This is a genomic window from Paraliobacillus quinghaiensis (genome assembly GCF_003426025.1).
Lineage (GTDB): Bacteria > Bacillota > Bacilli > Bacillales > Amphibacillaceae > Paraliobacillus_A > Paraliobacillus_A quinghaiensis.
The window spans coordinates 57,672-115,342 of record NZ_QJSH01000006.1; the positions used below are offsets into that span (position 1 = coordinate 57,672).

The following is a 57,671-nucleotide window of genomic DNA, read 5'->3' on the forward strand; positions in this document are numbered from 1 at the left end:
GATTGGTGCTGTACTTATTCTATTATTTGAACAGAATAATTTTTTTGCTGATAAAACTTGGCATGAACAGCTTTTTTATAGCCTATTTCAGTCTGTCACCACTCGAAATGGTGGTTTAGCAACAATGGATATGAATGAATTTTCAACTCCGACACTGCTAATGATTAGTGGGTTAATGTTCATTGGTGCCTCACCAAGTAGTGTTGGTGGTGGTATTCGTACGACGACTTTTGCGATTATGTTATTATCTATTTATAATTATGCAAAAGGTAATCAAAGTATCAAAGTGTTTGGTAGACAAATTAATCAAGACGATATTGTCCGTTCATATATAGTGATAACAACTGCTAGTATGCTGTGTGTTGCATCAACTATTATTCTCACTGTGACTGAAAATTTCCCTGCCATAGCTATTATGTTTGAGGTTTTCTCAGCGTTTGGTACAACAGGTTTATCTATGGGAATCACACCAGAGTTGTCCGACTTTGGTAAAGGTGTGATTATGTTTCTAATGTTTGTTGGGCGAATCGGTATCTTCTCCTTCCTATTTATTATTCGAGGAAAAGAAAAGCAAGATGTATTCCGCTATCCAACAGAAAAAATTATAATAGGTTAAACAGATTAGATAGGCCTTTATTATTAAAAGGTCTATTTTTTTGTTTAAATCAACTTCGGACTTGATATAAAAAGCGCATTAGCAAGTAACGTAAGTTACCGCTCATCAAATGAAATTGACTCCCTTTCCGCAGGGGCGGCCTCAGCTAACTAGGAAGCAAATGTTTTCGGTGGGCCGAGTAACCGCAGACCCAAAGTACGCTTTCCGAGTGGATCTTCAGCTCGTGCTGTTCCTGCAGGACAAGGAATGCTTTAATGAACTCACATCGCACGAAGGAAATTGAACTATATTTCCGAGGAGTGTCGTTAATTTCATTTGATCCGCTAGAAAGTCCGAAAGTATATAATATTACAACCTATTTTAGAGCAGAAAAGCTTATTGATTGTTAGTAAATAAATCATGATTAGTTATTCTTACTAGCGCAGGAAGAAAATTGATGAGACTCCAGTGGGAACAGCTCAAGTTGAAGATCCACTTGGTAAAGTGTTTTTCTTTACCAAGTTAGCTGAGACTGAGCCCACGGAAAGCGAATCCATTTTCTGACGTAGCGGGTTAAACGTTTAATGCGCAGTTTATATAAAATACGTAATATTCCTTATTTTTCTAACGTACTCACTTGCGTTCCCCCATACTACTTATAGTATAGTTATAGAGAAGGAATAGTAGTTTTAATATTTAACGATAAATTAAGAAATACAATCAATGTGGAAGGGGAACGGTTTGCATGATGCAAAATCCAGTTAGCTATCATTCTCAAATTAGTAAGGTTCTTGATAATATAAATAAAGTAATTATTGGTAAAGAAGAGGTGACGACGTTAAGTATCGTTGCACTATTAGCTGAAGGGCATGTTTTGTTGGAGGATGTTCCAGGAGTTGGTAAGACCATGTTAGTAAGGACGCTGGCAAAATCATTAGATTGTGAATTTAAACGTATTCAGTTTACACCAGACTTACTGCCATCAGATGTAACAGGTGTATCAATTTATAATCCAAAAGAGCAGGTTTTTGAATTTCGAAATGGTCCGATTATGGGTGACATTGTGCTTGCCGATGAAGTCAACCGTACATCTCCCAAAACACAATCTTCATTGCTTGAGGCGATGGAAGAAGGAAGTGTTACAGTTGATGGACAGACGGTAGACTTACAAAAACCATTTTTTGTTATGGCGACGCAAAATCCAATTGAATATGAAGGGACTTACCCCTTACCTGAAGCACAATTAGATCGTTTTTTGATCAAATTGAAGATGGGATATCCATCAGAAGAACAAGAATTACAAATGTTAGAGGCGACTGCTAAAAAGCATCCAATTGAGTCAATTGAAGCTGTAATGCATAAGGACGAGTTGCTACAGCTACAAGAACAAGTTGGAGAAGTTTTTATTGATAAAATGGTCCAGAACTATATTGTTCAATTAGTAAAAGGAACACGTAACCATAAGGCAATTTATTTAGGTGCCAGTCCAAGGGCTTCAATTGCATTGATGAAAGCAGCAAAAGCTTATGCGTTTATCCATGACCGTGATTATGTTATACCGGATGATGTGAAATATTTAGCGCCTTATGTGCTATCACATCGTATTATATTAAAACCAGAAGCGAAATTTGAGGGAATTGATACGACTAGTCTAGTAAGTGAACTTTTAGCTAAGTTAACTGTACCAATGCGAAAGGAATATTCTTAATGAAGGGGAGTTTACGCCTTTTATTGAAATTAGTTCAGTTAATTCTCTTATTTAGCTTGTTATTTTCGTATGCAATGTTTCAAGGGGGATTTGTAAGTTGGTTTCTTCTATATGCTTTTATACCAATTCTAATCTATCTTCTCACTGTTATGCTTTATCCACTTCGAACATGGAATGTTTCGCGTAATCTCTCTAAAGATATAACACGTGCAGGAAAGGATATTGAAGTTACAATTATATTAGAAAGAAAACTATGGATTCCATTGCCTTACCTTATTATAGAAGATTGTTATAATGCATCTTTACAAGAAACCTATCAATCAAAACATAACTTAGCGAGGTTAACAGAATCCAAGGAATTGAATAAAAATCGACAGTTTAAAAGAGTTGTATTTCCGATGTTTAAGCGCAAGCTACATTTCACCTACAAGTTAACTGATTTACCGCGAGGTGAGCATCAATTTCAAGCTGTACGAATAAAAACCGGCGATTTTTTTGGTTTTGTTACTAAGAGTTATATATTTGAATGTGTAAATCGTATTGTCGTATATCCGCAAGAAAAAGGCATTTCTATGAAAAAAGAACAAAACAGCTTTGAAGAGGGTGTTGCACCTGTTTATTCATTGCGATCAAAAAATGAGCATGTAGTTACTGGTGTACGTGAATATATGTCTGGTGACCGATTTTCATGGATTGATTGGAAAAGCTCTGCACGGAAACAAATGATCATGACGAAACAATTTGAACAAGAGAAAACAACAGATGTCTTCTTTATCTTAGACGCTTGTGATAAAAAAGAGTTGAATCAGGCAGCGTTTGAAACAAATGTAGAACTGGTAAATTCATTTGTTACTTTATTTGAAAATAAGGTGTCCAATATTGGATTGTTAGGGCTCGGACTTAAAAATGTCTATTTTTCCCCTCAACAAGTAGGGGCAGAAAAGAGATTGCTCCATCATTATTTGGCAACTGTTCAGCCAGATGGTGACAAAGCCTTTGCTGATCAGTTGGTAGAACAAATAAAACGAATGCCTATAAACTTAGTAGTTATACTCTTTTTAACTGATCTTAATCAAGGAATAATTACAGCACTAAAGCAAGTTCAACAACGGAATAAGCATGTTACGCTTTTTTTGACAAAGTCATCTAAAGACTTATCGGAAGAAGACCAACGTATGATACAGCAACTGAGAGTGATTGGTATGATGGTCAATGTTTGTACAGAAGAAGTAATGAAGCAGGATCAAATAGAGGTGAGTATGTAATGCTTGAGTCTAAACAAATTCCAAAAGAATCAATTGTCTTTTCGATACTGCTTTATCTCTGTGGATTTTTATTATTTTGGGAGTGGCTAAGACCACTGGAAGTTATATCAGATACGGGTAATATGACACTACTTGTGCTATATGCAGGTTTCTGCTTCTTTCTATCTATATTAAGAGTAAGTGCTTGGATTTCTGTGCCATTAAAGATAGCTGGATTATTGTTTATTTTAGATGGTTTATTTATGCAGGAAATAATTACAACTAGACAGTGGCTTATGGTTTTTCAGACTCAATTACAATATAACACCGAAATGATTATGGAACAGCAATGGACTCACTTAACACCATTCTTTCGAAGTTTATTATTCCTGATTTTACTTTGGCTCATGAGCTATTTAGTACATTACTGGTTTGTTATCGCAAGACGAGTTTTTCTATTTATTTTGTTAACATTTATTTATATTACTGTTTTAGATACGTTCACTGCTTATCAAGCAGATGAAGCTATTGTTAGAACATTTATTGTATCTATGTTTACGCTGGCACTATCTAATTTTTCAATGCAAATGGATAAAGAGTCATTAAAACCAGCTTATGGGAATTGGTTTGTCTCAACGGTTATTCCGATTATCATTATTCTCCCGTTGGTTACGATCCTGGGTTACTTTGCGCCTAAAGCTGAACCGCAATGGCCTGATCCAGTTCCTTTTATAACAAGTACTGCTGATTATGCTGGTTTTGGTGAAGGAGGAAGCTCTACTACACAAAAAGTAGGTTATGGAGAAGATGATTCTAACTTGGGTGGTTCCTTTATTCAAGATAATACGACTGTCTTTGAAGTGGAAGCTTCACAGAGTCATTATTGGAGAATTGAATCGAAAGATAGGTACACTGGAAAGGGTTGGGAGAGGTCAACGGAATTAGCATACCAGACACAACCAAACGGAAACATTGATTTAGACATGCATACTGAACAGGTTGATACAATTCAACAGTATGCTTCGGTTCATTATACGTCTGATGCCAACTTTTCAAAAGTTGTTTATCCGTATGGAATTAATAACGTTAGTAATGGAACGCATTTGAATTATTTACTGGATCAAGAGACAGGGATAATTGAAGTGGAGGGTCCTGAACAACAAGAGGGTTCAGTGTACTTTGATCTCACGTATCAATATCCTTCCTTTTCTCTAAACCAATTAGAAGCGGCTGGGGGTGACTATCCTGCTCCGATAGAGGATCTATATTTACAGCTGCCAAATAGTTTACCAGACCGTGTAGTTGATTTAGCAGAGGAGATTACTGCTGAAGATCAAACACGTTATGATAAGGTGAAAACAGTAGAAAGCTATTTTGATCACAATGGGTTTACTTATCAGTCGGAAGATATAGCAGTACCTGGTCGTAGAGAAGATTATGTTGATCAATTTTTGTTTGATACGCAAGTAGGGTATTGTGATAACTTTTCCACATCGATGGTTGTAATGTTACGTTCTCTAGATATTCCTGCACGTTGGGTTAAGGGATTTACTGGTGGTCAAATTGTTAATAACAATCCAAACGGCGTGTCTAGTTATTACAATACGTATCAAGTTACAAATAACAATGCACATTCATGGGTTGAAGTCTATTTTCCGGGAGTGGGTTGGGTACCCTTCGAACCAACGGTAGGATTCTCAAATAATGCTGATTTTTACCAAGAGGCAGATGCGGATCCGGATTCAAATGATGAGCAAGATGCCGAAGAGGAAGTTAACGCGGAAGAAGAGGAAGAATCTGAACAAGAACATCAAGAAGATGAACAGGCTCTTGGTTCTGAAGCTTCTCAAGATGGCGCTGCACTTTGGAACGGCTATCTTTTAGTGGGTTTAACACTTGGACTTGTAATAATAGCGGTTGTATTATTCTTCGCACGATACCGCTTGCTTACGCTGTTATTTATCAAACGGTATAAGCATTTTAATGATGAGAGATCATTGGATAAGGCGTATCATTTTCTTCTGCGTGTATTACAGCACAAAGGAATCAAGCGAAAACAAGGGCAAACAATCAGAGAGTATGCTAGGCAAGTTGACGCGTTCTTTGATTCAAATCAAATGACGCAATTAACCGGCTATTATGAACGGATGATATATAGAAGTGATGCAACGCTTCATGATCATGAGAAGATACTTGAATTATGGAAAAATTTATTAAGGCGTGCATGGTCTTGACCAGAAGATAAGGCACTGATAGAATGATATAAATATAATAGAAACATCCATCGTTTGGGTTTTCACTACCCATTCATGTAGTTGAATAACACCTCTGTATATTCTCGGAAATAGGGTTCGAGAGTTTCTACAAAACACCGTAAATGTTTTGACTATGGAGGCGGATTGACGTTTGTTTGCAGAATCTGCCTTCTTTAGTTTGTAGAGGGCAGATTTTTTGCACTGATAGGAAAGATTAATTTTAGCATGGGTGACTATCAACGTAGTAAAAATTTCAGGAAATTAGTATAAGTGCAACTAGGCAACCACTGGCGCCGGAAGGCTTGGTGCTAGCCAAGTTTTCTTTATATATATCAATGGAAGATAGAGTTGGATGGAGGAGATGACGAAGGTGCAAGCTACAAATGAAATGATCCTAGTTTTAGATTTTGGTAGTCAATACAATCAATTAATTACAAGACGAATTCGTGAGTTTGGTGTATACAGTGAGCTACACTCTCACCGCTTGACTGCTGAGGAAATAAAAGAAATGCAACCGAAAGGTATTATTCTTTCTGGTGGACCGCATAGTGTTTATGATGAAACAAGTTTTCGTTGTGATGAGGCTATTTTTGATCTAGGTATTCCTGTACTTGGTATTTGTTACGGAATGCAATTGATGACCCATCACTTTGGTGGAAAAGTTGAGCGAGCGAATCAGCGTGAGTATGGTAAAGCGGATATTCATGTAACAGAAAAGGCGCGCCTATTTACAGGGACTCCTAATGAACAAACAGTATGGATGAGTCATAGTGATAAAATCATTGAAGCTCCTGCTGACTTTGTAGTAGAAGCTACTAGTTCGTCTACACCAGTTGCAGCAATGAGTAATAATGATAAAGATATGTATGGCGTTCAATTTCATCCTGAAGTGCGCAACACCGTATATGGAAATGACTTACTGAGACAATTTGTGTTTGGGGCGTGTGACTGCCAAGGGGACTGGACGATGGCCAATTTTGTTGAACAAGAAGTTGAAAAAATTCAAGAAAAAGTCGGCGATAAAAAAGTCCTGTGTGCCTTAAGTGGTGGTGTTGATTCGTCTGTAGTTGCTGCTTTAATCCATAAAGCGATTGGCGATCAACTAACATGTATTTTCGTTGATCATGGTCTTTTACGTAAAGATGAAGGCGACATGGTAATGGAAACATTCCGTGATGGTTTCAAAATGAACATTATCCGTGTTGATGCACAAGAACGCTTTTTAAATAAATTAAAAGGTGTAACAGATCCAGAACAAAAGCGTAAAATCATCGGAAATGAATTTATTTATGTATTTGACGATGAAGCGGATCGCTTGAAGGATATGGATTTCTTAGCACAAGGTACACTTTATACCGATATTGTTGAAAGTGGAACAGAAACCGCACAAACAATTAAATCGCACCATAATGTTGGTGGACTTCCTGAGAACATGCAATTTGAACTATTAGAGCCACTTGACACATTATTTAAAGATGAAGTCCGTGCTTTAGGATTAGAGCTTGGTGTTCCGGAGGCGGTTGTTTGGAGACAGCCATTCCCTGGTCCTGGTCTTGGAATTCGTATACTAGGTGAAGTGACCGATGAAAAAATTAAAATCGTAAGAGAATCTGATGCGATCTTACGTGAAGAAATAAAATTAGCTGGATTAGATCGTGAAATATGGCAGTACTTTACCGTGTTACCAGACATTCGTAGTGTCGGTGTAATGGGTGATGCGCGAACATATGACCATACCGTTGGAATCCGTGCTGTCACATCAATTGATGGGATGACTTCAGATTGGGCTAGAATCCCGTGGGATGTATTGGAGAAAATATCCACTCGAATTGTTAATGAGGTCGATCATGTTAATAGAATTGTCTATGATGTGACGAGTAAGCCACCTGCGACGATTGAGTGGGAATAGAGTGCGACTTTCATTAATATATCCATTTAATCCGTCGAAACAGTCTATAAGTTGGATTTAAATGTTTTGTTGAAGTCGAATAATGAAGAAATTTGTATTAACTCAAGACATAACCGAACAATGGTTGTGTCTTTTTTTATAAACATTCGTTTTTTGGGTTGACTAAGGGATGATTCCTTAGTATTATAAAGAATGTAATTTAATTTAATAGAAAAACTCGTCGTATAATCTGGGGAATAAGGCTCTAGAGTTTCTATTAGACCGCCGTAAATGGTCTAACTACGCAGAAGAATAAATTATATCTTTTTAGTTTATTTGAATCTTCTGAATAGTTATGGAACACTCTTGCTTTTGTAAGGGTGTTTTTTTAACGACGAAAAGAGGAGGAAAAGGAAAATGAAGAAGTTTTTTGAGTTTGAGCAACTAGGTACCAATTATCGTACTGAAACCATTGCAGGTATTACAACGTTCTTATCTATGGCTTATATTTTATTTGTTAATCCTTCTATATTGACTGTGGATGGTACTACTGGTATGGATCCGGATGCGGTCTTTACAGCGACAGCTCTTGCGGCTGCAGTAGGTACATTAATTATGGCGCTACTTGCAAAATATCCGATTGCATTAGCACCTGGAATGGGATTGAATGCGTTTTTTGCTTATACAGTAGTATTGGACCAAGGAATCCCTTGGGAAACAGCACTTAGTGGTGTTCTTGTATCTGGACTTATTTTTATCGTATTAACAATTTCTGGTTTGCGTGAAAAAGTTATTAATGCAATTCCTAAAAGCTTGAAGTTGGCAGTAGGTGCTGGTATTGGTTTATTTATTGCCTTTATTGGTTTTCAAAATGCAGGGATTATTATTAGTGACCCCGCTACAATGGTAGCACTAGGAGATGTCACTTCTGGTAGTACATTATTAGCGATCTTTGGTGTATTTGTAACAGTTATTCTAATCACGTTAGGTGTTAAAGGCGGAGTATTTTATGGAATGGTTATTACGTCAATTGCGGGTATTCTATTCGGTTTAATCGATCCACCGAGCGGGATTGTTGGTTCTGTTCCGAGTTTAACTCCAACATTTGGGCAAGCATTTTTAAATTTAGGTGAAGTTTTTACATGGCAAATGATCGGTGTTATTTTAACTTTCTTATTCGTTGACTTCTTTGATACGGCTGGAACATTAGTGGCTGTTGCGACAAAAGCTGGACTAATGAAAGACAACAAGTTACCGAAAGCAGGAAAGGCGCTTTTCTCTGACTCAGCTGCAACAGTAGTTGGTGCAACATTAGGTACATCAACAACTACTTCGTATGTAGAATCTGCAACAGGTGTTAGTGCTGGTGGACGTTCTGGTTTTACATCTTTAGTAACTGCTGGTTTGTTCTTATTAGCATTGTTTTTCTCGCCATTATTAAGTGTCGTAACGGCTGCTGTTACAGCACCAGCATTAATAATTGTTGGGGTAATGATGGTAACTGCCCTAAAGGGAATTGACTGGGATCAATTTGAAATTGCAGTACCAGCATTCTTAACATTAATTATCATGCCACTTGCATATAGTATCGCAACTGGTATTGCAGTAGGATTTATCTTCTATCCAATTACAATGTTAGCAAAAGGAAAAGTAAAAGAAGTTAATCCAATTATGTGGTTCTTGTTCATTGTCTTTATTCTTTATCTCACATTCTTAAGTTAAAATTACTAAAAAGCTTTGACTGGTATCTCAGTCAAAGCTTTTTTTGATTGGTAGATTCGGAGAACGCCCGAATAATTGTTAATTTCGCCGGAATATTGCTTGTATTCGCCGAATTATCGCCAAATTCGCCGGAAAAATGCTCAGTTTCGCCGAATTAAAAAATTAATATTACTCTTCGTCTAATTGTCGAATGTCAAGGCGCTTTTTCTTTGTTTGTTCTTGCATCAGTCGGTGTAATCGAATGACTAATAATCCGTATTGATAGGTAGCATCTATTTTATCCTCACGAACAGGATATGGTAAGTCGATCTTACGATTAAATGTTCCATGTAGGATTTCTTCTTTAATAATTTGTCCGCGATGGTGTTCAATCTTAATTGTTCCGTTTAATTCTAATTGACTTTGATTAACAAAGATGTCGATTTTCCTTACGTCATCAAATCCAGGTAGACTTACATAACAAACAACTTCTTTTTCAGTTTGATACAAATTAATATGAGGGATTGGCGGTTTTAATACATCATCAAATTCGTTCCAAAATTTATCACCAAAAAAGTGATCCATATTCTTTTTCCAATCATTCATTTGTTCAAATGGTTTCATTTTTTCCTCCTTATAAGTCACTCTACTTGTATTACACCTTTCTTATCTATTAAAATCGCGCTAAAATGGAAGAAATGTTGTATGATATAGAATATGCATTTTTTGATATTTGGGTGAATAGCATGAGGGAAGACTTAATTAGTTTGGTTAATTCAGTTGTAAGTGTGGAATTATGAGTAATACGAGTTGGTAAGAAGTTGTTCAAAAAGTCACCAAATTATAAGCGGCGCATCTCTTCGTTGGCTTATTCTTCTGGTCCTCAGAAACTTCGCCGTCTCGACTTGCTTGCTTCTAATTGGTCGACTTTTGAACACACATATAAGGGAGGATTTATTTTGTTAGATAATGCATTAATGATGGTTACTATCATCTTGGTTATCAATATATTTTATGTTTCATTTTTTACGATAAGGATGATACTTACATTAAAAGGTAGACGTTATATCGCAGCTGGAATTGGTATGGTGGAAATCACAATCTATACGTTAGGATTGGGACTAGTTCTAGAAAATCTTGACCAAATCGAGAATTTGATTGCCTATGCACTTGGTTATGGTATTGGTGTTATTGTAGGTTCTAAAATAGAAGAAAAATTAGCACTCGGATATATCACAGTAAATGTTATATCATCCAATCCAGATATTCAATTTACCAAACAGCTGCGTGATAAAGGCTACGGTGTAACGAGTTGGTATGCTTACGGTATGGATGGTGACCGTTTATCGATGCAAATTTTGACACCGCGGAAATATGAATTAAGTCTATATGAAACGATAAAAGGGATTGACCCGAAAGCATTTATTATTTCCTATGAACCGAAACAAATCAATGGAGGGTTCTGGGTCAAACAAGTGAAGAGAGGACGAATTTCAAAGAATGCCGAAAAACAAGAAGAAAACAGAGCAAACGAGCAAGAAAAGGTTTGAAGTAGAAGAAGGAGAAACTATTGATGCATGTTTAGAGCGCATCAAACAAGCAGGATTTACACCTATTAGAAGAACAGAGAAACCTATTTTCAAAGAAAAAACACCAGGTGATAAAGAAAGTGTGGAGCCAGTTGCAAGGCAAATCATTTTTGATGCAGTTGTGACAAAAGACGAACATTAACTATCATGATCATTTAATTGTTCGATTTTAATTGACGGATAGTTGTTTCCTTGTTATCATAAATATGCAGTTAACAAATCTAACAAATTAAATAGTAAGTACCTCATATAATTTTGGGAATATGGCCCAATAGTCTCTACCCGTTACCGTAAATAATGGACTATGAGGGAAGATGATTCATTGCGTGTTTTTCATCTAGATCATCGTTAAGTTATGCCTTAACGGAGAGGGTTTGTGGTAAAGTTATATTTTGTAAGTTGTATAACATTTTAAATTACCCTTTTTAAAAATTAGATGAATATCCTGCAATGCTGTTTTACTTATGTAATAATGTCTACAAAAGCCTATTCATCTTCTCTCATAATGGGAGATGAATAGGCTTTTTCTATTACTTTTGCAGTAGGGGAGAGGGGATATTATGATGACAGCAGTCGGTGTAATCATGGGAAGTATTTCCGATTGGGAAACGATGCAGCATACATGTCAGATGCTCGATGAGTTAGGTGTCGCTTATGAGAAAGAAGTTATTTCAGCCCATCGAACGCCAGAAGATATGTTTACTTATGCAGAAAATGCTCGTGAAAAAGGCTTAAAAGTAATTATAGCTGGAGCTGGTGGTGCAGCACATCTACCAGGTATGGTTGCAGCAAAGACTACACTTCCTGTAATCGGTGTTCCGATTCAATCAAAAAGCTTAAATGGATTAGACTCCTTGTTATCCATCGTACAGATGCCAGGTGGTGTACCTGTTGCTACCGTAGCGATTGGTGTAGCAGGGGCAAAGAATGCCGCAATTTTAGCAACGCAGATCATTGGTGCTTTTGAAGACGATGTTGCAAGTCGTCTAACAAAATACCAGCTACAAATGAAAGAAAAAGTAGCAGAAATGAGGGAAGACCTTGCAAAAGAATAAACTGTTATTTGGTTCTACGATTGGAATTATTGGTGGTGGCCAATTAGGAAGAATGATGGCGACTACTGCAAGACATATGGGTTATTCAATTATCGTTCTTGATCCAACACCAGACTGCCCGACAGCTCAAGTTGCTGATGATCAATTGATCGCAGCGTATGATGATATGGAGGCAATCAGACAACTGACCGAAAGATGTGACGTTATTACTTATGAGTTTGAGAATGTTGACCTTCAAGCTGCACAATATATAGAAGCAAAAGGGAAGTTGCCACAAGGTACAGCTTCTTTAAGAATAACGCAAGACCGTGAACAAGAGAAAAATAAGATAGTCGAAAGTGCACAACCTGTAGCGACTTTTAATATAGTTCAAGCAAAAGAAGAAGTGCATGATGCGATTAAGTCGATTGGGTTTCCGGCGGTACTTAAAACATGTCGTGGTGGGTACGATGGAAAAAGACAGTTGAAATTAGAAAGTGAGGCAGATCTTGTCGAAGCGGCAGATTTTGTTGAAAAAAATGGCCGTTCTATTATAGAGCAATGGATACTATTTGATAAAGAAATTTCAATCGTGTTCACGCGAGGACAAGATGGAGATATTACGTATTTCCCTGTTGCTGAAAATACACATAAAGACCATATTCTCCATACGACAGTTGTTCCTGCCCGTATTACAGAATCGGTAGAGAGTAAGGCGAAGCAAGCAGCAGCGTCGATTGCTGAAACGATCGGTGTAGTCGGGACATTTACAATTGAAATGTTCGTTAAAGATGATGCGATTTTTATTAATGAAATGGCGCCTCGCCCACATAACTCTGGGCATTATACAATTGAAGCATGTAATGTATCGCAATTTGAACAACATGTAAGGGCAATATGTGGCTTGCCGTTGCTTCCAATCTATTTTCATGGGGCAGCAATTATGATCAACCTATTAGGGGAAGATGTTGCATCCTTTATGCAATATATAAATGAAATCGGGAAGGGTCATATTCATATGTATGGCAAAAAAGAAAACAAACCAAAACGAAAAATGGGGCATGTTACATATATAGGAAAGCAATTGGATTCACTTGAGCAAGAATTAATCAACACGCAGCTTATACATACAAAATAGAACTACTAGGAGGATTTTTAATTATGATTGAACGCTATACGAGAGAAGAAATGGGAGCTATTTGGACAGATGAAAATAAATACCAGGCATGGCTTGAGGTCGAGATACTAGCCTGTGAGGCATGGAGTGAATTAGGAATTATTCCAAAAGAAGACGTTGTTACATTACGAAAAAATGCCTCATTTGATGTATCGCGAATTTTGGATATTGAACAAGAAACACGTCATGACGTTGTTGCCTTTACCCGTGCCGTTTCAGAAACGTTAGGTGAAGAAAGAAAGTGGGTACATTATGGCTTAACATCAACGGACGTAGTAGATACGGCATTATCTTATAATCTAAAACAAGCAAATGCTATTATCAGAGAAGGCATTGAAAATTTCATTGAGATTCTTAAAGAAAAAGCAATTGAGCACAAACATACGGTTATGATGGGAAGAACCCATGGGGTCCATGCAGAACCAACTACATTCGGTCTAAAGATGGCGTTATGGTATGAGGAAATGAAACGTAATTTAGAGCGTTTTAATGCAGCGGCAGAAGTAATTGAAACAGGAAAGTTATCTGGAGCAGTTGGTACATATGCAAATATTGATCCATTCGTAGAAGAATATGTGTGTAAAAACCTTGGGCTAAAAGCAGCACCCGTTTCAACACAAACTTTACAACGTGATCGTCATGCCCAGTATGTTTCTACGTTAGCGTTAGTCGCTACTTCGATTGAAAAGTTTGCAACTGAGGTTCGTGGCTTACAAAAAACAGAAACACGTGAAGTGGAAGAATTTTTTGCGAAAGGTCAAAAAGGTTCATCAGCTATGCCACACAAACGTAATCCAATTGGATCAGAGAACATGACTGGAATGGCACGTGTGATCAGAGGTTATATGATGACAGCGTACGAAAATGTTTCCTTATGGCATGAACGTGATATCTCTCATTCATCTGCTGAACGTGTGATTTTACCGGATGCAACAATTGCACTTGATTACATGCTAACGCGTTTTAGTAAGATTATTAAAAACTTAACAGTGTTCCCTGAGAATATGAAGCGTAATATTGATCGAACATATGGTGTTATCTTCTCACAACGTGTATTGCTGACGTTAATAGATGAAGGAATGAGTCGTGAACAAGCGTATGATATTGTTCAACCAAATGCGATGAAGGCTTGGGAAAATGCAATTCCATTCCGTGAATTAATTGAGGCAGAAGAGCAAATTACCAATCTATTGTCAGAAGAACAAATCGCTGCTTGTTTTGATTACACGTATCACTTGAAAAATGTTGATCGTATTTTTACTAAAATTGGCTTGGCGTAAAAACTAAAAGAAGGGGTGTTATCTTGAAAGCTAATCTGTTATATGAAGGTAAAGCGAAGCAAGTTTATACGGTAACGGATGATCCGAACTTACTTGTTCTATCTTACAAAAATGATGCAACAGCATTTAATGGTGAAAAGAAAGCGAATTTTTCAGGAAAAGGCCGGTATAACAATTTAATTGCAGCTAAGGTATTTGAATATCTTCACGTGCATGGTATTCCCAGTCATTTTAAAGAAACATTGAATGAGACAGAGCAACTGGTCGAGCGAACGACGATTATTCCAATAGAAGTTGTTGTAAGAAACGTAGCTGCTGGAAGCATTACGCGCAGATTAGGCATAACAGAGAAAACACCTTTTCAGCCACCACTGATAGAATTTTTTTATAAAGAAGATGCACTTGGGGATCCCATTATTAATGATGCCCATGCGTTATTCCTAACAGATGCGACCGAAGCAGACCTAGCTGAAATTAAGGCCATTGCAGGAAAAGTAAACGAGCAATTACAAGCATTTTTTAAACAAGTGAATCTACAATTAGTAGATTTCAAATTAGAATTTGGTAGAAATAGCACTGGAAAAATAGTGCTCGCAGATGAAATATCACCGGATACATGCCGGCTTTGGGATGTTGAAACAGGCGAAAAGATGGATAAAGATGTGTTTCGGGAGGATTTGGGTGATTTAGTCCACGTATACGATCAAATTTTAAGACGACTGGAGGCAGTAAAATGAAAAAAATAATGATACACATTACATTAAAAGAGGGCGTACTTGATCCACAAGGAAAGGCTGTACAAGGCTCATTAAATACATTGGGGTATGATGCAGTTCAAGAGGTGCGTGTCGGTAAATACATGGAGTTATTTGTTGAAGAGAGTGCAGATATCGAACAGCAAATTGAGGATATGTGTGCAAAGCTTCTTGCTAACCCAGTCATTGAAAATTATCAGTATACCGTGGAGGAGGGCGTCACACAGTGAAAATTGCAGTGATTGTTTTTCCGGGATCGAATTGTGATCGAGATATGTACCATGCTGCCAAAGATGGTTTGGGTGCTAATGCTGAATTAGTTTGGTATGAGGGTGCCAATCTAGCAAACTATGATGCTATTCTTTTGCCTGGTGGTTTTTCTTATGGTGATTACTTGCGTTCTGGCGCAATAGCTTCTACATCTGATATTGTGACGCAATTAAAAATCCAAGCAGATAAAGGTACACCTATATTGGGTGTATGTAATGGATTTCAAATTTTATTAGAATCAGGCTTATTACCTGGTGCGATGCTTCGTAATAAAAATTTAAAATTCATGTGTCACTTTGAGGATTTAGTCGTTGAAAATAACCAAACAATGTTCACTACAAGATACAAGGAAAAAGAAGTGATCTCGTTACCAATCGCACATGGTGAAGGCAATTACTATTGTGATGAAACAACACTTGCTTTATTAAAAGCCAATAATCAAATCGCATTTACGTATGCAAATAATCCAAATGGATCGTTTGAGAATATCGCCGGAATCGTGAATCAAGATGGAAATGTCTTAGGAATGATGCCACATCCAGAACGTGCAGTTGAGGCACTTCTTGGCTGTGATGATGGGTTAAAACTATTTAAATCAATGCTAGAAAATTGGAGGGAAGCATATGTTGCAGGCGCCTGAGATTACTCCCGAATTAATTGAACAAGACAAAGTCTATCATGAAATGGGTTTAACCGATCAAGAATATCAATCTGTTAAAAAGATTCTAGGAAGAAGGCCTAATTTCACGGAGATAGGGATCTTCTCTGTGATGTGGTCAGAGCACTGTAGTTATAAGACTTCTAAACCGCTACTAAGAAAATTCCCAACTGAAGGTCCACAAGTTATTCAAGGCCCTGGAGAAGGTGCTGGAGTAGTTGATATTGGTGATGGGCAAGCTGTTGTATTTAAGGTCGAGAGCCACAATCATCCATCAGCCGTAGAACCATATCAAGGCGCCGCTACTGGTGTTGGTGGTATTATACGTGATATTTTTTCAATGGGAGCAAGACCAATCGCTGTTTTAAATTCGTTGCGGTTTGGTAATTTAACAAGTGGTCGTGTCAAGTATCTATTAGAAGAGATTGTGCACGGGATTGCTGGATATGGAAATTGTGTTGGCGTCCCAACTGTAGGCGGAGAAATTCAATTTGATGCTTGTTATGAAGGTAACCCACTTGTGAACGCAATGTGTGTGGGGATTATTGATCAAAAAGACATGCAAAAAGGGATTGCAGCAGGAATTGGAAACACGGTGCTATACGTTGGCTCGAAAACAGGACGTGATGGGATCCATGGTGCGACATTCGCCTCTGAAGATTTAACAGAAGATTCGGAAAGTAGACGGTCTAATGTGCAGGTTGGGGACCCATTTATGGAGAAACTTTTAATTGAAGCGTGTCTTGAAGTGATTCACTCTGAACACCTCGTTGGGATGCAAGATATGGGGGCAGCCGGTTTAACTTCTTCGGCAAGTGAAATGGCAAGTAAAGCTGGTACAGGGATGGAAATGAATTTAGATCTTATTCCACAGCGTGAACAAGGTATGACAGCTTATGAAATGATGTTATCAGAATCACAAGAGCGGATGTTACTTGTGGTGAAACAAGGACATGAACAAGAAATTATTGATGTTTTTGAAAAATATGGACTCGAAGCGGTTGCTGTTGGCCATGTAATCGAAGAAAAACAATTCCGTTTGCTCCATAAAGGGGAAGTTGTTACAGATATACCAGTAGACTCTTTAGCTGAAGATGCACCCGTTTATCATAAGCCATCAAAAGTACCGGCATATTTTGAAATATTTCAGCAAATGGAAGAATATGAGCCAAATGTAACAGATCCTGGAGAAATGCTCAGAACATTGCTACAGCAGCCTACAATCGCAAGTAAAGAATATGTCTATGATCAGTATGATTCGATGGTTCAAACGAACACAGTTCTTGCTCCAGGATCAGATGCGGCTGTTTTACGTGTGCGTGGTTTTGATAAAGCACTAGCAATGACAACAGATTGTAATTCGCGGTACATCTATTTAGATCCAGAAACAGGCGGTAAAATTGCCGTTGCCGAAGCAGCGCGAAATATTGTTTGTTCAGGCGCAAAACCACTTGCATTGACGGATGGGTTGAATTTTGGGAATCCTGATAAACCCGAAAACTTTTGGCAAATGGAAAAAAGCGTGGACGGGATGAGCGCCGCTAGTTTACGTCTAAATACACCAGTAATTAGTGGAAATGTATCGTTATATAATGAGTCTAACGGTCAAGCAATTTTTCCGACACCTATAGTTGGTATGGTTGGATTACATGACTCACTTGAACATATCACCACTTCCTTTTTCAAAAATGAAGGAGATCTTATTTATTTAATTGGTGAGACAAAGCCTGAGTTTGGTGGAAGTGAGTTGCAAAATGTCTTAGAAGGTAAATACTTCGGTAAAGCACCGATGATTGATTTAGAAGTAGAAGCGACACGTCAAGAAGCATTACTAACAGCAATTCAAACAGGGCTTGTGGTATCTGCACACGATCTAGCAGAGGGTGGCTTGGCAGTTGCGTTAGCTGAAAGTTTATTTAGTCAATTAAGTTTTGGGTGTGCAGTAGAGGTAACAGGAGACAATACAACAGCATTATTTAGTGAGACACAATCACGTTTTCTTGTTTCTGTGAAAAAAGAAAATCAAGCCCAATTTGAGCAAATAATCAAGGATGCTACTGTAATTGGTAACGTGACAAACACAGGTCAATTGATAGTGAAAAATGATAATCAATTCGTTATAAAGGAAGAAGTAGCGTATATCCAAGCACTATGGAAAGGGGCTTTACCATGCTTGCTGAAATCAAAGGCTTAAACGAAGAGTGTGGTGTTTTTGCCATATGGGGTCATGAAAAAGCAGCTGAAATGACATATTATGGCTTGCACGCCATGCAGCATCGTGGGCAAGAAGGTGCAGGCATTGTGACAAGTGATCGAAACGAGCTCCATTTGCATAAAGGCAACGGTTTGATTAATGAAGTTTTTCAAGCGGGAGAAATTACTAGATTAAAAGGGTCTGCTGCTGTAGGGCATGTTCGCTATGCCACACAAGGTGGTGGAGGGTATGAGAACGTGCAGCCACTTGTTTTTCGCTCCCAAAAGAAAAGCATGGCGCTTGCGCATAATGGCAATTTAGTTAATGCAACTGCTTTAAAAAATCAATTAGAAGCACAGGGTAGTATCTTACAAACGACATCAGATACGGAAGTAATTGCTCATTTAATCAAGCGCAGTGGACACTTGGAGATGGACGAAGCCATAAAACAAGCACTAAGTATGATAAAAGGTGCTTACGCCTTTTCGATTTTAACAGAAGATCAATTATACGTCGCATTAGATCCACGGGGATTACGCCCACTTTCAATTGGGAAGCTTGGTGAAGCTTATGTTGTCGCTTCTGAGACGTGTGCATTTGATTTAATTGGTGCAACCTATCTACGCGAGGTAAAACCAGGAGAGCTAATCATAATTGATGATGATGGTTTGCGAACAACAACCTTCTCTTCACCAATGCAACGAACGCTTTGTTCGATGGAGTATGTGTACTTTTCACGTCCAGATAGCAATTTAGATGGGTTAAATGTCCATGCAAGTCGAAAAACAATGGGCAAACAACTAGCAAGTGAATCGCCTGTTGAAGCAGATGTGGTAACAGGTGTGCCTGATTCGAGTATTTCAGCGGCAATTGGTTTTTCTGAAGCTAGTGGTATTCCGTACGAACTAGGTTTAATTAAGAACAGATATGTTGGCCGTACATTCATTCAACCATCACAAGAGTTACGTGAGCAAGGGGTGAAAATGAAGTTGTCTGCGGTTAGAGGGATTGTTGATGGAAAACGTGTCGTTATGGTGGATGATTCAATTGTTCGTGGCACAACAAGTCGCCGTATTGTTAGTCTTTTAAAAGAAGCAGGAGCGACAGAAGTACATGTTCGGATTGCTTCTCCACCTATTGAGAATCCTTGTTATTATGGGATTGATACCTCGAATAAAGGAGAATTAATCGCTTCGAATTATAGTGTTGCCGAGATTTGCGAGGAAATTGGTGCAGATAGTCTAGCCTATCTCACTACAGAAGGTTTAGAGAAATCTATTATTAATGATACAGACTCAATGGATCATGGCATTTGCAAAGCTTGTTTCACTGGGAATTACCCGACGGAAATATACCCTGACACGGTTCTTCCTGCTTATAAGGAATAGTATTGAAAAGCCCTTAAAGGAGTTAATTTGATATGAGTGATATTTATAAAGACGCTGGTGTTGATGTACACGCAGGTTACAAAGCAGTTGACTTAATGAAAAAACATATCCAAACGACAAATCGAAAAGAAGTAATTGGTGGAGTTGGTGCATTCGCTGGCCTTTTTGACTTAAGTGGATTTTCTTATAAAGAACCTGTTTTAGTTTCTGGAACGGATGGTGTTGGAACGAAGCTGAAGTTAGCATTTGAGCTTAATCGACATGATACAGTCGGAATCGATTTAGTCGCAATGTGTGTCAATGATATTGTTGCCCAAGGTGCTGATCCACTATTTTTCTTGGACTATATTGCTTGCGGAAAAAACAAACCAACACAGATTGAACAAATCGTTAAAGGAATTAGCGCAGGTTGTGTGGAGAGTGGCAGTGCATTAATTGGTGGTGAAACAGCTGAAATGCCTGGTATGTATCAGGAAGGTGAATACGACCTTGCTGGATTTGTTGTCGGGATTGCAGAGAAACAAGCAGTTATCACAGGAGAAGAGATAGAAGTTGGAGACAAAGTGATTGGAATAGCTTCTAGTGGTGTACATTCCAATGGTTTCTCCCTTGTTCGTAAGATTATTACAGATAAAGGATTAGCGTATAATGATTACGTTGATAGCTTGGGGGACACTTTAGGAAATGTCTTATTAACTCCGACTAAAATATACGCTAAGGCAATCAAGCAGTTGAAAGGTGATCTTACAATTAAAGGCATTAGCCACGTAACAGGTGGTGGCTTTTATGAAAATATCCCACGTGCACTACCAGATGGACTGGGAGTGGCAATTAAGCAAAATAGTTGGCAAGTACCAGCGATCTTTCCTTATTTACAAAAACAAGCTGGATTCTCGTTAGAAGATATGCTGGGCGTCTTTAATATGGGCGTTGGTATGGCGATTGTTGTAGCCCCTGAGAAGCTAGATTTAGCTTTACAGTTGTTAGCTGATAGTGGTGAGGAAGCCTTTGGAATTGGAGAGGTAACAGCAGAATCAGGGGTGAAGCTCCTTCATGCGTAATAACAAAATCGCTATATTTGCTTCTGGAACTGGTAGCAATTATGATGCTATTATAGCAGCCATCCAAGCAGGTGAGTTAGATTGTGAGGTAGCACTACTTGTCTCTGATAAACCTGCAGCAAAAGTGATCGAAAAGGCGAAGCAAAATCAAACACCAACGTTTGTATTTGATCCAAGGCAATATCCAGATAAAGCTGCTTTCGAGCAAGAGATTGTCGAACAGTTGCAGGTGAACAATATTGAGTGGATTGTTTTAGCAGGTTATATGCGGTTAGTAGGTCCAACTTTGCTACACGAATATGAAGGTAGGATTTTGAATATTCATCCATCATTATTACCCGCTTTTCCGGGGTTAGATGCAATCGGGCAAGCCGCTCGTGCAGGGGTCAAAATTACCGGCGTAACGATTCATTATGTTGATGAAGGTATGGACACTGGAACAATTATTGCCCAAGAAGCATTGCCAGTGACGAATGAAATGACAGAAGTAGATTTGCAAAAACAGATACAAAGAATTGAACATAAGCTTTACCCTCAAACAATACAGCAAGTAATTTTACATACCAATCGAAAGGGGAACTAAAAATGAAAAAACGTGCGTTGTTAAGTGTTTCAGATAAAAGCAATCTAGTTGAATTTGCGCAAGGGTTAGACAAGTTAGGTTATGAGTTAATTTCGACAGGTGGTACATTAAAAGCATTACAAGAAGCAGGTTTAAAAGCCTTGCCAGTTTCAGCAATCACCAATTTTGAGGAAATCCTAGATGGGCGCGTTAAAACACTACATCCATTTATCCATGCAGGAGTGCTTGCAAGACGTGATGATCCATCACACCAAAAACAATTAGAAGAGCGTGCTATCGGAACAATTGATGTGGTAGTCGTGAACTTATATCCGTTTAAAGAAACAATTGCAAAGCCGGAAGTTACAGAAGCAGATGCGATTGAAAACATTGATATTGGTGGTCCAACGATGTTACGCGCAGCGGCAAAAAATTTCCGTGACGTAACAGTTGTGGTTGATCCAACTGATTATTTAGCTGTTATCGAGGCGTTAGAAGCTGAACAGCCAACTCATGATTTTCGTAAAAAGCTAGCAGCTAAGGTTTATCGACATACGGCAAACTATGATGCTATGATTGCTAATTATTTTATTGATATCACAGAAGAGCAAGATCCAGAAACATATACGGTTACATATGAAAAAGTTCAATCCTTACGTTATGGAGAGAATCCACATCAGAAAGCCGCTTTTTATAAGGAAGGTAATGTCAAAGGTGCATCAATTGCCAATGCAAAGCAATTACATGGTAAAGAACTTTCTTATAACAACATTCAAGATGCGAATGCAGCGCTAGAGATTGTACTAGAGTTTGACAAAGGGCCAGCAGCTGTGGCAGTGAAGCATATGAATCCTTGTGGCGTTGGAATTGGTGACACAATTGCTACTGCTTATCAAAAAGCATATGAAGGCGATCCGGTATCAATTTTTGGTGGGATTGTTGCACTTAATCGCGAAGTAGATGTAGCAACTGCAAATCAATTAAAAGAGATTTTCCTTGAGATCGTAATTGCACCTAGCTTTTCAAAAGAAGCGCTAGAGATTTTAACAGTGAAACCAAATATTCGTTTATTAGAAACACCAATGGAAAAAGATCAATCAGATAGTCAAAAGGTAGTTAGTGTGGTTGGTGGTCTGTTAGTCCAAGATCGAGACAACGGTGTGATAACTGCAGATGATATTACGGTAGCAACTGAACGAAAACCAGATCAAGCAGAATTAGATGAATTATTGTTTGCTTGGAAGGTAGTTAAGCATGTGAAGTCAAATGCGATCGTTGTAGCAAAATCAGATCAGACGCTAGGTGTGGGTGCTGGACAAATGAATCGTGTTGGAGCAGCTCAAATAGCATTTGAACAAGCTGGTGAGAAAGCAAAAGGCGCTGTAATGGCATCTGATGCATTTTTCCCAATGCCAGATACAGTTGAAGCAGCAGCTGAAGCGGGAATTAAAGCAATTATTCAGCCGGGTGGCTCAAAACGTGACCAAGATTCAATTGATGCCTGTAATAAGCATGGCATTGTCATGGTAATGACAGGTATGCGCCACTTCAAACATTAATTAATGTAAAAGAAGCATCTACCCTAACTGAGGTGATTATAAATGAAAGTATTTGTTATCGGAAGTGGTGGACGGGAGCATAGTATCGTTCAAAAGTTAAAGCAAAGTAAACAAGCGTTAGATATATTTGTTGCACCTGGAAATGGTGGGATAACAACTCAGGCGACATGTGTCGCTATTTCAGACGATGATATTGAAGGACTTGTTGCATTTGCCAAAGAGAAGCAGATTGACTGGACAATTGTCGGGCCAGAAGTGCCATTAACCGCTGGTGTAGTTGATGCTTTTCAAAAAGAGGGGTTAAGAATATTTGGACCATCTAAAGCAGCTGCTCTTATTGAAGGAAGTAAAGATTTTGCAAAAGCTTTTATGGAAAAGTATCAGATCCCTACTGCTGCTTATCGGACATTTACTGAAGTGGAAGCGGCTAAGGCGTATTTAAAAGAAAAGGGAGCACCAATTGTTGTGAAAGCTGATGGTTTAGCGGCAGGAAAGGGTGTTGTCGTTGCAACTACTCTTGAGCAAGCAATAGAAGCGGTAGAATCAATGTTGACTGCTAATCGTTTTGGAGATGCAGGGAGCCGTGTTGTAATAGAAGAGTTTCTTGATGGAAAGGAATTCTCGCTAATGGCATTTGTTAACGGTGAAAATGTTTATCCGATGCTACCTGCTAGAGATCATAAGCGTGCATATGATAATGATGAAGGACCAAATACAGGTGGGATGGGAGCTTTTGCGCCAGTGCCGGATCTTGATCAAGCAACTATCACGTATGCTGTTGAGCACATTTTAAAGCCCACAGCGAAAGGTATGATTGCAGAGGGAAGATCGTTCACAGGGATTCTCTATGGTGGATTGATAGAAACTAAAGAAGGACCTAAAGTAATAGAATTTAATGCACGGTTAGGTGATCCAGAAACGCAGGTTGTTTTACCGTTATTGGAAAATGATCTAATGCAAGTGATTGAAGACGTAACAAGTAGTAATGATCCAAAACTGACCTGGAAAAAAGGATATGCGATAGGGACGGTTGTTGCATCAAAAGGTTATCCGGGTGCTTATGCACAAGAAGTACCTTTGCCTGAATTGCACAATGATCCAGATTGTTTTGTCGTTCATGCAGGAACAAAAGTGACACCAGGTGATCAGTTTCAAGCTATTGGTGGACGTGTTTTATTGGTTGGATCTGCACAAGAAACAATGGAAAAAGCACATGAAGCAGTATATCGTTGCTTAAAACAATTGGATCAAACAGATGATTTTTTCTACCGAAGTGATATTGGCAATGTGAAGTGAAACTGCTCTCGGTGGGGCATATACTTCCCGTTATGAAGGAAAGAGTAATAAATTTTATTTTATAGATGAATGTGAATAAAATAGAACAGATGAAATAGAGGTGCAATTCGATTTTGAATTGGTGCCTCTATTTTTGTTAATAAAAATTATGTGCAATCAACTACCTAAAAGTGAATTTCTGTAAATGTAATTTTATGTATTTTATGGTAAATCCGAGAACACCCGTAACTTCAGTCATGGGATGAATCGGCTTCGTTTTTTGTTCTTTTGAAATTGAATAGATATAAAAAAAAGAAAATAAAGTAGAAATTTGACTCTTTTTCCTCCTTTTTTGATGCTAATTTGGTAAAATAAAACTAAGGAGGTGAAAACATATGTACGGAGTTCAAAAACAACAATTACGCAATTTAACGAAAAAAGAATATTTGGCTACCAAAACAATGTGTCACCTTGCTAAAAATATGGCGAATGTCGGGTTGTACAATGTCAGACAATATTTCTTCAAAGAAAAGAAATATTTGAACTACTATGAAAATAACAAAATCAGCAAATCCAATGAAAATTATAAATTATTGAATGCTGGCGTCGCACAACAAATTTTAATGAAAGTGGATGAAAATTTTAAGTCGTTTTTCGCCTTGAGAAAAATAGGCGCAAAAGCTCACATTCCAAACTATTTGCCAAAGGACAGTCATTTTGAGCTTACGTTCCCTCAAATCAAAATACAAAAAGATGGCTCATTCTTTTTGCCGATGTCGCCTGCTTTTAAGCGAGAATACGGCAAAGTTAATATCAAATTGCCATCCAATTTAGTCGATAAAAAAATAAAAGAGGTGCGTCTTTCTCCTCGTTATGACGGAAGATTTTTTAGTATCGAATACGTCTATCAAGTCGAAGAAGTAAAACCGAAATTACTAAAGAAAAATATGATGTCTATCGATCTTGGAATTGACAATTTCGCAAGTGTTTTAACGACTACTGGGGCGTCTTATTTGCTAGACGGTAAAATAATTAAATCAGTAAACCAGTGGTACAACAAGCGAAATTCTCAACTACAAGCAATCAAAGATAAACATGGCTTAAAGGTTTTATCGAGAAAACAAATGAGCTTAATCGATTATCGCAACCATTACATCAATGATTATATGAATAAAGTCGTTCATTTCTTAGTGAACAACTGCTTAAAAAACAAAATTGGACGTGTCATTGTTGGTTATAACAAAGGTTGGAAGAAAGAATCCAACATCGGGAAAGTAAATAATCAAAAGTTTACTTCTATTCCGCATGGAAAATTTGTGAAAAAGTTAAAAGCAATGTGCGAACGATTCGGAATCGCGTTCTACGAACAAGAAGAGTCTTACACAAGCAAAGCGAGTTTCTTAGACAAGGATGTCGTTCCAATTTACGGAAAAGGTGAGAAAACAAAACAAAAATTCAGCGGAAAAAGGGTAAGAAGAGGGTTATACAGAAGTGCCGACGGCACGTTTGTCAATGCTGATATCAACGGTGCTGCAAACATTTTAAAGAAAAGTGGGTTTCGCTACAACTTCAAGAAAATGTGCGAAATTGTAAAACAAAACCCAACAAAAATTCGAATTTCTGAAACAAGAACACCAAAAGCAAACACAGACCTTCGGGCGAGTGCTTAGTGGGGTAATTGGCGTCCCAAAAAAGGAGCAACGATGGAATATGGCGTTTTTTTGCTATGTAAAGTCCTTGCGTACTTTTCAGAATCTCGCGACTTCAGTCGAGAGTAGTTCAAATGGTGCAATTAACAGGCGCGTTCGTATTAATTCCTTTTATTGTTGCAATAGTATTCAAGGGGATAGGGTTCGCTGCCATTTTCTTCGTTGAGATTATTTTGATTGTGTTCTTTATAATCGTTCTGGCAGCTTTAATTTATATTTTTATTTTACGTTTCTTTGATGGTGAATGGTTAAAAGATTATTTAATTAATTATGTCCAAATCTTTCTTTCCGTAAGCATTTTAGTAGGTTATCAAATTATAGTGCGATCATTTGAATTTATTGATCTATCAATGAGTCTATTTACTCTGGTACATTATTTAATTAGCTTAATTCCTTTTGGTGTTTATATTTATATTGTTGTATTGGTAATTAGCAATTGGGTTGCGTGGAAGAAAGTGTTTGCTTAACTATATATAATAGAGCCAAAAATAATACTTAAAAAGGTTATCATTAAAATTTAAGAAAAATGATAACCTTTTTGAGTATTTGAAGATTGGATGTTATTTAAGAAAGGTGCTTAAAGTTATTTCTTAAATCTGCCACTTCTTTTTGGACTTGCTCAGTTTTGGTTAACTGGTCAGTTAATGTGGTATTAAGCGTCATAATGCTCTCAGTCGTTTCTTCAGTGTTTTTGGTTACATTTTCCATTGTTGTTGATATTTCTGAGCTTGATTGAGAAACTTCTTGTGTGTGTTTGTTCATGTTTTGAATAACTTGTATATTTGAGACAATATTTGCGGCGATATCTTCAAAACTTTCATTAATTGTTAAGATTTTTGTAGATTCTTGATTGACTGCACTAGCTCGATTCTCAGCTTGTTTTGCGATATTGTGTACTTCGTTCAATATGCTTTCTACGGTTTGTGTGATCTGCTCTGTTGCATCAACAGAACGTTCAGCAAGCTTACGAACCTCTTCAGCTACAACAGAAAAACCCTTTCCATGTTCCCCAGCCCTTGCTGATTCAATAGAAGCATTTAATGCTAGTAGGTTTGTTTGCTCAGAAATATCATTAATTAGTGTTACTACTTCGTCAATCTTTTCAACTTTATTAGTTAAGTCGACAATATCATTTTTTTCTGATGCAGAACGTTTTGCGATTTTCTCCATCATTTGAGAAGACTCATTAATTTGTGAAGCACCTTTTTCAGTTCTAACTTTCATATTCTCAAAAGAAGTATTAACATTATCTAAATCAGAAGCAATTGATTGAAACTGGTTGTTCATATTCTCAGCCACTGCTGTTGTCTCTTGAAATGAGCTTAACTGTTCTTGAGAATAAGCAGAAATCGATTCAAAATGTTGGTTAATTGCTTCAATATCATTTGTTAGAATCCCAACGTTTTCTGAAATATAGTTTGATTTCTCTTCTACGACTTGGATTTGTTCTTGTTGCTTAGATTGAAATTTTTCTATGCTGTTAAAAAGTTCATTTAGGCGACCGCCTAATATGCTAATTTCATTGTTCTTCTTAGTATTAATTCGAGTGTTTAATTCACCATTATCGAATTGCTGTATTTTTTTCTCCATCTTTTGAATCGGTTTCAATATGTAATAAGGTAATAATGCACTAATTAAGATCGTTGCAACAATAATATTCATAAAATTATTTATCCAAATTCCGACTATACCTAGATTAATGTTCGTCAGTTCAATTAAGCTTAAAATTAAATTAGAAACAGTTGTGTTAAGTAACAAAACGATTACCAATCCTATGGTGATTCGGAACTGGATCCTTTGCCAGAAAGGTAGTATCTTAGTTTGCATGTTGTTTTTCTCCCTTGTTTTTCTTGATGTAATAGAAATAATAATAAACCGAAGTGAAAATGTGAAGTATTGAATTTTTAGTATCAAAACACGCTAAAGAGGATATTCAATTTCTATGAAAAAAACTGTTATAAATGCTTGTGTGTTTACATTGTTGATAAATTAAAAAGAAGCAATGCTATCTTAGAGTAATTTTGTTATAATTTTATCTGAAACAAACGATTGTACAAACATAAGTTACATATTTTATATAATAGAAAAGGTGTGTGTTGTTAATGAAGAAGAATCTGATATTGGTCTTATTGTCTTTTCTCTTGATTGGATTAATTGCTTGTTCAAATAATACAGAAGAAACTAATTCGGAACCAGAAATGGAGCCAGACCCAGTAGAAGAGTCAGAGCCCGAATCTGAAACAGAACCTAAGCCTGAGCCTAAGTTACCAAATGTTTATCCGCTAACTGGTGAGCGAACAGATCAGGAAGTTGATAATCGAATCGTTTCTGTGATGGTTAATAATCACCCGAAAGCTAGACCACAAACAGGCTTATCACAGGCGGATATAGTTATTGAAATTTTAGCAGAGTATAATATCACCAGATTCATGGCTTTATTTCAAAGTGAACAACCTGATGTAGTTGGACCTGTTAGAAGTGCTCGTCCTTATTATTTTAATACAGCTGACAATTATGATGCGTTATATGTGTATCATGGTGCTGCTGGTTTCATTGAGGACATGCTCAAAAATGGAGCAGCTGATTATCTAAATGGTGCATACTATGATAATGATGGTCACTTATTTGAACGCGCAGACTTTCGCGTAGCGCCACATAACTCTTATTTGCAGTTTGATGCAGTGTATGAAGTTGCAGAAAAAAAAGGGTATGAAGTAACAGTTAATCATGAACCATTACCATTTTTAGAAGAAGATGATGAAATAAATGGGACAGCAGTTTCTGAAATCTCCTTCAATTATACGTCAACACCAGTACGCTATGTGTATGATGCAGCATCTGAAGTGTATTTACGTTATAATGGTGAGGAACAAACTGTTGAATTAGATACAGAAGAGGCTATTCAATTAGATAATGTCTTTCTTGTTGAAACACACCACGAAGTCATTGATGATTCAGGGAGACGAGAAGTTGACTTAGAATCTGGTGGCAATGCTTACCTCCTTCAAAAAGGCACATTACAAAAAATCCAATGGGAAAATCGAGATGGTCGAATTATTCCGGTTCGTGATGGAGAAGAAGTAGGTTTTGTACCAGGAAAAACATGGATTAACATTATTCCTGAGGACCCTGGTTTGTCAGGCGTAGAAGAGATAGAATAAACAGCAATTGAAAGGAGTAGTGCGTTCGATGCAGATCGATAAATTAAGAGGCGAACAGTTGGATCAGTTATTTGATGCTATTTTAACATTAAAGGACCGTGAAGAGTGCTACAGATTTTTTGATGATATTGCAACAATGAGTGAAATTCAATCTTTGGCACAACGTATACAAGTAGCAAAAATGTTGAAAGAAGGTCATACGTATCACGCGATAGTTGAAGAATCGAGTGCATCGACAACAACTATTTCTCGTGTGAAAAGATGCCTGACGTATGGTAATGATGGTTATCAAATGGTGTTGGAGCGATTAGAGAATGAAGAAGAGTAAGTAAATATAGAGGCTTGAGATTAGGGAGGCAATTTACATGGTACGATTCGGAATTATCGGGACGAACTGGATTACGGAAAGTTTTATTAATGCCGCAAAAGAAGTTGAAGAATTTGAATTAGCAGCAGTCTATTCACGAACTGAGGATAAAGCCAAACAGTTTGCGAGCAAATTCTCACTTGAAGTTACATACACAGATATAGACGCATTTTTTGCGAGTGATCAAATAGATGCTGTTTATATTGCAAGTCCAAATGCAATTCATGCAGAACAAGCAATTCAAGCGATGAATAATGGTAAGCATGTGATTGTAGAAAAGGCGATTGCATCAAATACCACAGAGGTAAAAGCGTTAATTGAAGCCGCTCAGGCAAATGGCGTATTATTGATGGAAGCATTAAAAACAACATTTTTGCCAAACTTTCAAGCTATTGAAGAAAATTTACATAAGGTAGGACCTATTCGTCGTTACTTTGCGAGTTATTGTCAATACTCCTCTCGTTATGACGCATATAAGGAAGGTACCGTATTAAATGCGTTTAAGCCAGAATTTTCGAATGGTTCGTTAATGGATATTGGTATTTATTGTATCTATCCAATGGTTGCTCTATTTGGTAAACCAAAACAAGTGTTAGCAAATGCGTACATGCTTGAATCTGGTGTAGATGGACAAGGCAGTGTGTTGTTTGATTATGGTCAGATGAATGGTGCTGTAATGTTTTCTAAAATCACAAATTCATACCTACCATCCGAAATTCAAGGGGAAAACGGTTCTATTCTGATGGATAATATTAGCCAGCCAACTAAAGTAGAAATTCGATACAAAGATGGAACGGTTGAGGATATTACAAGAGAACAAAAAGAAAATACAATGTATTACGAGGCAAAAGCATTTATCGATGCAATTAATGCTGGGCAAACAGAGTCTACAGTTAATACGTTTGAACGAACGTTAGTAACAGCCTCTATCCTAGAAGAAGCCAGACAACAAATTGGTCTTGTTTTTCCAGCAGACCAAGCATAATAAGTAGCTAGTCCATTCGGGCTAGCTTTTCTAATGGAGTTAATGAGACTACCCTTAGAAACGCTTTTTTTCTAAAGGATTGTTGCTTAATTTATCGAACACCGCGATAATTCGACTTTCGCTGAATTATTTTTGATTTCGCCGAATAAATTGCAATATCGCCGAATTATCGGTATTTTCGCCGAATAAATGCTCAATATCGCCGAATTATCGCTAATGTCACCAGATTTATTTATTACGCATTTCATATCAAGTCCGAATATTTAAAGCAACGATATTTACGCAAAGAGCCTTTAGAAAAGTCTAGTTCATTTTAAATTCTCTAGATATAGTACTGAATTTTGTCGGATTTTTGGTATAATGAAATAATGGATAACTAGTGAGTGGGGGCTAGCGTTTTGTATAATAGAAAAGAATGGAAACATATATTTAAATTAGATCCAAACAAGGAAATTTCAGATGAACAACTAACAAAAATCTGTGAATCAGGAACAGATGCAGTAATCGTCGGTGGAACAGATGGCGTTACATTAGATGGTGTTTTACATTTATTAAGTCGAATTCGTATGTATACAGTGCCTTGTATTTTAGAAGTTTCAACAATGGATGCTGTTACACCAGGTTTTGACTTTTATTATATTCCAATGGTGTTAAATAGCCAGGAGAAAAAATGGATGATGGACATCCAACATCAAGCAGTTAAAGACTTTGGACACATGCTTGATTGGAATGAACTTGTTGCACAAGGCTATTGTATCTTGAACCCCAATGCAAAAGCGTATCAACTTGCTAACTGCAGCTTACCAACTGAAGAGGATGTTGTAGCTTATGCGCAAATGGCGGAGCATATGTTTCATTTACCAATTTTTTATTTAGAATATAGTGGGACGTATGGTGATTCACAACTCGTAAAACGTGTGAGTCGAGAATTAGAGCAAACACAACTTTTTTATGGTGGTGGCATTACAAATAAAGAGCAGGCAAAAGAGATGGCTGCATATGCAGATGTTATCGTTGTTGGTAACAGTATTTATGATAACTTTGACCAAGCTATAGAAACAGTACAAGCAGTAAAAGAAGGATAAGGGTGGTGGAATAATGGGTCAAAAAATGGAAAAATTGTTAAATGAGTTAAATGCACGCCAGCAAGAAGCGGTACGACATACGGACGGTCCGTTATTAATTATGGCAGGGGCTGGAAGTGGGAAAACACGTGTCTTGACCCACCGAATTGCCTACTTATTAGATGAAAAAGAAATCTCACCAAGAAGTGTATTAGCGATAACATTTACTAATAAAGCGGCTCGCGAAATGAAAGACCGTGTAGCGCGACTTGTTGGACCTGAAGCAGATCAGATTTGGGTATCGACCTTTCACTCTATGTGTGTTCGGATTTTAAGAAGAGATATTGATCGAATCGGTTATAATCGTAACTTTTCAATTTTAGATAGTGGTGATCAATTAACGGTTATCAAAAACGTGCTAAAAGCAAACAATATTGACCCGAAAAAGTTTGAACCAAGAGCAATGTTGGGAGCAATTAGTTCAGCCAAAAATAGCTTAATAGAGCCGGAACAATATGAAAAAGAAGCTGGCAATTTCTATGAACAACAGATTGCCACAGTATATAAAGCGTATCAAAAAACACTTGTGAAAAATCAGTCGCTTGATTTTGATGATCTCATTATGCAAACAATTCAACTCTTTAAACGTGTGCCAGAAGTATTGGAATATTACCAACGCAGGTTTCAATATATTCACGTGGATGAGTACCAAGATACGAACCATGCACAATACTATTTAGTGAAACAATTGGCTGTACGATACCAGAATCTATGTGTTGTTGGGGACTCTGATCAATCTATTTATGGTTGGCGTGGTGCTGATATTCAAAATATATTGTCTTTTGAAAAAGATTACCCGAGTGCCCGCGTTGTTATGCTGGAACAAAATTACCGTTCTACACAATCGATATTACAGGCTGCAAATGAAGTGATTAAAAAGAATACAGGACGTAAAGACAAGAAACTATGGACGGAGAATACTTCTGGATCAAAACTTTACTACTACCAAGCACAAACAGAGCAATATGAAGGGTTGTATGTAGCGGATAAAGTAGAATCCTATGTCCAATCACAAGACTACAATTATCGAGATATTGCCATACTATATCGGACGAATGCACAGTCAAGATCAATTGAGGAAACTTTTGTGAAAGCAAATATTCCTTATCAAATTGTTGGTGGTACAAAGTTCTATGATCGAAAAGAAATTAAAGACATGCTTGCATATTTACGTTTAATTTCAAATCCAGATGATGACCTTAGTTTTGCTCGTGTTGTCAATGAGCCAAAACGAGGCGTCGGAAAAACATCACTAGAAAAATTACAAGCTTATGCTGCGGACCATGGCATTTCATTATACACAGCTGTCCAAGAGGTTGATTTTGCTGGTGTTAGTGGAAAAGCTGCCAAAGAACTAGCGGCTTTTGGTGCAATGATTAAAAATTGGACACAGCAGCAAGAGTTTTTAACAGCAACTGATATGGTTGAAGAAGTACTCAAGCGGACAGGCTATGAAGAAATGCTTCTAAATGAACGTAGTATTGAAGCACAAAGTCGATTAGAAAACTTAGAAGAATTTAAAACAGTAACACAACACTTTGAAGCAAATAGTGAGGACAAAACATTGTTAGCATTCCTCACTGATTTAGCGTTAATCGCTGACATTGATCGTGTTGATGATGATCCTTTTGCTGACAATAAAGTCACTTTAATGACACTACATGCAGCTAAAGGGTTAGAATTTCCAGTTGTATTTTTAGTAGGATTAGAAGAAAGTATATTTCCACACAATCGATCTCTTATGGATGAAGAAGAAATGGAAGAAGAACGCCGCTTAGCATATGTCGGAATTACCCGAGCTGAACAGGTCCTTCATTTATCTCATGCGAAGATGCGTACACTATATGGCAAAACTAATTTTAATCCAGTTAGTCGATTTATCAATGAAATACCAGATGAGCTTCTAGAAGGTATGGAAGAAGCTAAAGAGCAAATGTTTGGAAAGTCGAAAATAGAAAAACAAAAACCAAATCCATTTGCAGCACCTCCTAAGCAAGCTGTTAAAAAAGCTGCACAAAAAACAACAACTGGTGGAGAAAAACTTGGCTGGCAAGTTGGTGACAAAGCAAATCATAAAAAATGGGGCCAAGGTACTGTTGTTAGAGCATCAGGAGAAGGCGAATCAATGGAATTGGATATTGCATTCCCTGCTCCAGTAGGTATTAAACGATTGTTAGCAAAATTCGCTCCGATTACCAAAGAATAAATTGAGGTGGATGTAAGAATGGATAAGACAAAAGCAACAAAAGAAATAGAAGCATTACGTCGAACCTTAACACAATATAATTATGAATATCACGTATTGGATAATCCTAGTGTGCCAGACGCGGAATATGATCGACAAATGCAACAGTTACGTGAATTAGAGGAACAATTCCCTGAACTTGTCACAGCCGATTCACCTACGCATCGTGTTGGTGGAAAACCGCTAGAAGGCTTTCAGAAGGTACAACATAATGTGCCAATGCTTAGCTTAGCTAATGCATTTAATGAAGCTGATTTAAAGGACTTTGACCGTCGTGTTCGTGAAGGGCTGGGTGTTAATGAGGTAACTTATGTTTGTGAACTAAAGATTGACGGTTTAGCCGTTTCGCTTCGGTACCAAGACGGTATTTTTACGCAAGGTGCAACGCGAGGGGACGGGACAACTGGGGAAGATATTACAAGTAATTTGAAAACCATTCGAAGTATTCCGTTAAAAATAGACGAAAAGAACACAATTGAAGTTCGTGGGGAAGCATTTATGCCACAAAAGTCATTTCTAGCTTTGAATGATGCAAAAGAGGAAAATGGTGAAGAACCGTTTGCCAATCCACGTAATGCTGCTGCGGGATCTTTAAGACAACTAGATCCTAAGATTGCTGCTAAACGTAACCTTGATATTTTCCTTTATGCAGTTGGACAATGGGAAGCCGGTACATTAACTGCCCATAGTGAGAGACTAGAATATTTAGCAACATTAGGCCTTAAAACGAATCCGGAATGGCACAAATGTAATACAATTGAAGAAGTTATTTCATATGTTGAAAGTTGGGTTGAAAAAAGAATTGACTTATCTTATGACATTGATGGAATAGTAATCAAGGTTGATGATTTAGCTTACCAAGAAAGACTAGGTAGTACAGCAAAAAGTCCACGTTGGGCGATTGCATATAAATTCCCAGCAGAAGAAGTAGTCACAAAGTTGTATGGGATTGAATTAAGTGTGGGAAGAACAGGTGTTGTCACGCCAACAGCACAGCTAGAACCCGTTAAAGTTGCTGGAACCACCGTACAACGTGCATCACTACACAATGAAGATTTTATTCATGACAAGGATATCCGCATCAATGATACAGTTGTGATAAAAAAAGCTGGCGATATTATTCCAGAAGTTGTCCGTGTATTAACGGATCAACGAACTGGAGGTGAAGAAAGGTACACCATGCCAACACATTGCCCAGCTTGTAATAGTGAATTAGTTCGACTTGAAGAGGAAGTTGCACTACGTTGTATTAATCCAGCGTGTCCTGCCCAAGTAAAGGAAGGTTTAACGCATTTTGTTTCACGTAATGCAATGAATATTGATGGTTTAGGTGAAAAAGTAATTGAGCAACTTTTTGATGCAAAACTCATTTGTACCATTTCAGATATTTATCAGTTAAAGCGAGAGGAATTACTGGAATTAGAACGAATGGGTGAAAAATCAGTTGAGAACCTGTTACACGCAATCGAGATATCTAAAGATAATTCGTTAGAACGGCTGCTATTCGGTCTAGGAATTCGTTTTGTTGGAGCAAAAGCAGCAAAAACTTTATCAGTTCATTTTGAAAATATGGATAATTTAATGAAAGCTTCATTTGATGAACTTATAGCTGTTAATGAAATTGGTGAAAAGATGGCAGATTCAATTGTGCGTTTTTTCGCTGAAGAACATGTTCAAGAATTAATTGATACATTACACGGATTAGATGTAAATATGAGCTATTTAGGTCCGAAGCGGGTAACACAGCCGGAGGATTCTCCCTTCGTTGGTAAAACAATTGTGTTAACAGGAAAAATGGATCAATTAACACGTCCGGAGGCAAAAGAAAGAATTGAAGCAATTGGTGGTAACGTAACAGGAAGTGTTAGTAAAAAAACGGACCTATTAATTGCCGGTGAAGATGCAGGTTCCAAGTTGGATAAAGCAACAAAATTAGGTGTGGAAGTTTGGGATGAGCAACAATTAATTGATGCACTTGAAAATAGAGAATAGTGCTTTATGGTACAAAAAAGGGAGAGGAGGAATGCAAGATGAATAAGAATATTATACCTTTCTTACTAATACTGCTTCTTATTTTGACAAGTTGTGCTCCTTCATTTGAAAATCAAGATGAAGTAGTAGAAGATAGTACATCTGAAGAAACAGGGACAGAAACTGCGATCATTCCAAGGTATAGTGTATCAGACCAAGATTATCAAGTTTTGCTTCCTTATAAATTAAGTCAATCAAGAGGTGTTATTGTAAATCAGGTGGCCAATCGTTTAGATATTGGTGCGTTTGAAGAAGGTTTAAGAAGGCACTCTACTGATGTATTTAATCCAGATGATTATTATTTTCAAGAAGGCCAAAAGATTACATCAGACATCGTTTATGAATGGTTGGAACGCTACTCTGAAGATGACGAAGGAAGAAGTAACCCATTAGGACTGAACCCTGAAATTGAGGGAATTGACGATGATGAATTTAAGGAATTAAACGATGATGAAAAGAAAATAGCAGAGAAAAGAGCAATTGAAGCTGAACGTAATAACCCGAAGTATCTATCCCATATCTTAGAGCAAGATTACTTGATAAAGTCAGATGACAATTCTGTTCAACTAGCAGGTATATCAATTGGAATTGCGATGAAATCACATTATCGTTTTGTATCACCGAAGGGTCTGACTTATTATGAAGATATTGATATAGATACGATGTTATCAGAAGCCAATCGTGTAGCCAAAGAAGTTGTGAATCGCTTACGTGCCAGGGAAGAATTAGCAGAAGTTCCGATTATGATTGCTGTTTATCGAGAAGCGGCACGAAATGATTTAGTACCAGGGAATTTCGTAAGAAAAGCAACTGTTGAGGGTGGAAGCACTTCAATAGGTGAATGGCAAGCAATTGACGAAGAGTATGTCCTATTCCCATCCAATGAAGCAGAGGATAAAGATCCTGATATGGCTGCTAATTTAGACGATTTCAAAAAGGATATTGCAGATTACTTCCCAAATTATGTTGGGGTAATTGGAAAAGGGTTTTATATAGATGATCAATTACAAAAGTTAACATTGGAAATTCCAGTTCAATTCAGCGGTAAAGCAGAGGTGAACGGATTTACACAATACGTATATGGATTGGTTATGGAAGGATTTCAAAATCATTTTGATCTAGAAATTAACATTACTTCAAGTGATAAGCAAGAGAGCTTGATTTTTCGTAAAGCAAGCAATGATGAACCTACCGTCCATATTTATAATTAATTATTACGTTCATTATATGAATATAGCAACTATTTAATGTTCCAATAGTTGCTAATCTAGTCCTTTTTTTGCTATTATCATAAGTATTGTTAATCTACGTAGAAAAGAGAAAGTGGAGGTGAAAGTAATGTCAGAAATTTCAAAAGATCAAGTAAAACACGTAGCACATTTAGCGCGTTTAGCAATTTCAGAAGAAGAAGTCGAAAAAATGACAAAACAACTTGGGGACATTATTAGTTATGCAGAATTATTAAATGATTTGGATACAGATAATGTTGAGCCGACAACCCATGTATTAGATCTGAAAAATGTTATGCGTAAAGATGAACCAAGAAAATGGATTGAGAAAGAGGATGCACTCAAGAATGCACCAGATCACAAAAATGGTCAATTCCGCGTCCCTTCTATACTAGAATAAGGAGGTTTAAGGCTTATGTCATTGTTTGATTATACATTAAAAGAGATACAAGATAAGCTACATAACAAAGAAATTACTGTCAGTGATCTAGTTGCAGCATCCTATGAACGGATCCATGCTGTGGATGATCAAGTAAAAGCATTTATTACGTTAAATGAAGAAGCAGCACGTGCCAAAGCTAGTGAACTAGATAAGCAGGTAGATGGAGCTTCAAACCCATTGTTCGGTATACCTCTTGGTGTGAAGGATAATATGGTAACAAAAGGCTTACGTACGACGTGTGCGAGTCAGATTTTAGATAACTTTAATGATCCGCTATATAATGCAACTGTCGTTGATAAATTAGAAGAAGAAAATACAGTTACAATTGGTAAGTTGAATATGGATGAATTTGCAATGGGTTCATCAAATGAAAACTCTAGCTACGCAGCAACTCGTAATCCTTGGAATACCGATTATGTACCAGGTGGTTCTAGTGGTGGTTCTGCAGCAGCAGTTGCAGCTCGTGAAGTGTTCTTTTCACTAGGCTCTGATACTGGTGGGTCAATTCGTCAACCGGCAGCATTCTGTGGTGTTGTAGGATTGAAACCAACATATGGCCTTGTATCAAGATTTGGATTAGTTGCATTTGCTTCTTCTCTTGATCAAATTGGACCGATTACAAAATCAGTAGAAGATAATGCGCATTTATTACAGGCAATTGCTGGACACGATCCGATGGACTCCACGTCTGCAAATATTGAAGTTCCAGATTATAGTGCAGCTCTTAAACAAGACGTAAAAGGTTTAAGAATCGCTGTACCTAAAGAGTATTTGCAAGAAGGTGTCGCACCAGAAGTAAAAGAAGCAGTTTTACAAGCACTAAAAGTATATGAAGACTTAGGTGCAACTTGGGAAGAGGTTTCATTACCACACTCACAATATGCAGTAGCAGCTTATTATTTACTATCTTCATCAGAAGCTTCAGCAAACCTTGCTCGCTTTGATGGTGTACGATACGGTGTTCGGTCTGAAAATGCAACGAACATGTTAGATATGTTTAAGCTTTCTCGTAGTGAAGGATTTGGTGATGAAGTAAAACGTCGTATCATGCTTGGAACATTTGCATTAAGTTCGGGTTACTATGATGCTTATTATAAAAAAGCACAAAAAGTTCGTACATTAATTAAGAATGATTTTGAAAAAGTTTTTGAAGACTATGACGTGATTGTTGGACCAACAACACCAACCCCTGCATTTAAAGTAGGAGAAAAAGTTGATGATCCATTAACAATGTATGCAAATGATATTTTAACAATTCCAGTAAACTTAGCTGGTGTTCCGGGAATGTCACTTCCTTGTGGTTTCTCAAGTGATGGTTTACCAATTGGTCTACAAATTATCGGTAAACACTTTGATGAAAGTACAATATATCGCACAGCATATGCTTTTGAACAAGCTACAGATCACCATAAAAAAACCCCTGAATTGGGAGGTGCGAAATAATGAATTTTGAAACAGTTATTGGTCTTGAAGTCCATGTTGAGCTAAAAACAGATTCAAAGATTTTCAGCCCAAGCTTTAACCATTTTGGAGCTGAAGCAAATGAAAACATCAATCCGATTGATTTAGGGTATCCAGGTGTATTGCCGGTACTAAATCAAGAAGCGGTTAATTATGCAATGAAAGCATCAATGGCAATTAATTGTGATATTGCTACGAATACTAAATTCGATCGTAAAAACTACTTTTATCCAGATAATCCTAAGGCTTATCAAATCTCACAATTTGATAAACCAATTGGTGAGAATGGTTGGATTGAAATTGAAGTTGAAGGAAAGAAAAAGCGTATTGGTATTACGCGCCTGCACTTAGAAGAAGATGCAGGTAAATTAACACATAGTGGTGATGGCTACTCACTTGTCGATTACAATAGACAAGGAACACCATTGGTGGAGATTGTATCTGAACCAGATCTTCGCTCACCAGCTGAAGCTTATGCGTATCTTGAAAAGTTGAAAAACATAATCCAATTTACAGGTGTATCTGATTGTAAGATGGAAGAAGGATCATTACGTTGTGATGCCAACATCTCGATTCGTCCAATTGGACAAGAAGAATTTGGTGTTAAAACGGAATTGAAAAACTTGAATTCATTCTCTTTTGTTCAAAAAGGGCTAGAGTTTGAAGAAAAACGCCAACAAGAGGTATTACTAGCTGGCGGTGAAATCCTACAAGAAACACGTCGATATGATGAACAAACAAAAGAGACTATTCTAATGCGTGTTAAGGAAGGTTCAGATGATTATCGTTACTTCCCGGAACCTGATCTTGTACCTTTATATATAGATGATGCTTGGAAGGAAAGAATTCGTGCTGAAATACCAGAATTACCAGATGCACGGAAATTACGTTACATTAATGAATTAGAATTACCTGCTTATGATGCGAGTGTTTTAACTAGCACAAAAGAGATGTCTGACTTTTTTGAGTCAACAATTGCAGCAGGAGCTGATGTGAAACAAGCTTCAAACTGGTTAATGGGTGAAGTTTCTGCTTATATGAATAAACAACAAAAAGAACTTCATGATCTTGCCTTAACACCAGAAGGATTAGCAAAAATGATTAAGCTAATAGAAGATGGAACGATTTCATCTAAGATTGCGAAAAAAGTTTTTGCAGAGCTTGTTGAAAAAGGTGGAGATCCTGAAAAAATCGTAAAAGATAAGGGACTTGTTCAAATCTCTGATGAAGGTCAATTAACTGAAATTATTTCAGCCCTTCTTGATAAGAATGAACAATCTATTATTGACTATAAGAATGGGAAAGACAAAGCACTTGGTTTCTTAGTAGGACAAGTGATGAAGGAAACAAAAGGCCAAGCAAACCCACCTATGGTAAACAAAATTATTTTAGCAGAAATCGAAAAAAGATAACTATTTGTAGAAGGCTACTAGCATGAACAGTGTGTAGCCTTCTCTTATTGCTTAAATGATATGATTTTGTAAAAGACATATTTTAATTAATGATATAATACCTTTTAATTAAGTAAAAAAAGATGTATCATATTTGATAAATATGGAAGAATTAAAGGGGGTTCATGATGCAACGTGCCCGTATTATTTATAATCCAACTTCTGGACGAGAAGGCTTTAAAAAGGAATTACCTGACGTACTAGAACGTTTTGAACAGGCAGGATATGAAACATCTGTACATGCAACTACAGGAGTAGGAGATGCGACAGATGCTGCACGTATAGCTGTTGAGAGGAAATTTGATATTATTGTTGTGGCAGGTGGAGATGGTACGATTAATGAAGTTATTAATGGAATGGCAGAACAGGAGCACCGACCAAAGTTGGGGATAATTCCTGTTGGAACTACAAATGATTTTTGTAGAGCCCTCTGTATCCCGAGAAATATTCAAAAAGCAGTGGATGTCATCTTAGAAAATCGTTTGCTAGCTTTAGATATTGGTCGTGTGAATGAGCACTATTTCATGAATATAGCTGGTGGTGGAAAACTAACCGAATTGTCCTATGAAGTACCTAGTAAATTAAAAACGATGTTAGGCCAACTAGCATATTATTTAAAAGGTGTTGAGATGTTGCCATCATTACGCCCGATTAAAGTGCAAATTGAATATGATGGTAAGCTGTTTGAAGATGAGATTATGCTATTTCTTGTGGCAAATACGAATTCAGTTGGTGGATTTGAAAAGTTAGCCCCATCTGCTGAAATGAATGATGGTCTGTTTGACTTATTAATCTTACGAAAAACAAATTTAGCAGAATTCGTTCGGATTGCTTCCTTAGCATTACGAGGTGCTCATTTAGAAGATGATCGAATCTTTTATACCCGTGCTAACCGAATCAAAGTAAAAACAGAAGAAAAGATGCAATTAAATATTGACGGAGAATTTGGTGGCTTATTGCCAGGAGAATTTGTAAACTTGCATCAACATATTAAATACTTTGTTCCAGAATCTTTTCTAAAGAAAGAAGAAAGCTAAGTGTAGCTAAGTCTTCTTTCTTTTTTTATTTTGTGTTTCGACATAAATAGCATATTTCCCGGGAAATGTAATGTTAAGTCGACATCTTAATGTTGTACATTTGTCAACAACCCATGACTGAAGTCACGGGCTTGTAAGGTATTACAACCTTTAGAAATTACAGCGGACAACAAGACCAGCGTCTTGCCCTTTAAACCATGCCAGAGGTACTGTTTAGGCTCCAAGCAACCCGTTTTTTTATCATTTAAGCCACAACTATTTGTGGCAGAATTTCATCTTTCGTAAAGTATTTCCCATATTGCTTAAGGTTGAACGCAGCGTTAATATCTCGGTCAAGATGTGCGCCACAAGAAGGGCAATCCCATTCACGAACAGCTACATTGCCTTTTAGTACAGTATTCTTATGACTGCAAGTCGAACATAATTGTGTAGACGCAAAATTTTTCGGTGCTTTAACGTAGTATTTTCCTTGCTGTTCCAGTTTATATTTTATATACAAGCGGAAGGTACCAAACCCATTATCTTGCTGATTTTTGGCATAATGCTTGTTTTGTCCAATCGCGCGAAGGTCTATGTTTTCTACTACAATCATGTCATATTGATTCGCAAGAGCATAGGATTTCTTGTGAAGCCAATCTTTTCGTTGGTTTACAACTTTGTTCTGTAGTCTTGAAACAAGTAGTCGCTGTTTTTCCCAACGATTAGAGCCCTTCACTCTGCCTGACAATATGCGTTGTTCTTTGGCTAGACGTTCTTTCATTTTTCGATAATAGTGCGGATAATTGGCTTTCTTACCCTCGCTATCTACGAAAAAATGAGATTGCGAATAATCTAGTCCCAAAATGCGATTTGGTATACCAATGCTTGGAATTTCCTTTGGAAATTCAACACAAATAGACACATCAAATTGTCCTTTCGTGTTTATCGTAACCGTTACATTTTTAATTTTACTACCATGTGGCAATGGTCTATGTGTATGTAACTTCAACCCAACGACTTTCACAGAAGATTTTTGCGCTGATGGAAGATATAATATGTCATCTTCGATGTAGATATTTCCGTTTTGGTTAAATGTCGTGTAGCTAGATTTGCTACCTTTACGAGAATGGAATTTGGGCATTCCTTTTAAATCACGAAATGTCGGTTCTATCCCTAGTGTCTTCTGACGTTTCAAGGCAGCTTTCTTGTATTGTTTCTTATAGGCAATTTTATTAAAGGCTGTAACTGCCTTGTTGAAGTGTTGCTTTGCTTCGTTAGAAGCAAAGGCGTCCACAAGATACAAGTAGGCTACATGATCGTCACTTACGGCTTGTTTTTTAAATGCAGAGACAGTCGGCATGCCCATCTTCTTTAAAGAAGGTAGTTTGTCACCAATTTGATAATCGTTCTTTTCCAAGTAGTCATATAGATAGGCAACGTGAAGGTTATACATCTTTCTATCTGCACCAAAACACTGTCGTAAATACGTTTCTACTTCATCAGAAATAGGGATAGCACGATACACATAGCCACGGTTTACTAATTCAAGCATTGGTTTCACCTCCAATCATTTTTCTTTTTGGTTTTGGATATAATTACTTTTGATACGGCTATCACCTTATGTTCATTATATCACATGCATATAGAAAAACGTTGATTTATGAATTGATTTAGTCCGATAGAACATGTCGGACAATTGAGTTAGCAGAAGCTAACCCTTGTCCGAAGTCGATTCATCTCATGACTAAATTCACGAGGGTTCTCGACTATTTCCTAAAATATATATATTATGATAAACTTTGAATAGTATGTGAAAATGAAGGACGTTGATAAAATGGAAAAAAAACAGGTCCCAGTGCAAAAAAATCAAACAATAACACTAGACTTTGAAGATATTACCCATGAAGGAAATGGTGTTGGTAAATTAGATGGCTATCCTCTGTTTGTCCCATATGCACTACCTGGTGAAAAGGGAAAAGTAAAGGTAATCAAAGTAAAGAAAAACTTTGCGATTGGTAAGTTACTTGATATCGAAGAAACAAGTAATGAAAGAGTTGAGCCCCCATGTAACGTGTATTACCAGTGTGGTGGTTGCCAATTACAGCATATGAGTTACAGTATGCAAAGTGAGATGAAAAGAAATCAAGTAATAAATACGTTGAAAAAAATCGGTCATATAGAGGATGTTACTGTTCATCCAACAATAGGTATGGATGATCCGTGGCGTTATCGTAATAAAGTTCAAATTCCAGTCGCAGAACGAAATGGTAAATTAATCACTGGATTTTACCGGAAGAAAAGCCACGAAATTATCGATGATATGGATCGTTGCATCATTACCTCAGAAGTAAATGATCGCATGGTTGAAGCTGTGCGAAGCATCGCAGATCGACTTGGTATACCAGCATATGATGAGAAGTCACATCGCGGCATCTTACGTCACATTATGGTTCGGACTGGGGAAGCAACAAACGAAACAATGATCGTTATTGTAACAAGAACTGCCGAATTACCATATAAAAAAGAGCTGATCAAAGCATTACATGAAACATATCCGCACGTAAAGTCGATTGTGCAAAATATTAATAAAGAACGGACAAATGTTATTTTAGGAAAAGAAACAAAAGTGTTGTGGGGCGAGAAATATATTTATGACAAGATTGGAGATATCAAGTTTGCGATTTCCGGAAAATCTTTTTATCAAGTTAACCCTACACAAACAAAAAAATTATATGATACAGCTTTAGAATATGCAAATTTAACTGGTGGAGAAACAGTAATTGATGCCTATTGTGGTATTGGTACGATCTCACTATTTTTAGCGCAAAAGGCAAAGAAAGTTTATGGTGTTGAAATTGTTCCAGAAGCAATTAGTGATGCCAAAGAAAATGCAAAGTTAAATAATATCGATAACGCAGAATTCTTTGTAGGACAAGCAGAGAAAATTATGCCTTGGTGGACTTCGCAAGGATTAAAGCCAGATGTAATTGTTGTTGATCCACCACGAAAAGGGTGTGATCAAGCATTATTGGAAGCAATGATCGCAATGGAACCAAAACGAATTGTTTATGTGTCCTGCAACCCATCAACATTAGCGCGTGACTTACACATCTTAGAAAATGGTGGATATGAAACAAAGCAAGTGCAACCAGTTGATATGTTTCCACAGACCAGTCATGTGGAGTGTGTGTCGCAGTTAGTTTACACAGGCAAGTAGTTAGAAAAAATTGAAAACCTGTAGGTTACTTTAATTGTTCGTTCTTTGCTAATAACAATACGTTCAACCATGTAATGCAACAATTCTTTAGATAGTTCCTCAATTGGACTAAACTGTTCCATTAAGTTGCGGAATGTCTCGATTTCTTTTGTTACTTGATTTTCTAGGAGTGAAGCTTTTAGCTCGCTCCTTTTTTCATTTAACTCATTTACTTTAGCTTCCTTACTACTCAAGATATCTCGGTATTCACCGTGAGATATTAAGTTGTCAGCTAGCATTTCGATATAGCGTCGTTTTTTAACCTTAATGGAATTGATTTCATCGTCGATGAGGTTTAATTCTTTTTGATTTGAATGTACACGTTTTTTCTCAAGGGCTTTTACGTCTGATAAAAACTTTTTGTCACTTATCTTGTTGTACATCCAGTCAATATCATTCAGAATAACTTGCTCTAATTCCTTCTCTGATATTGCGTGATTCGTACATGCGATATTGCCGTGTCGAGCATAGTTCCCACATATATATCCTAAACGATTCTGTCTATACCACATTCCACTTCCGCAATCATTGCAATAAACCACATTTGTAAATAGGTGCTTTTTAAACTTTGTGAAATTTCTTTTTCTATTTTTAATCATCTTTTGTACAAAATCAAATTGCTGGTGAGAAATAATTCCCTCATGCGCGTTTTTCACAGTGATATGATTCTCAGCAGGAACCTGTTCCCTTTTGTCAGAAGTGACACTTTTTGTAGTTTTCACGATGTTGAACCAAATCACCAGTGTAATGTGGGTTAGTTAATATATTTTTAACTGAACTGCCTTGCCAAAATTTCGCGGCATTTTTCTTTCCAGCAACACTCGCAGGAGTAGGAACCCCGTCTAGTGAAAGACGATGTGCAATTGCATCAACCCCCATACCAGAAACATATAAATCAAAAATTCGTTGAATCACTTCTGGAGTATCGTTCTCAGCTAAAAATAATTTCTTATTAACAACCTGATATCCGTATGGAGCATTGGAACCTTTGAATTCTCCTCTTCTTGCTTTCGAATTAAAGACCACCTTTATACGTTCTGACGTCCTCTGGGATTCTTGTTCATAAATCCATGCGTATAATCCAAACATATGGATGTTACCTTCAATTGAATTAATAGCGTTGTCGTAAGTAATGATATCAACATTATTTTGTTCAGCAATTTCTTTAATTTCATAAGACAATTTTCCGTTTCTAGCAAGACGAGAAAGTTCTTTGGAAAGAATTACATCAAATTTCCGTTCTCTTGCATCTGCAATCAGATTTTTTAAGTTCTCCCGCTTGCTCTCTTTTGTTCCACTTTCAACATCTACATAGAACTTATAAAGTTCCCATCCTTTCTCAGCGATAACATTGTAGAAATACCTTTCTTGGTTCTCTAAAGAAGATTTTTGTTCATCTTTATCAGTAGAAACTCTGATATATACACCACACTTCATTGCATCTCAACTCCTTGTTTTGTTGAGATGTAATGATGTTTACCTACTGACGACTTTTTACATATTTCCTAATTATTATTCAATTAAGGGTCTGAATTGTGAAAGAAGCTGTGGTGTAGCGTTGATTTTGCGTTACATGAATGGCTGACGTGTGCTTATGTTCAATAAGATATGCTTGTTTTCAAGATTTACGAGGGGGGGTAATATGAGTGAAAAAATAGCTTTATTAATTGCAACATTGCTAATGATGGTAAGTTGTATAGCTTGTACTTCTGAAGGAGTCCAACAGAAAATCAATATAATGTAAGACACGAGAAAATTCAAATAGACAATCGACAATCAAATTAGAGCCCAGTTACTAATAAGGATAATGAAAACAACGATGATATCCCAAAGATTTTGAACTTGAAAATGGTTTAACTTTCTTCGTTCAGAAAAAAGCAAGATGACAGTTGGTATATATCAGAACCTTCACTTTACTTAGAAAATGATTTGAAAGAACACAATGCTACGCAATATTTTAAGCGGGTATATTTTCCTGCATCCAGTAAATATTAAAGTATAAATATTAAATTGGGAGTAGATGTATTATGAGTTCACCAGAAAGCGTAAAACTTACTTCATCTGAAATGGCTTCATTATGGCAAGAATATATTAGCCACACTCATAGTAATTGCATGTTAAAATACTTTATTGCAAAAGCAGAAGACAATGAAGTGTTAAATGTTCTGACGAAGACCAATCAAAGGATTAAAAAAATAAGAGATAAGACTAAACAAATATTAGAATCAGAAAATGTTCCAGTTCCAGTAGGATTTAGTAATCAAGATGTAGATATGAATGCTCCGCGGCTTTTTTCAGACTCCTTCGCTTTATTGTATATAAAAAATTTGTCGAGAGTGAATGCTACAAGTTGCAGTCTTATGCATACAATGTCTACTCGCAAAGATATTAGAAAACATTTTAAAGAATGTTCTTCTGAAGGTATTACTGTTTTTGATGAGATTAGTGATTTGTTGTTAGATAAAGGATTATATGTAAGACCTCCATTTATTGAACCACCAAAAAAGTCTGATTTTATTGAAGATAGAGACTATCTAAATGGATTCAATCTATTGGGCGACCAGAGATTTTTAAATACTATTGAGATATCCCACATTTTTGGAAACGTTGAAGCAAATGTAGTGGGGAATACAATAACAAAAAGTTTTGGACAAACAGCTGATAAAAAGGAAGTACGAGACTTCATGAAAAAAGCAGGGAAACTCTCGGAAAAGGTAGTCAACACGCTTACAAAGTTTTTAACAAGTAGTCAATTGCCAACACCAATGCCTTCAGAAACGCAAGTCGTAAGTTCCTCCCAACCAGCTTTTTCTGATAGGTTAATGATGTATCAATTGTCTATCCTTACAGCAGCGGGTTTATCCGATTATGCAACATCATTAGCTACAAGTATGAGGAATGATTTAAAAAGACAATACATGGATTTATTGGATGATACGGCTAAGCTAGGTGGGGAAGCTCAAAATTTAATGATAGATAATAGCTGGTTAGAGCAACCACCACAGCAAGACAAAATAATACAATAGCTTAAAGATTTTTTTGAAGCAATTGAAAATAAATAGAAGGAGAATCTCAGTTGACTGAACTGAGATTCTTTAATTTTAATTACAAATATACCGACAAAACACGGTACAATTCAGTATGCAAATTTAGATGCGTTTTTTAGTGGTAATTTAGAGTTTTCGATAGGTAACGGAACCCAATTAGAGAATGTTTTTTCTCTAATCCTTTTTTAAATGTGAATTATATTGTTAATTCGGTTATGAAAACTATGTGATTTCTTCTGTCATTTGACTTGTGTTTTATGATTTTGCACCTCACAAGTAAACCCGTTAATTTCGATATAGCGTCGTTTTTTAACCTTGATGGAGTTGATTTCATCGTCGATGAGGTTTAATTCTTTTTGATTTAAATGTACACGTTTTTTCTCAAGGGCTTTTACGTCTGATAAAAACTTTTTGTCACTTATCTTGTTGTACATCCAGTCAATATCATTCAGAATAACTTGCGCTAATTCCTTCTCTGATATTGCGTGATTCGTACATGCGATATTGCCGTGTCGAGCATAGCTCCCACATATATATCCTACACGATTTTGTCTATACCACATTCCACTTCCGCAATCATTGCAATAAACTACATTTGTAAATAGGTGCTTTTTAAACTTTGTGAAATTTCTTTTTCTATTTTTAATCATCTTTTGTACAAAATCAAATTGGTGATGAGAAATAATTCCCTCATGCGCATCTTTCACTGTGATACGATTCTCAACTGGGACTTCTTCCCTTTTCCCTTTTCCCTTTTCCCTTTAGCAGACGCGAACATAGTCTGCTATTATTTTTAAATTTTATGGAAAGTTAACTTTACATGTTGGGATCTGAATGTTATACTACAAATGTAAAGTTTACTTTCCGTTGATTTGGAGGTGTTGAATTGAAAAACAGACTTGAAGAAATACGAAAATCTAAAGGTATAAGGCAAGAGGAATTAGCCGATATTTTAGAAGTATCTCGCCAAACGATAGGTTCACTTGAAAACGGCAGATACAACCCATCTATAACACTTGCATTTAAAGTTGCACGGTATTTTAACATGAGGATTGAAGAAATATTCATCTATGAGGAGGAAACACTATGAAGAACAAAAAGTACTTAAGTTTAGTTGCGCTGTGTATAGGTGTGACAACAGTATTAATAAATATTACTATGGATGTCTGGCTTCCGACGATTTCCGAGAGCTTTGGAACGTATCGATGGGTATTTGTCGGCATAGGTGCTGGTCTTACCGGTGCTGCTGCTTCGACCCTACTTAGCAAAAAAATGTATAAAACCAACCCCGAATTAGCAAGGCAAGCAAGAATAAATGAAAACGATGAACGGTATGTCCAAGTAAGAAAAACGGCAGCGTACTATATGTGGTTTATTACATTGTTCGTTTTAGTGGCAATTTCGCTTACCTTTGTAGCTTTGAATTTGAAAATTGCAGCATGGTTAGGACTTGGAACATTGTCACTTCACATTGTTTTATATGTTATCTTACTTTTTAAATTAAATAAAACTATGTAGGCAAAGCTAATGAGCATAATAGATGAATTGCAAATTTGAATTTGGCAAGAAACCTGTAATTAAGGAGGTTTTGTCGTGACTAAAGATAAAAGAGTTGAATATATTCCTGCAAAGCCTCCCAAGAGAGAGAAGCGAGTTGGTATTTACTGCCGTGTGAGTACAAAAAGTACTGAACAGCTGAAAAGTCTTACAGCACAGATATCGACTGATTTAGGGTTCACTTTATGATGGAAATTGAATTGTGTTTCATGTTGGAATCAATTGAAAAAGTTTTTTATATAGCCAACTCGTTTATCGTTCGTTTAATAAATGAGATGGCTTCTAATAGGTTTAATAACGTAATTAGTAGAATTGTTTAAAGGTAGGCTTTATAATAAATGGTGGGATTATTGCACAATTAGAATAAAAAATGCACGAATCATCCATTCTCACTAGATAAATCCCTAAAAGTATTTGAGAGACAGACCATACTTTTCTATAGAAACCTTCGTTACGAGTGTGAATGCGGGAAGAAATTCTATAAAAATAATCTAATTAAATTAAGCTATTCAGCATCACTGTGAGTCAAGGTCATTTTCCTAATTGTTTGATTACGTATACCTAAAATATTGTCACTGATTAAAAATTTAGTTACTATTTATTACATAGAATGGAACTTATCATTTTCATTGTATGGTTTTTTGGTATCGTTTACACGAAGAAAGTAGATCATGAAAAATACGTGTAGAAGAGAGGATTATATATGGATTTTACATACTTAGGTCGTACCGGATTAAATGTAAGTCGCTTATGTCTTGGAACGATGAATTTTGGAGTTAATACAGAAGAAAAAGAAGCATTTTATATAATGGATGCTGCTCTTGATGCAGGTATTAACTTTATTGATACAGCTAATATTTACGGATGGGGACCGAATGCTGGTAAAACGGAAGAAATAATAGGTCGCTGGTTCGCCCAAGGTGGCGGTCGTAGGGAAAAGGTTGTACTTGCTACAAAGGTGTATGGTGATATGCATGATGAGTTTGATGGACCGAATGATATACCTGGGCTATCAGCATATAAAATTCGTCGTCACCTTGAGGGATCATTACGTCGCTTACAGACAGATCATATTGAATTGTATCAAATGCATCATATTGATCGTAGAGTTAGGTGGGAAGAGATCTGGCCAGCATTTGAGCGTGCTGTTCAGCAAGGTAAAATCGAATATGTTGGATCTAGCAATTTTCCTGCATGGGCAATAGCAGAAGGACAAGCAAAAGCAGAAGCACGTAATTTCTTTGGGTTAGTCTGTGAACAGCACCGATATAACTTAAATGGGAGATTGCCCGAGTTAGAGGTGTTACCAGCTGTCGAGAGATATGGGTTAGGATTTATTCCATGGAGTCCACTAGACGGAGGGTTGTTAGGAGGAAATGCACTGGACCCAGCTAAAGGATCTAGAAGTGCAAAAAATCAAGCAGCAATTGAAAAAAACCGTAGTAAACTTGAGCAATTTGCAGCGTTATGTAAGGAGATTGGAGAAAAAGAAGATACAGTTGCACTTGCCTGGTTATTAGCGAACCCTATCGTAACAGCTCCTATCATTGGTGTGCGTACGAGAGAGCAGCTGCAAAAATCTTTACATGCTGTAGAGCTTACGTTATCACAGGATATAATGAAAAGATTGGATGAGATTTTTCCAGGTCCAGGGGGACACGCTCCGGAAGCATACAGCTGGTAGGGGGGATGGCAAAATGAAAACAGTATATATTACGGGATGTGACAGGGGCCTTGGCCTTGCACTAGCCCAAACATTTATCAAAGAAGGCTTTAAGGTATTTGCCGGGAGCTATTTGCCAAACTGGTCTGAACTACAAGAACTAAAGGAGACAGCGGGGAAGCAACTTCATATCTTGTCTCTTGATGTGACAGATGACAATTCAGTACAGCATGCTGCTGAAGAGATTAAACGTGTTTCGCCCCAACTTGATGTGTTGATAAATAATGCGGCAATTTATAAGGAACAAGATGGAGATGTATTTGAAACACTTGATTTTAGTGCAATTAGGAGCATGTATGAGACAAATACGTTAGGACCTTTGCGAGTTTCACAGTCTGTTTTACCGTTATTGATGCAAGGAGAAAATAAACTACTCGTTAATATTTCTTCTGAAGCAGGAAGTATAACCGATTGTAAACGTGTAAAAGAATACGGGTATACAATGTCAAAGGCTGCACTAAACATGCAATCTGTTATATTACAAAATCAATTAAAAGACTCTGGAATAAAAGTCTTCGCTATACATCCTGGTTATGTCAAATCCTACATGCTCGGTAGGCTTAATAAAGAGGCAACAGTCGAAGCAAAAGACTCTGCAAGGGGGATTGTTCAGCAACTCCTTCAACGACATTTGTTAGACGGACCAATTTTTATTGATTATCAGGGCCAAATATTGGATTGGTAAGGAGGGTTAAATTTGAAAAAAATAGTCGCAATACTAGGAGATTATTGGCATCATGAAAATGTGATTAAAGAGAGTTTAGAAGCTGCTGTTAAAGATCTGAATGTACAAGTTTCATATATTAGTTATGGTGATGTTGAAAACGCATTAAGAGATAATCCTGCAGCCGTTATTTTATATAAGGAAAATCGTTTAAACCCTCTCGATGAAACAGTGGAAACGTGGATGGAACCAGCTATCATGGCTCAAATTGTTACGTATGTGGAACAAGGTGGGGGATGGTTTGCTTGGCATACAGGAATGGCAAGTTATCCATCTGATAGTAGCTATATCAAAATGTTAAAAGGCTCTTTTACTTATCATCCGGATTTGCAGGAGGTCACTTACAAATATAGTGATGGTTCCATTGCTTGTTCTTTTATTGATGAACATTACTTTGTTTCGTGTCAAACAGATGAAACCGATGTGTTCTTATTATCCGAATCCATTGACGGACACTCAATAGCTGGTTGGCAACATAGTTTTGGTAGGGGAAGAGTATGCTGCTTTACACCTGCACATACCCAGGAAGGTTTAAGTGACACACACTTTACTTCTTTACTACGTAGGAAGCTCACATATTGCATAGGAGAAGATGTATAGTATGCTAGTGGTGCCTTGGACCTCAGTGCGCTGAATATAATACTAAAGTTTAAATAGTATGAAGCTTAGGGTTTGTATTAGAAGTTGTTAGATAGCGTTTGTTTATTATGTATTAATTAAGTATGTGAAAGTTATTCAGATTGATAGAAAAGACTAGTTTTCTGAGCCTATCACAGATTAAGAATAACTAATTTATAGAGGGAGGGAATAAAGTGTATTATTTAGAGAATAATCGTTTAAAAGTTGAGATTCAAGAACCAGGATCCTTCTATAAAGGCTCAAGGTTTGATTGGACCGGTTTTATTACTCAAATAACATTAGATGGAAACATTAATTATTGTGTTCCTGAGCGATTAGAAGAGGGTAAGGGTACTGGAGGCCTGGGATTATGTAATGAATTTGGTATTGATATGCCCATTGGTTATGATGCAATAGAAGTGGATGAGTTATTTCCGAAAGTTGGTGTAGGTCTTCTAAAAAAAGATCAAGATGAAGCTTATGACTTTTTTAAAACCTATGAGGTTTTTCCTTCAGAAGTCAAAATTGAAAAATCAGCTAATTCTATAACTTTTGAAACTACAAATTATAGTCCTATGGGTTACGGGTATCATTTATTTAAAGAAGTAGAGATAGTTGATAATCAATTAATCATCAACTACCGGTTGGAAAATACCGGTGATCACCCTATATATACTAATGAATATTCGCATAATTTCATCGGAATTAATAACGAATTAATTAGTGAACATTATCAATTAAAGATGCCAAGAATGAAAGAAATCGACGTTGCGGTAGGTTCTATCTCGAGATCTCAGGACCGATTAACATGGCCATTAACACCTGATGGTGATTTCTATGCCCATATTGATTGGGAAGTAAAAAACGGAACTTACAATTGGGATGTGTTTCACGATAAAATTGGAGCTGGTGTTCGAGAACTATCTGAGTTCCGACCTTCCAAAATCGCCTTATGGGGAACCAACCATGTGGTTTGTCCAGAAGTGTTTATTGATATAAAATTAAAACCTAATGAGATAAAATCATGGAAACGGGTTTATGAGTTTTATCAAGATAAGGAAGTTTAGCAAATGCAATTATAAAAAATATAAGATAAAGCGCAATTATGAGAAATTATGAGAAAAAAGCTGGTTCTTTATATCTGATAATTTTTGAAGATGATTGCACTTTTAACTGTATCACTATATAATCAATGGTGACTAGATAAATTTTAAAATAGTTATAGAAAGGAACATATGATGAATACTATACAGGATTTACACTTTGGAAATGCTTTTTTGCACGCTGAATCGAAACCGGTTTCTCTAGAGACGGTAACTCTGAATGAGGATACTTATTTTAAGATTGAAAACTACAGTCAAATGAATCCATTCTTTATGACAGTAGTAAGTGATGCTGACCAATGGATGTTTATATCAAGTACTGGCGGACTGACTTGCGGTCGTAAAAATGCAGAGTCAGCATTATTTCCATATTATACAGATGATAAAATCCATGACAGTATTGAGACAACCGGACCACATACAATACTAATCGTGAATAAAGATGAAAAGAATTATCTGTGGAAACCTTTCTCGCTTCATAATAGCAATGTATATAAGGTTACAAGGAACCTATATAAAAACACCACAGGTAATAAGATTATGTTTGAAGAGATCAACCATGACCTGGAGGTTAGTTATTCCTATACATGGAAGAGCAGTGATTTATTTGGATTTGTTAAAGAATCTAATATGGTTAATCTAGCGGAAAGTGACGTAGAGATTAGAGTCCTAGACGGTATTCGAAATATTCTGCCTTACGGAGCTAATACGCTTTTGCAAGATACAAAAAGCACACTTGTTGATGGCTATAAACGTTGTGAATTAGTGGAAAATGCAGGGCTCGGTATCTACACGCTTAGCTCAATTTTAACAGATAAAGCTGAGCCAAGTGAATCATTGAAAGCAACGACGGTTTGGTCAAAGGGACTTGAGAATCCTAGCTACCTTTTATCAGAACAACAAATTAAAGCGTTCTCAAAAAACGAAGAGGTACAAACGGAAGTTGATGTTAAGGGTAGAAGAGGTTCCTACTATGTTGCAGATTCTATCCTCCTTAAAGGTCATGAATCAAAAAACTGGTATATAGTAGCTGAACTTAATCAAAACGCTTCAAAAGTTGAGAAACTTATTAAAGAAATTATGGAAAATCAATCAATTCTTCAATCGATAGAAGCTGATGTTGCAAAGGGTCAGTACAATCTCAGAAAACTTGTATATAATGCAGATGGATTCCAATCTACTGCTAATGAAAAGGCGAGTTACAGACATTTTTCAAATACCCTCTACAATATTATGCGAGGTGGCATATATGCAGATGGCTATGAGATTGATAGAGAAGATTTCAAAGCATTTGTAGGTAATTGGAATAAAGAAGTATATAACAAACAACTAGATTTTATCAACAAATTACCTGAAACAATTAACTATAATGAACTGCTTAATTTGGCAGCAGAGCTTAATTGCAAGGATTTTGAACGGTTAGTATTTGAGTACTTACCGCTTACATTCAGTAGACGACATGGAGATCCGAGTCGTCCATGGAATAAATTTAATATAGAAATTACCAAAGAAGATGGTGGCAAGGAGCTTAAGTTTGAAGGGAATTGGCGTGATATCTTTCAAAATTGGGAAGCACTGTCTATTTCCTACCCTGCATACACGGAGAGTATCATTGCTAAATTCGTAAATGCATCAACAGCAGATGGTTATAACCCTTATCGAATCACGAAAGACGGAATTGACTGGGAGACGCTTGACCCTGAAGATCCGTGGTCAAATATTGGATACTGGGGAGATCATCAAATTATTTATCTTTTAAAGCTAATGGAATTATCAAAGTCTTATAACCCTGAAAAGTTACAGGACCTTCTTCATAAAGACATTTTTGTATATGCAAATGTACCTTATAGGATTAAGGGATTTGATGCGTTAGTCGAAGATCCAAGAAACAGTATTGTTTATGATGATGAGAATGAACAACGTATCGAAAACAAAACTGCAAGTATTGGCTCAGATGGTAAGTTAGTTTACTTCGAGGACGAAATCTATAAAGTTAACTTAATGGAAAAACTTTTGGTTACGGTTCTTGCTAAGTTCTCTAACTATGTACCTGAGGGTGGTATTTGGATGAATACGCAACGTCCAGAGTGGAACGACGCTAACAACGCTCTTGTTGGGAATGGATTGTCAATGGTTACCCTGTATTACATGCATCGTTTCCAAGTCTATATGAGTCAATTAGTTAATGAAATTAAAGAAGATTCAATTGAAGTTTCAGTTGAAGTACTTCAGATGTTTCAGGATACAGCGAAGGTATTGAAGGATAGTGAACAATACCTGGGCAGTGAAATGTCCGATGACACTCGTTTTGATATTGTAAAAACATTAGGTAAGATTGGAGAAACCTATAGAAATTCCATCTATGATAATGGTTTTGCAGGAGATAAAGCGGCACTTTCTATGGAATCCCTGCAAGAATTTATTGAGGTTTCAATGCGTCATTTAAAAGATTCAATTAAAAAGAACAAACGTGACGATGGTCTTTATCACTCTTACAATCTTATTCGATTTGATAAGGAAAACTGTAGCATATCATATCTTTATGAAATGTTAGAAGGGCAAGTTTCTGTTTTGAGTTCAAAAGCTTTAGATGCAAAAGAAACCATTAATGTCTTAGATGCGCTTAAAAATAGTTCTATGTATCGTGAAGATCAAAACAGCTATATGCTCTATCCGAATCGTGAGTTGCCAAAGTTCTTAGAGAAAAATGTGATTCCTGATGAACAAGTTATGTCATCATCTATTTTACAAGCAGAACTGAATAAAAATCTCACACGATTTATCGAAAAAGATGTTAATGGTAAGTACCATTTTAACGGTCGATTTAGAAACGGTGAAGAGATTAGAGAAGCACTTGAGGCTACAAAAGAGTATAAGGATAAGGATATTAAAGTCGTTGAAGAAATTTTCACAGAACTTTTTAACCATCATGCCTTTACAGGACGCTCTGGTACCTTTTACAAATACGAAGGTTTAGGAAGTATCTATTGGCATATGGTATCAAAGCTAGTCTTGGCAACACAAGAAAACTTTGAAGATGTCTATTGTCAAAAAGGTATGAATGAAGAAGCTGAAGCGCTTATGAATGATTATGAAGCTCTTAAGGATGGTATAGGATTAGAAAAATCACCAGAAGAATATGGTGCATTCCCAACTGAGGCTTATTCTCACACTCCTGGATTTGCAGGCGTACAGCAACCAGGTATGACCGGGCAGGTTAAAGAAGACTTTATCTCTCGACTAACTGAATTAGGAGTGAAGGTAGAGGAGGGACTTGTTCATTTTAAACCAGTTTTATTATCCAAGTCTGAGTTTTTAAAAGAGACGAAACTCTGGTCCCTACCTAGGAATAGTAATGCTGCGGATACAGAAACAATCCAGTTAGATGAGAATTCCTTAGGATTTACATTTTGTGCAGTTCCTGTAATCTACTATCTAGACGACAAAAAGAAGATCATCGTTTGTTATAAAGATGGTACAGAAAGTATTTTTGAAGATGAGGATACTTTAGATCTTGTAACAAGTCAGACTATTTTCAGTCGTGAAGGTAAGATTGATCGAATTAAAGTGTATATTGATGGTAGTAAATTAAAATAATCTTAGAGTTCTGAGTAGATCTTTTGCTCAGAACTTTTTCTTTTTAATTAGGAAATTGCTCCAAGAATGAATTTCGTTGACAGCTTTAACAAACGATTTCCAATCATTTGGAAATTGAAGTGTATTTATTATTTACCAAAAGGGAACGCTCTTACTATACGAAAATGTAGGAGGTGTGTTCAAAATGGGCATTGCCATTATGGGAGCCGGTCTCTCCGGTTTAGCATGTGCCATTACGCTTGAGAAAAATGGTATAACTCCAACGATATTTGAAAAAAGAAGTAAAGTAGGGGACCGGTTTGTTAACGGTGAGGTCCTACTGTCTATTTTTACAAGACCAGTTCATGACTGTATCGCATCATTATCAGAGGAATACGGAATTTATCTTAAACCTACTTCAAATATTCAAACAATGGAACTTTACTCTAAAAATGAAAAAGCAACTATAAGAGGTCAATTAGGTTTCGCAAATATTCGTGGCAGAGAACAGGATTCATTTGAAGCACAGCTAGAACAACAAATAAAATCAGCCATTAAATTTAATTCAGAAGAAACCTATGAGAAATTGCTTAGTAAATATTCACATGTGATCATGGCAACTGGAGATGGAGGTTACGCAAAGAAGACAAGAA

The 57,671-nt window shown here is 36.8% G+C and carries 50 protein-coding genes and 3 riboswitches (2 of these 53 cut by a window edge); of the genes, 44 read left to right on the forward strand and 6 right to left on the reverse strand.

The genetic code is table 11. From position 1 onward, the window contains the following. From D2K40_RS05885 to D2K40_RS05910, 6 genes are all read left to right on the forward strand, one after another. Positions 1–616 carry the final stretch of a TrkH family potassium uptake protein gene (locus D2K40_RS05885; protein WP_117153912.1) on the forward strand. The gene continues 752 nt to the left of window position 1, outside the view, so 616 of the gene's 1,368 nt are visible here — the last part of the coding sequence; the start codon falls outside the window, past its left edge; its stop codon occupies positions 614–616. A 724-nt stretch (positions 617–1,340) separates the two neighbouring features. Continuing rightward, complete coding sequence (locus D2K40_RS05890; RefSeq protein WP_373285560.1) at positions 1,341–2,303, forward strand: AAA family ATPase; 963 nt, start codon at positions 1,341–1,343, stop codon at positions 2,301–2,303. Between the two features lie 23 nt (positions 2,304–2,326). Continuing rightward, complete coding sequence (locus D2K40_RS05895; RefSeq protein ID WP_162879146.1) at positions 2,327–3,568, forward strand: DUF58 domain-containing protein; 1,242 nt, start codon at positions 2,327–2,329, stop codon at positions 3,566–3,568. Then, positions 3,568–5,781, forward strand: coding sequence for a DUF4129 domain-containing transglutaminase family protein (locus tag D2K40_RS05900; RefSeq protein ID WP_117153916.1), 2,214 nt, complete (start codon positions 3,568–3,570; stop codon positions 5,779–5,781). Before D2K40_RS05895 ends, D2K40_RS05900 begins: the two co-directional genes overlap by 1 nt. A gap of 74 nt (positions 5,782–5,855) precedes the next feature. Next, positions 5,856–5,956, forward strand: a riboswitch (purine riboswitch). 207 nt (positions 5,957–6,163) lie between these two features. Beyond that, the gene (gene guaA / locus D2K40_RS05905; RefSeq protein ID WP_117154056.1) at positions 6,164–7,711 is read left to right on the forward strand and encodes a glutamine-hydrolyzing GMP synthase; all 1,548 of its coding nucleotides are present in this window, start codon (positions 6,164–6,166) and stop codon (positions 7,709–7,711) included. A 200-nt stretch (positions 7,712–7,911) separates the two neighbouring features. After that, positions 7,912–8,013, forward strand: a riboswitch (purine riboswitch). 94 nt (positions 8,014–8,107) lie between these two features. Then, positions 8,108–9,412: an NCS2 family permease gene (locus D2K40_RS05910; RefSeq protein ID WP_117153918.1), complete on the forward strand. Its 1,305-nt coding sequence runs from the start codon at positions 8,108–8,110 to the stop codon at positions 9,410–9,412. Positions 9,413–9,580: 168 nt separating this feature from the next. Here the strand turns inward: D2K40_RS05910 and D2K40_RS05915 are convergent, their stop codons facing one another. After that, positions 9,581–10,015, reverse strand: coding sequence for an Hsp20/alpha crystallin family protein (locus D2K40_RS05915; protein ID WP_117153919.1), 435 nt, complete (start codon positions 10,013–10,015; stop codon positions 9,581–9,583). Between the two features lie 335 nt (positions 10,016–10,350). Here D2K40_RS05915 and D2K40_RS05920 point away from each other — a divergent pair, with 335 nt between their 5' ends. From D2K40_RS05920 to D2K40_RS05995, 16 genes are all read left to right on the forward strand, one after another. After that, a complete protein-coding gene (locus D2K40_RS05920) occupies positions 10,351–10,941 on the forward strand; it encodes a DUF2179 domain-containing protein (RefSeq protein WP_117153921.1) in 591 nt (196 codons plus the stop codon). After that, positions 10,892–11,122, forward strand: coding sequence for an NETI motif-containing protein (locus tag D2K40_RS05925; RefSeq protein WP_117153923.1), 231 nt, complete (start codon positions 10,892–10,894; stop codon positions 11,120–11,122). The genes D2K40_RS05920 and D2K40_RS05925 overlap by 50 nt, the downstream gene beginning before the upstream one ends. A gap of 83 nt (positions 11,123–11,205) precedes the next feature. After that, positions 11,206–11,305: riboswitch (purine riboswitch) on the forward strand. Between the two features lie 238 nt (positions 11,306–11,543). Then, positions 11,544–12,035 carry a 5-(carboxyamino)imidazole ribonucleotide mutase gene (gene purE / locus D2K40_RS05930; protein ID WP_117153925.1) on the forward strand — a complete coding sequence of 164 codons (492 nt, stop codon included), beginning with the start codon at positions 11,544–11,546 and terminating at the stop codon, positions 12,033–12,035. Next, entirely contained in the window at positions 12,022–13,152 is a 1,131-nt protein-coding gene (gene purK / locus D2K40_RS05935) for a 5-(carboxyamino)imidazole ribonucleotide synthase (protein WP_117153927.1), read from the forward strand. The genes purE and purK overlap by 14 nt, the downstream gene beginning before the upstream one ends. A 23-nt stretch (positions 13,153–13,175) precedes the next feature. Beyond that, entirely contained in the window at positions 13,176–14,471 is a 1,296-nt protein-coding gene (gene purB, locus D2K40_RS05940) for an adenylosuccinate lyase (RefSeq protein WP_117153928.1), read from the forward strand. Between the two features lie 23 nt (positions 14,472–14,494). Continuing rightward, positions 14,495–15,208 carry a phosphoribosylaminoimidazolesuccinocarboxamide synthase gene (gene purC, locus D2K40_RS05945; RefSeq protein WP_117153930.1) on the forward strand — a complete coding sequence of 238 codons (714 nt, stop codon included), beginning with the start codon at positions 14,495–14,497 and terminating at the stop codon, positions 15,206–15,208. Continuing rightward, the gene (gene purS, locus D2K40_RS05950; protein WP_117153932.1) at positions 15,205–15,456 is read left to right on the forward strand and encodes a phosphoribosylformylglycinamidine synthase subunit PurS; all 252 of its coding nucleotides are present in this window, start codon (positions 15,205–15,207) and stop codon (positions 15,454–15,456) included. Before purC ends, purS begins: the two co-directional genes overlap by 4 nt. Next, positions 15,453–16,136 carry a phosphoribosylformylglycinamidine synthase subunit PurQ gene (gene purQ / locus D2K40_RS05955; protein WP_117153934.1) on the forward strand — a complete coding sequence of 228 codons (684 nt, stop codon included), beginning with the start codon at positions 15,453–15,455 and terminating at the stop codon, positions 16,134–16,136. The genes purS and purQ overlap by 4 nt, the downstream gene beginning before the upstream one ends. Further along, a complete protein-coding gene (gene purL / locus D2K40_RS05960; RefSeq protein ID WP_117153936.1) occupies positions 16,120–18,348 on the forward strand; it encodes a phosphoribosylformylglycinamidine synthase subunit PurL in 2,229 nt (742 codons plus the stop codon). The genes purQ and purL overlap by 17 nt, the downstream gene beginning before the upstream one ends. Further along, positions 18,324–19,736, forward strand: coding sequence for an amidophosphoribosyltransferase (gene purF, locus D2K40_RS05965; RefSeq protein ID WP_117153938.1), 1,413 nt, complete (start codon positions 18,324–18,326; stop codon positions 19,734–19,736). The genes purL and purF overlap by 25 nt, the downstream gene beginning before the upstream one ends. Positions 19,737–19,768: 32 nt before the next feature. Then, positions 19,769–20,797 carry a phosphoribosylformylglycinamidine cyclo-ligase gene (gene purM, locus D2K40_RS05970; RefSeq protein ID WP_117153940.1) on the forward strand — a complete coding sequence of 343 codons (1,029 nt, stop codon included), beginning with the start codon at positions 19,769–19,771 and terminating at the stop codon, positions 20,795–20,797. After that, positions 20,790–21,380 (forward strand): phosphoribosylglycinamide formyltransferase, encoded by a 591-nt coding sequence (gene purN, locus D2K40_RS05975; protein WP_117153942.1) that lies wholly within the window; start codon positions 20,790–20,792, stop codon positions 21,378–21,380. The genes purM and purN overlap by 8 nt, the downstream gene beginning before the upstream one ends. A gap of 2 nt (positions 21,381–21,382) precedes the next feature. Continuing rightward, complete coding sequence (gene purH, locus D2K40_RS05980) at positions 21,383–22,918, forward strand: bifunctional phosphoribosylaminoimidazolecarboxamide formyltransferase/IMP cyclohydrolase (protein ID WP_117153944.1); 1,536 nt, start codon at positions 21,383–21,385, stop codon at positions 22,916–22,918. A 42-nt stretch (positions 22,919–22,960) separates the two neighbouring features. Continuing rightward, positions 22,961–24,214 (forward strand): phosphoribosylamine--glycine ligase, encoded by a 1,254-nt coding sequence (gene purD, locus D2K40_RS05985; RefSeq protein ID WP_117153946.1) that lies wholly within the window; start codon positions 22,961–22,963, stop codon positions 24,212–24,214. A 374-nt stretch (positions 24,215–24,588) separates the two neighbouring features. Beyond that, on the forward strand, positions 24,589–25,863 hold the full coding sequence (locus D2K40_RS05990; RefSeq protein ID WP_205417561.1) for an RNA-guided endonuclease InsQ/TnpB family protein: 1,275 nt from the start codon (positions 24,589–24,591) through the stop codon (positions 25,861–25,863). 113 nt (positions 25,864–25,976) lie between these two features. Continuing rightward, complete coding sequence (locus D2K40_RS05995) at positions 25,977–26,369, forward strand: hypothetical protein (RefSeq protein ID WP_117153948.1); 393 nt, start codon at positions 25,977–25,979, stop codon at positions 26,367–26,369. A gap of 97 nt (positions 26,370–26,466) precedes the next feature. On the opposite strand, the gene D2K40_RS06000 is transcribed toward D2K40_RS05995, so the two are convergent. After that, positions 26,467–27,729: a methyl-accepting chemotaxis protein gene (locus D2K40_RS06000; protein WP_117153950.1), complete on the reverse strand. Its 1,263-nt coding sequence runs from the start codon at positions 27,727–27,729 to the stop codon at positions 26,467–26,469. 275 nt (positions 27,730–28,004) lie between these two features. Between D2K40_RS06000 and D2K40_RS06005 the strand changes: the two genes are divergently transcribed. The 11 genes from D2K40_RS06005 to D2K40_RS06055 all read left to right on the forward strand — a co-directional run bounded on the left by D2K40_RS06005 (position 28,005) and on the right by D2K40_RS06055 (position 41,435). Continuing rightward, on the forward strand, positions 28,005–29,063 hold the full coding sequence (locus D2K40_RS06005) for a DUF3048 domain-containing protein (RefSeq protein WP_117153952.1): 1,059 nt from the start codon (positions 28,005–28,007) through the stop codon (positions 29,061–29,063). A 28-nt stretch (positions 29,064–29,091) separates the two neighbouring features. Then, the gene (locus D2K40_RS06010; protein WP_117153954.1) at positions 29,092–29,391 is read left to right on the forward strand and encodes a YerC/YecD family TrpR-related protein; all 300 of its coding nucleotides are present in this window, start codon (positions 29,092–29,094) and stop codon (positions 29,389–29,391) included. Between the two features lie 37 nt (positions 29,392–29,428). Continuing rightward, positions 29,429–30,415 (forward strand): Gfo/Idh/MocA family protein, encoded by a 987-nt coding sequence (locus D2K40_RS06015; RefSeq protein ID WP_117153956.1) that lies wholly within the window; start codon positions 29,429–29,431, stop codon positions 30,413–30,415. 398 nt (positions 30,416–30,813) lie between these two features. Next, positions 30,814–31,500 carry a heptaprenylglyceryl phosphate synthase gene (gene pcrB / locus D2K40_RS06020; RefSeq protein ID WP_117153958.1) on the forward strand — a complete coding sequence of 229 codons (687 nt, stop codon included), beginning with the start codon at positions 30,814–30,816 and terminating at the stop codon, positions 31,498–31,500. Between the two features lie 13 nt (positions 31,501–31,513). Next, on the forward strand, positions 31,514–33,745 hold the full coding sequence (gene pcrA / locus D2K40_RS06025) for a DNA helicase PcrA (protein ID WP_117153960.1): 2,232 nt from the start codon (positions 31,514–31,516) through the stop codon (positions 33,743–33,745). Between the two features lie 18 nt (positions 33,746–33,763). Further along, the gene (gene ligA / locus D2K40_RS06030; protein ID WP_117153962.1) at positions 33,764–35,776 is read left to right on the forward strand and encodes an NAD-dependent DNA ligase LigA; all 2,013 of its coding nucleotides are present in this window, start codon (positions 33,764–33,766) and stop codon (positions 35,774–35,776) included. A gap of 38 nt (positions 35,777–35,814) precedes the next feature. After that, on the forward strand, positions 35,815–37,026 hold the full coding sequence (locus D2K40_RS06035; protein ID WP_117153965.1) for a CamS family sex pheromone protein: 1,212 nt from the start codon (positions 35,815–35,817) through the stop codon (positions 37,024–37,026). Between the two features lie 127 nt (positions 37,027–37,153). Further along, on the forward strand, positions 37,154–37,444 hold the full coding sequence (gatC, locus tag D2K40_RS06040; protein WP_117153967.1) for an Asp-tRNA(Asn)/Glu-tRNA(Gln) amidotransferase subunit GatC: 291 nt from the start codon (positions 37,154–37,156) through the stop codon (positions 37,442–37,444). A gap of 15 nt (positions 37,445–37,459) precedes the next feature. Next, positions 37,460–38,929 carry an Asp-tRNA(Asn)/Glu-tRNA(Gln) amidotransferase subunit GatA gene (gatA, locus tag D2K40_RS06045; protein WP_117153969.1) on the forward strand — a complete coding sequence of 490 codons (1,470 nt, stop codon included), beginning with the start codon at positions 37,460–37,462 and terminating at the stop codon, positions 38,927–38,929. Next, positions 38,929–40,359 carry an Asp-tRNA(Asn)/Glu-tRNA(Gln) amidotransferase subunit GatB gene (gatB, locus tag D2K40_RS06050; protein ID WP_117153971.1) on the forward strand — a complete coding sequence of 477 codons (1,431 nt, stop codon included), beginning with the start codon at positions 38,929–38,931 and terminating at the stop codon, positions 40,357–40,359. The genes gatA and gatB overlap by 1 nt, the downstream gene beginning before the upstream one ends. 167 nt (positions 40,360–40,526) lie before the next feature. After that, the gene (locus D2K40_RS06055; protein ID WP_117153973.1) at positions 40,527–41,435 is read left to right on the forward strand and encodes a diacylglycerol kinase; all 909 of its coding nucleotides are present in this window, start codon (positions 40,527–40,529) and stop codon (positions 41,433–41,435) included. Between the two features lie 244 nt (positions 41,436–41,679). Here D2K40_RS06055 and D2K40_RS06060 read toward each other — a convergent pair whose 3' ends face one another. Beyond that, a complete protein-coding gene (locus D2K40_RS06060; RefSeq protein WP_117153975.1) occupies positions 41,680–42,966 on the reverse strand; it encodes an RNA-guided endonuclease InsQ/TnpB family protein in 1,287 nt (428 codons plus the stop codon). A 282-nt stretch (positions 42,967–43,248) separates the two neighbouring features. Between D2K40_RS06060 and rlmD the strand changes: the two genes are divergently transcribed. Continuing rightward, positions 43,249–44,631, forward strand: a complete 1,383-nt coding sequence (gene rlmD / locus D2K40_RS06065) for a 23S rRNA (uracil(1939)-C(5))-methyltransferase RlmD (protein ID WP_117153977.1) — start codon at positions 43,249–43,251, stop codon at positions 44,629–44,631. Here rlmD and D2K40_RS16630 read toward each other — a convergent pair. Both D2K40_RS16630 and D2K40_RS16635 read right to left on the reverse strand, forming a co-directional pair. Further along, complete coding sequence (locus D2K40_RS16630; protein WP_240324907.1) at positions 44,616–45,392, reverse strand: recombinase zinc ribbon domain-containing protein; 777 nt, start codon at positions 45,390–45,392, stop codon at positions 44,616–44,618. The two genes, rlmD and D2K40_RS16630, sit on opposite strands and share 16 nt — an antisense overlap. Then, positions 45,364–46,107: a recombinase family protein gene (locus tag D2K40_RS16635; RefSeq protein WP_240324908.1), complete on the reverse strand. Its 744-nt coding sequence runs from the start codon at positions 46,105–46,107 to the stop codon at positions 45,364–45,366. Before D2K40_RS16635 ends, D2K40_RS16630 begins: the two co-directional genes overlap by 29 nt. Before the next feature lie 590 nt (positions 46,108–46,697). Between D2K40_RS16635 and D2K40_RS06075 the strand changes: the two genes are divergently transcribed. Then, positions 46,698–47,696: a DUF3231 family protein gene (locus D2K40_RS06075; RefSeq protein ID WP_117153979.1), complete on the forward strand. Its 999-nt coding sequence runs from the start codon at positions 46,698–46,700 to the stop codon at positions 47,694–47,696. A gap of 260 nt (positions 47,697–47,956) precedes the next feature. Here D2K40_RS06075 and D2K40_RS06080 read toward each other — a convergent pair whose 3' ends face one another. Further along, complete coding sequence (locus tag D2K40_RS06080) at positions 47,957–48,424, reverse strand: recombinase zinc beta ribbon domain-containing protein (protein ID WP_117153981.1); 468 nt, start codon at positions 48,422–48,424, stop codon at positions 47,957–47,959. 179 nt (positions 48,425–48,603) lie between these two features. On the opposite strand from D2K40_RS06080, the gene D2K40_RS06085 reads away from it, so the two are divergent. The 9 genes from D2K40_RS06085 to D2K40_RS06125 all read left to right on the forward strand — a co-directional run. After that, positions 48,604–48,807, forward strand: coding sequence for a helix-turn-helix transcriptional regulator (locus D2K40_RS06085; RefSeq protein ID WP_117153983.1), 204 nt, complete (start codon positions 48,604–48,606; stop codon positions 48,805–48,807). Continuing rightward, the gene (locus tag D2K40_RS06090) at positions 48,804–49,235 is read left to right on the forward strand and encodes a hypothetical protein (RefSeq protein ID WP_117153985.1); all 432 of its coding nucleotides are present in this window, start codon (positions 48,804–48,806) and stop codon (positions 49,233–49,235) included. The genes D2K40_RS06085 and D2K40_RS06090 overlap by 4 nt, the downstream gene beginning before the upstream one ends. 75 nt (positions 49,236–49,310) lie before the next feature. Beyond that, positions 49,311–49,463, forward strand: a complete 153-nt coding sequence (locus tag D2K40_RS06095) for a hypothetical protein (protein ID WP_205417562.1) — start codon at positions 49,311–49,313, stop codon at positions 49,461–49,463. Between the two features lie 514 nt (positions 49,464–49,977). Continuing rightward, entirely contained in the window at positions 49,978–50,958 is a 981-nt protein-coding gene (locus tag D2K40_RS06100) for an aldo/keto reductase (RefSeq protein ID WP_117153987.1), read from the forward strand. A gap of 13 nt (positions 50,959–50,971) precedes the next feature. Further along, positions 50,972–51,682, forward strand: a complete 711-nt coding sequence (locus D2K40_RS06105) for an SDR family NAD(P)-dependent oxidoreductase (RefSeq protein WP_162879147.1) — start codon at positions 50,972–50,974, stop codon at positions 51,680–51,682. Between the two features lie 12 nt (positions 51,683–51,694). Continuing rightward, positions 51,695–52,321, forward strand: a complete 627-nt coding sequence (locus D2K40_RS06110) for a ThuA domain-containing protein (RefSeq protein ID WP_117153991.1) — start codon at positions 51,695–51,697, stop codon at positions 52,319–52,321. 212 nt (positions 52,322–52,533) lie between these two features. Beyond that, a complete protein-coding gene (locus tag D2K40_RS06115) occupies positions 52,534–53,406 on the forward strand; it encodes a hypothetical protein (protein ID WP_117153993.1) in 873 nt (290 codons plus the stop codon). A gap of 171 nt (positions 53,407–53,577) precedes the next feature. Continuing rightward, entirely contained in the window at positions 53,578–57,039 is a 3,462-nt protein-coding gene (locus tag D2K40_RS06120) for a hypothetical protein (protein ID WP_117153995.1), read from the forward strand. Between the two features lie 184 nt (positions 57,040–57,223). Further along, positions 57,224–57,671, forward strand: partial view of an NAD(P)/FAD-dependent oxidoreductase gene (locus D2K40_RS06125; RefSeq protein WP_117153997.1) — the 5' end (the start) only. It continues 656 nt past the right edge of the window; 448 of the gene's 1,104 nt are visible here — the first part of the coding sequence; the start codon lies at positions 57,224–57,226; the stop codon falls past the right edge of the window.

Coding starts and splice junctions, on each gene's coding strand:
- D2K40_RS05890 (WP_373285560.1), top strand. CDS start 1,341: ATGATGCAAAATCCAGTTAGCTATCATTCTCAAATTAGTAAGGTTCTT.
- D2K40_RS05900 (WP_117153916.1), top strand. CDS start 3,568: ATGCTTGAGTCTAAACAAATTCCAAAAGAATCAATTGTCTTTTCGATA.
- guaA (WP_117154056.1), top strand. CDS start 6,164: ATGACGAAGGTGCAAGCTACAAATGAAATGATCCTAGTTTTAGATTTT.
- D2K40_RS05910 (WP_117153918.1), top strand. CDS start 8,108: ATGAAGAAGTTTTTTGAGTTTGAGCAACTAGGTACCAATTATCGTACT.
- D2K40_RS05915 (WP_117153919.1), bottom strand. CDS start 10,015: ATGAAACCATTTGAACAAATGAATGATTGGAAAAAGAATATGGATCAC.
- D2K40_RS05925 (WP_117153923.1), top strand. CDS start 10,892: ATGCCGAAAAACAAGAAGAAAACAGAGCAAACGAGCAAGAAAAGGTTT.
- purE (WP_117153925.1), top strand. CDS start 11,544: ATGACAGCAGTCGGTGTAATCATGGGAAGTATTTCCGATTGGGAAACG.
- purB (WP_117153928.1), top strand. CDS start 13,176: ATGATTGAACGCTATACGAGAGAAGAAATGGGAGCTATTTGGACAGAT.
- purS (WP_117153932.1), top strand. CDS start 15,205: ATGAAAAAAATAATGATACACATTACATTAAAAGAGGGCGTACTTGAT.
- purL (WP_117153936.1), top strand. CDS start 16,120: ATGTTGCAGGCGCCTGAGATTACTCCCGAATTAATTGAACAAGACAAA.
- purF (WP_117153938.1), top strand. CDS start 18,324: ATGCTTGCTGAAATCAAAGGCTTAAACGAAGAGTGTGGTGTTTTTGCC.
- purM (WP_117153940.1), top strand. CDS start 19,769: ATGAGTGATATTTATAAAGACGCTGGTGTTGATGTACACGCAGGTTAC.
- purN (WP_117153942.1), top strand. CDS start 20,790: ATGCGTAATAACAAAATCGCTATATTTGCTTCTGGAACTGGTAGCAAT.
- purH (WP_117153944.1), top strand. CDS start 21,383: ATGAAAAAACGTGCGTTGTTAAGTGTTTCAGATAAAAGCAATCTAGTT.
- purD (WP_117153946.1), top strand. CDS start 22,961: ATGAAAGTATTTGTTATCGGAAGTGGTGGACGGGAGCATAGTATCGTT.
- D2K40_RS05990 (WP_205417561.1), top strand. CDS start 24,589: ATGTACGGAGTTCAAAAACAACAATTACGCAATTTAACGAAAAAAGAA.
- D2K40_RS05995 (WP_117153948.1), top strand. CDS start 25,977: ATGGTGCAATTAACAGGCGCGTTCGTATTAATTCCTTTTATTGTTGCA.
- D2K40_RS06000 (WP_117153950.1), bottom strand. CDS start 27,729: ATGCAAACTAAGATACTACCTTTCTGGCAAAGGATCCAGTTCCGAATC.
- D2K40_RS06005 (WP_117153952.1), top strand. CDS start 28,005: ATGAAGAAGAATCTGATATTGGTCTTATTGTCTTTTCTCTTGATTGGA.
- D2K40_RS06010 (WP_117153954.1), top strand. CDS start 29,092: ATGCAGATCGATAAATTAAGAGGCGAACAGTTGGATCAGTTATTTGAT.
- D2K40_RS06015 (WP_117153956.1), top strand. CDS start 29,429: ATGGTACGATTCGGAATTATCGGGACGAACTGGATTACGGAAAGTTTT.
- pcrA (WP_117153960.1), top strand. CDS start 31,514: ATGGGTCAAAAAATGGAAAAATTGTTAAATGAGTTAAATGCACGCCAG.
- ligA (WP_117153962.1), top strand. CDS start 33,764: ATGGATAAGACAAAAGCAACAAAAGAAATAGAAGCATTACGTCGAACC.
- D2K40_RS06035 (WP_117153965.1), top strand. CDS start 35,815: ATGAATAAGAATATTATACCTTTCTTACTAATACTGCTTCTTATTTTG.
- gatC (WP_117153967.1), top strand. CDS start 37,154: ATGTCAGAAATTTCAAAAGATCAAGTAAAACACGTAGCACATTTAGCG.
- gatA (WP_117153969.1), top strand. CDS start 37,460: ATGTCATTGTTTGATTATACATTAAAAGAGATACAAGATAAGCTACAT.
- gatB (WP_117153971.1), top strand. CDS start 38,929: ATGAATTTTGAAACAGTTATTGGTCTTGAAGTCCATGTTGAGCTAAAA.
- D2K40_RS06055 (WP_117153973.1), top strand. CDS start 40,527: ATGCAACGTGCCCGTATTATTTATAATCCAACTTCTGGACGAGAAGGC.
- D2K40_RS06060 (WP_117153975.1), bottom strand. CDS start 42,966: ATGCTTGAATTAGTAAACCGTGGCTATGTGTATCGTGCTATCCCTATT.
- rlmD (WP_117153977.1), top strand. CDS start 43,249: ATGGAAAAAAAACAGGTCCCAGTGCAAAAAAATCAAACAATAACACTA.
- D2K40_RS16635 (WP_240324908.1), bottom strand. CDS start 46,107: ATGAAGTGTGGTGTATATATCAGAGTTTCTACTGATAAAGATGAACAA.
- D2K40_RS06075 (WP_117153979.1), top strand. CDS start 46,698: ATGAGTTCACCAGAAAGCGTAAAACTTACTTCATCTGAAATGGCTTCA.
- D2K40_RS06090 (WP_117153985.1), top strand. CDS start 48,804: ATGAAGAACAAAAAGTACTTAAGTTTAGTTGCGCTGTGTATAGGTGTG.
- D2K40_RS06100 (WP_117153987.1), top strand. CDS start 49,978: ATGGATTTTACATACTTAGGTCGTACCGGATTAAATGTAAGTCGCTTA.
- D2K40_RS06105 (WP_162879147.1), top strand. CDS start 50,972: ATGAAAACAGTATATATTACGGGATGTGACAGGGGCCTTGGCCTTGCA.
- D2K40_RS06120 (WP_117153995.1), top strand. CDS start 53,578: ATGAATACTATACAGGATTTACACTTTGGAAATGCTTTTTTGCACGCT.